50 protein-coding genes, 1 tRNA gene and 1 pseudogene (2 of these 52 cut by a window edge) are annotated in these 57086 nt (G+C 62.2%); 23 read left to right on the top strand and 29 right to left on the bottom strand.

The window, feature by feature from the left end:
• Window positions 1–716 carry the 5' portion of a hypothetical protein gene (locus F561_RS0108985; RefSeq protein WP_019009625.1) on the bottom strand. It extends 421 nt beyond the left edge of the window, so only the first 716 of its 1137 coding nucleotides appear in the window; the start codon lies at window positions 714–716; the stop codon falls past the left edge of the window.
• A 31-nt stretch (window positions 717–747) separates the two neighbouring features.
• Window positions 748–1521, bottom strand: coding sequence for a metallophosphoesterase family protein (locus F561_RS0108980; RefSeq protein ID WP_040380269.1), 774 nt, complete (start codon window positions 1519–1521; stop codon window positions 748–750).
• Between the two features lie 53 nt (window positions 1522–1574).
• Between F561_RS0108980 and dcd the strand changes: the two genes are divergently transcribed.
• Complete coding sequence (dcd, locus tag F561_RS0108975) at window positions 1575–2135, top strand: dCTP deaminase (RefSeq protein ID WP_019009623.1); 561 nt, start codon at window positions 1575–1577, stop codon at window positions 2133–2135.
• A gap of 143 nt (window positions 2136–2278) precedes the next feature.
• Complete coding sequence (locus F561_RS0108970) at window positions 2279–2686, top strand: DoxX family protein (RefSeq protein WP_019009622.1); 408 nt, start codon at window positions 2279–2281, stop codon at window positions 2684–2686.
• A 10-nt stretch (window positions 2687–2696) separates the two neighbouring features.
• Here F561_RS0108970 and F561_RS0108965 read toward each other — a convergent pair whose 3' ends face one another.
• Window positions 2697–3896 carry a molybdopterin molybdotransferase MoeA gene (locus F561_RS0108965; protein ID WP_026298738.1) on the bottom strand — a complete coding sequence of 400 codons (1200 nt, stop codon included), beginning with the start codon at window positions 3894–3896 and terminating at the stop codon, window positions 2697–2699.
• A gap of 31 nt (window positions 3897–3927) precedes the next feature.
• Here F561_RS0108965 and F561_RS30425 point away from each other — a divergent pair.
• Window positions 3928–4245 (top strand): annotated as a pseudogene (locus tag F561_RS30425) (FKBP-type peptidyl-prolyl cis-trans isomerase); the annotation flags it as partial.
• A gap of 348 nt (window positions 4246–4593) precedes the next feature.
• Window positions 4594–5073: an FKBP-type peptidyl-prolyl cis-trans isomerase gene (locus F561_RS25160; protein WP_040380261.1), complete on the top strand. Its 480-nt coding sequence runs from the start codon at window positions 4594–4596 to the stop codon at window positions 5071–5073.
• Window positions 5074–5133: 60 nt separating this feature from the next.
• On the opposite strand, the gene F561_RS0108955 is transcribed toward F561_RS25160, so the two are convergent.
• The 4 genes from F561_RS0108955 to F561_RS0108940 form a co-directional block, all read right to left on the bottom strand.
• Window positions 5134–6159 carry a nucleotidyltransferase domain-containing protein gene (locus F561_RS0108955; RefSeq protein ID WP_019009619.1) on the bottom strand — a complete coding sequence of 342 codons (1026 nt, stop codon included), beginning with the start codon at window positions 6157–6159 and terminating at the stop codon, window positions 5134–5136.
• Window positions 6160–6172: 13 nt separating this feature from the next.
• Window positions 6173–6727 (bottom strand): HDIG domain-containing metalloprotein, encoded by a 555-nt coding sequence (locus tag F561_RS0108950; protein ID WP_019009618.1) that lies wholly within the window; start codon window positions 6725–6727, stop codon window positions 6173–6175.
• Window positions 6728–7130: 403 nt separating this feature from the next.
• Window positions 7131–8108 carry a thioredoxin-disulfide reductase gene (gene trxB, locus F561_RS0108945; RefSeq protein ID WP_019009617.1) on the bottom strand — a complete coding sequence of 326 codons (978 nt, stop codon included), beginning with the start codon at window positions 8106–8108 and terminating at the stop codon, window positions 7131–7133.
• Window positions 8109–8262: 154 nt separating this feature from the next.
• Window positions 8263–8336 (bottom strand) — tRNA-Gln (locus F561_RS0108940).
• A gap of 340 nt (window positions 8337–8676) precedes the next feature.
• Between F561_RS0108940 and F561_RS0108935 the strand changes: the two genes are divergently transcribed.
• Window positions 8677–10476, top strand: coding sequence for a 30S ribosomal protein S1 (locus tag F561_RS0108935; protein ID WP_019009616.1), 1800 nt, complete (start codon window positions 8677–8679; stop codon window positions 10474–10476).
• A 113-nt stretch (window positions 10477–10589) separates the two neighbouring features.
• Here the strand turns inward: F561_RS0108935 and F561_RS28780 are convergent, their stop codons facing one another.
• From F561_RS28780 to F561_RS0108920, 3 genes are all read right to left on the bottom strand, one after another.
• Window positions 10590–11306, bottom strand: coding sequence for a hypothetical protein (locus F561_RS28780; RefSeq protein WP_157451685.1), 717 nt, complete (start codon window positions 11304–11306; stop codon window positions 10590–10592).
• 161 nt (window positions 11307–11467) lie between these two features.
• On the bottom strand, window positions 11468–12241 hold the full coding sequence (locus F561_RS0108925; protein ID WP_019009614.1) for a hypothetical protein: 774 nt from the start codon (window positions 12239–12241) through the stop codon (window positions 11468–11470).
• A gap of 2 nt (window positions 12242–12243) precedes the next feature.
• Window positions 12244–13185, bottom strand: coding sequence for a phage holin family protein (locus F561_RS0108920; RefSeq protein WP_019009613.1), 942 nt, complete (start codon window positions 13183–13185; stop codon window positions 12244–12246).
• 85 nt (window positions 13186–13270) lie between these two features.
• Between F561_RS0108920 and F561_RS0108915 the strand changes: the two genes are divergently transcribed.
• From F561_RS0108915 to crtI, 3 genes are all read left to right on the top strand, one after another.
• Window positions 13271–13975 (top strand): class I SAM-dependent methyltransferase, encoded by a 705-nt coding sequence (locus tag F561_RS0108915; protein ID WP_019009612.1) that lies wholly within the window; start codon window positions 13271–13273, stop codon window positions 13973–13975.
• 230 nt (window positions 13976–14205) lie between these two features.
• Window positions 14206–15123, top strand: coding sequence for a phytoene/squalene synthase family protein (locus tag F561_RS0108910; protein WP_019009611.1), 918 nt, complete (start codon window positions 14206–14208; stop codon window positions 15121–15123).
• 177 nt (window positions 15124–15300) lie between these two features.
• Entirely contained in the window at window positions 15301–17022 is a 1722-nt protein-coding gene (gene crtI, locus F561_RS0108905; RefSeq protein WP_019009610.1) for a phytoene desaturase family protein, read from the top strand.
• Window positions 17023–17131: 109 nt separating this feature from the next.
• On the opposite strand, the gene F561_RS0108900 is transcribed toward crtI, so the two are convergent.
• Window positions 17132–17959: a M12 family metallopeptidase gene (locus F561_RS0108900; RefSeq protein WP_245556476.1), complete on the bottom strand. Its 828-nt coding sequence runs from the start codon at window positions 17957–17959 to the stop codon at window positions 17132–17134.
• Window positions 17960–18138: 179 nt separating this feature from the next.
• Entirely contained in the window at window positions 18139–18999 is an 861-nt protein-coding gene (locus F561_RS0108895; protein WP_019009608.1) for an alpha/beta hydrolase, read from the bottom strand.
• An 84-nt stretch (window positions 19000–19083) separates the two neighbouring features.
• Here F561_RS0108895 and F561_RS0108890 point away from each other — a divergent pair, with 84 nt between their 5' ends.
• Complete coding sequence (locus F561_RS0108890; protein ID WP_019009607.1) at window positions 19084–19521, top strand: OsmC family protein; 438 nt, start codon at window positions 19084–19086, stop codon at window positions 19519–19521.
• A gap of 138 nt (window positions 19522–19659) precedes the next feature.
• Window positions 19660–20208 carry an AAA family ATPase gene (locus F561_RS0108885; protein WP_026298735.1) on the top strand — a complete coding sequence of 183 codons (549 nt, stop codon included), beginning with the start codon at window positions 19660–19662 and terminating at the stop codon, window positions 20206–20208.
• Window positions 20209–20277: 69 nt separating this feature from the next.
• Here F561_RS0108885 and aceF read toward each other — a convergent pair whose 3' ends face one another.
• Together aceF and aceE are read right to left on the bottom strand one after the other, a co-directional pair.
• Window positions 20278–22050, bottom strand: a complete 1773-nt coding sequence (gene aceF, locus F561_RS0108880) for a dihydrolipoyllysine-residue acetyltransferase (protein ID WP_019009605.1) — start codon at window positions 22048–22050, stop codon at window positions 20278–20280.
• A gap of 182 nt (window positions 22051–22232) precedes the next feature.
• Complete coding sequence (aceE, locus tag F561_RS0108875; protein WP_026298734.1) at window positions 22233–24956, bottom strand: pyruvate dehydrogenase (acetyl-transferring), homodimeric type; 2724 nt, start codon at window positions 24954–24956, stop codon at window positions 22233–22235.
• Between the two features lie 135 nt (window positions 24957–25091).
• Between aceE and F561_RS0108870 the strand changes: the two genes are divergently transcribed.
• The 4 genes from F561_RS0108870 to F561_RS0108855 all read left to right on the top strand — a co-directional run bounded on the left by F561_RS0108870 (window position 25092) and on the right by F561_RS0108855 (window position 29689).
• Window positions 25092–26009 (top strand): LysR family transcriptional regulator, encoded by a 918-nt coding sequence (locus F561_RS0108870; protein WP_019009603.1) that lies wholly within the window; start codon window positions 25092–25094, stop codon window positions 26007–26009.
• 6 nt (window positions 26010–26015) lie between these two features.
• Window positions 26016–26567: a P-loop NTPase family protein gene (locus F561_RS0108865; protein WP_019009602.1), complete on the top strand. Its 552-nt coding sequence runs from the start codon at window positions 26016–26018 to the stop codon at window positions 26565–26567.
• 82 nt (window positions 26568–26649) lie between these two features.
• Entirely contained in the window at window positions 26650–28671 is a 2022-nt protein-coding gene (gene uvrB, locus F561_RS0108860; protein WP_019009601.1) for an excinuclease ABC subunit UvrB, read from the top strand.
• A gap of 100 nt (window positions 28672–28771) precedes the next feature.
• Window positions 28772–29689, top strand: a complete 918-nt coding sequence (locus F561_RS0108855) for a hypothetical protein (RefSeq protein WP_019009600.1) — start codon at window positions 28772–28774, stop codon at window positions 29687–29689.
• A gap of 101 nt (window positions 29690–29790) precedes the next feature.
• On the opposite strand, the gene F561_RS0108850 is transcribed toward F561_RS0108855, so the two are convergent.
• From F561_RS0108850 to F561_RS0108830, 5 genes are all read right to left on the bottom strand, one after another.
• The gene (locus tag F561_RS0108850) at window positions 29791–30012 is read right to left on the bottom strand and encodes a hypothetical protein (RefSeq protein ID WP_019009599.1); all 222 of its coding nucleotides are present in this window, start codon (window positions 30010–30012) and stop codon (window positions 29791–29793) included.
• A 100-nt stretch (window positions 30013–30112) separates the two neighbouring features.
• Window positions 30113–30637 carry a hypothetical protein gene (locus F561_RS0108845; protein WP_019009598.1) on the bottom strand — a complete coding sequence of 175 codons (525 nt, stop codon included), beginning with the start codon at window positions 30635–30637 and terminating at the stop codon, window positions 30113–30115.
• Window positions 30638–30668: 31 nt separating this feature from the next.
• A complete protein-coding gene (locus F561_RS0108840; protein ID WP_019009597.1) occupies window positions 30669–31853 on the bottom strand; it encodes a YkoP family protein in 1185 nt (394 codons plus the stop codon).
• 73 nt (window positions 31854–31926) lie between these two features.
• Window positions 31927–33408, bottom strand: a complete 1482-nt coding sequence (locus tag F561_RS25155; RefSeq protein ID WP_019009596.1) for a carboxylesterase/lipase family protein — start codon at window positions 33406–33408, stop codon at window positions 31927–31929.
• Window positions 33409–33465: 57 nt separating this feature from the next.
• Complete coding sequence (locus F561_RS0108830) at window positions 33466–34197, bottom strand: EAL domain-containing protein (RefSeq protein WP_169389502.1); 732 nt, start codon at window positions 34195–34197, stop codon at window positions 33466–33468.
• A 228-nt stretch (window positions 34198–34425) separates the two neighbouring features.
• Between F561_RS0108830 and F561_RS0108825 the strand changes: the two genes are divergently transcribed.
• Window positions 34426–34836 (top strand): hotdog domain-containing protein, encoded by a 411-nt coding sequence (locus tag F561_RS0108825; RefSeq protein WP_019009594.1) that lies wholly within the window; start codon window positions 34426–34428, stop codon window positions 34834–34836.
• A gap of 126 nt (window positions 34837–34962) precedes the next feature.
• Complete coding sequence (locus F561_RS0108820; RefSeq protein WP_019009593.1) at window positions 34963–35532, top strand: single-stranded DNA-binding protein; 570 nt, start codon at window positions 34963–34965, stop codon at window positions 35530–35532.
• A gap of 140 nt (window positions 35533–35672) precedes the next feature.
• On the opposite strand, the gene F561_RS0108815 is transcribed toward F561_RS0108820, so the two are convergent.
• The 3 genes from F561_RS0108815 to F561_RS0108805 form a co-directional block, all read right to left on the bottom strand.
• Window positions 35673–36143 carry a pyrophosphohydrolase domain-containing protein gene (locus tag F561_RS0108815; RefSeq protein ID WP_051096859.1) on the bottom strand — a complete coding sequence of 157 codons (471 nt, stop codon included), beginning with the start codon at window positions 36141–36143 and terminating at the stop codon, window positions 35673–35675.
• Window positions 36144–36203: 60 nt separating this feature from the next.
• Window positions 36204–36665, bottom strand: coding sequence for a hypothetical protein (locus tag F561_RS25150; RefSeq protein ID WP_019009591.1), 462 nt, complete (start codon window positions 36663–36665; stop codon window positions 36204–36206).
• Window positions 36666–37079: 414 nt separating this feature from the next.
• Window positions 37080–37673: a metallophosphoesterase gene (locus F561_RS0108805; RefSeq protein WP_040380240.1), complete on the bottom strand. Its 594-nt coding sequence runs from the start codon at window positions 37671–37673 to the stop codon at window positions 37080–37082.
• A 314-nt stretch (window positions 37674–37987) separates the two neighbouring features.
• On the opposite strand from F561_RS0108805, the gene F561_RS25145 reads away from it, so the two are divergent.
• From F561_RS25145 to F561_RS0108790, 3 genes are all read left to right on the top strand, one after another.
• Entirely contained in the window at window positions 37988–38569 is a 582-nt protein-coding gene (locus F561_RS25145; protein WP_019009589.1) for a GNAT family N-acetyltransferase, read from the top strand.
• 113 nt (window positions 38570–38682) lie between these two features.
• Window positions 38683–39582, top strand: a complete 900-nt coding sequence (gene rocF / locus F561_RS0108795) for an arginase (protein WP_026298731.1) — start codon at window positions 38683–38685, stop codon at window positions 39580–39582.
• Window positions 39583–39749: 167 nt separating this feature from the next.
• Entirely contained in the window at window positions 39750–40295 is a 546-nt protein-coding gene (locus F561_RS0108790; RefSeq protein ID WP_019009587.1) for a dihydrofolate reductase family protein, read from the top strand.
• A gap of 279 nt (window positions 40296–40574) precedes the next feature.
• Here F561_RS0108790 and F561_RS0108785 read toward each other — a convergent pair whose 3' ends face one another.
• The 4 genes from F561_RS0108785 to F561_RS27165 all read right to left on the bottom strand — a co-directional run bounded on the left by F561_RS0108785 (window position 40575) and on the right by F561_RS27165 (window position 45935).
• The gene (locus F561_RS0108785) at window positions 40575–41582 is read right to left on the bottom strand and encodes an aldo/keto reductase (RefSeq protein WP_019009586.1); all 1008 of its coding nucleotides are present in this window, start codon (window positions 41580–41582) and stop codon (window positions 40575–40577) included.
• A gap of 111 nt (window positions 41583–41693) precedes the next feature.
• The gene (locus F561_RS0108780) at window positions 41694–42650 is read right to left on the bottom strand and encodes an SMI1/KNR4 family protein (RefSeq protein WP_019009585.1); all 957 of its coding nucleotides are present in this window, start codon (window positions 42648–42650) and stop codon (window positions 41694–41696) included.
• A gap of 90 nt (window positions 42651–42740) precedes the next feature.
• Window positions 42741–43301: a DinB family protein gene (locus tag F561_RS0108775; RefSeq protein ID WP_019009584.1), complete on the bottom strand. Its 561-nt coding sequence runs from the start codon at window positions 43299–43301 to the stop codon at window positions 42741–42743.
• An 873-nt stretch (window positions 43302–44174) separates the two neighbouring features.
• On the bottom strand, window positions 44175–45935 hold the full coding sequence (locus tag F561_RS27165) for a sensor histidine kinase (protein ID WP_083922383.1): 1761 nt from the start codon (window positions 45933–45935) through the stop codon (window positions 44175–44177).
• A 38-nt stretch (window positions 45936–45973) separates the two neighbouring features.
• Here F561_RS27165 and F561_RS0108760 point away from each other — a divergent pair, with 38 nt between their 5' ends.
• The 4 genes from F561_RS0108760 (at window position 45974) to F561_RS0108745 (ending at window position 48535) form a co-directional block, all read left to right on the top strand.
• Window positions 45974–46399, top strand: coding sequence for an AHH domain-containing protein (locus F561_RS0108760; protein WP_169389501.1), 426 nt, complete (start codon window positions 45974–45976; stop codon window positions 46397–46399).
• Window positions 46400–46602: 203 nt separating this feature from the next.
• Complete coding sequence (locus F561_RS0108755; RefSeq protein ID WP_019009581.1) at window positions 46603–47058, top strand: imm11 family protein; 456 nt, start codon at window positions 46603–46605, stop codon at window positions 47056–47058.
• Between the two features lie 126 nt (window positions 47059–47184).
• Window positions 47185–47880, top strand: coding sequence for a hypothetical protein (locus F561_RS0108750; protein ID WP_019009580.1), 696 nt, complete (start codon window positions 47185–47187; stop codon window positions 47878–47880).
• Window positions 47881–47908: 28 nt separating this feature from the next.
• Entirely contained in the window at window positions 47909–48535 is a 627-nt protein-coding gene (locus tag F561_RS0108745) for a hypothetical protein (protein WP_157451683.1), read from the top strand.
• Between the two features lie 127 nt (window positions 48536–48662).
• On the opposite strand, the gene F561_RS0108740 is transcribed toward F561_RS0108745, so the two are convergent.
• The 3 genes from F561_RS0108740 to F561_RS0108730 all read right to left on the bottom strand — a co-directional run.
• Window positions 48663–49517 (bottom strand): SMI1/KNR4 family protein, encoded by an 855-nt coding sequence (locus F561_RS0108740; protein ID WP_019009578.1) that lies wholly within the window; start codon window positions 49515–49517, stop codon window positions 48663–48665.
• 156 nt (window positions 49518–49673) lie between these two features.
• A complete protein-coding gene (locus tag F561_RS0108735; protein WP_026298730.1) occupies window positions 49674–52358 on the bottom strand; it encodes a hypothetical protein in 2685 nt (894 codons plus the stop codon).
• Window positions 52343–57086 carry the 3' portion of a RecQ family ATP-dependent DNA helicase gene (locus tag F561_RS0108730; protein ID WP_019009576.1) on the bottom strand. Its footprint extends 518 nt past the window's final position, so 4744 of the gene's 5262 nt are visible here — the last part of the coding sequence; its start codon lies off the right edge, out of view; it ends in the stop codon at window positions 52343–52345. The genes F561_RS0108735 and F561_RS0108730 overlap by 16 nt, the downstream gene beginning before the upstream one ends.

The following is a 57086-nucleotide window of genomic DNA, read 5'->3' as shown; positions in this document are numbered from 1 at the left end:
TCATCCATATCGCTGCTGCCCAACATCGACTGGCAATCCAGCGCACTGACGGCGTGCCCCAGTTGGCGGTCCTGCAGGGCGGCCTTCAGGCCAGCACTGGCCCCGGCCACACGCGGATACACGACACCCGACAGCGGCTCGCGCACGCTTTTTCCGCCCGCCTGGGTCAGCCAGACATGGTTCAGCTTCAGGAAAGCCAGCGGATCGTTCACCTTCAGTTTCAAGAGGCCGGGAGAAGAGGGAAGCTGCAAAGCCGTGCCCAGCACATTCAGAGGAGAGAGGCGCACAGGCAGCTTGCCCAGACCCGTGGGTTTGGCCCAGGTGCCGGTCAGTCCAGCGGCGTTGCGGCTGAGGGTCAGGCAGCCCGTGACCACCCGCCCATCCATCGGGCCACTCCAGACTTCTTCCTGCAAAATCAGGTTCTGGCCGCTGCGAAACGGGGTCAATTCGATATTGACGCCCTTGCGCTCGTAGTAGTACCGCGCCGCGCCGCCGATTCCGTCTGCACCCTCCCCCAGTTGCAGCACGACGGGCAGGTTGCCCACCGTACCCCGGTAGACCGTTCCGGCCTTGATGGGCGCTGCTGCCCACGCCGGAGCGCCCACCGCGCCTCCGCAGGCTCTGGGGTCCTCGTTCTGGGCCGCCGCACCGGAAGCCAGCCCCGCACACAGCAAGAACACCAGAGATCGGCAGGAGTTCATAGGCAACTGTTTCATTGGAATCAGCCTAGCGCGTGTGCTGCGCCCGTCAACGCCCCTCCCCCACTCCGCGCCCGTCGAAGGTGGCGTTGCGGAGCATTCCACTCACGAAGGCCCCGAACGGGGAATGGGTTTCGGCCCAGCGCACGGCGGCCTCCACGTCATAGGGCACGGCGCGGAAATCCACCGACCATGCGCCCGCTCGCCGTTCCAGCAATGTCCAGCGGGCGCGTGGGTCGCCGTCTACCTGATCGCTGACCGCTCCGGCATTCACCAGCAGGGTATCTCCCACACGGGTCGCGCCGGGGCGGTGGGTATGGCCGCACACCACCACGCCCGCGCCGAACGGCTCCAAGTGCGCCCGCACCTCACGCGGATCGCGGGAGCGGTAAAAGCCCTGCCCCCTGTTCTGGCCCTCGCCCTCGTGCTGCCAGACCCACAGGAGGCTGTGCCAGGCGCTCTCCAGCGTGCCGTGACAGGCCAGCAGTTCTCCGTCCAACGCGGAAACCGTGAGGGGCAGGGCGGCCAGACGTGCCAGCGCGGGGGCGTCAACTTTCCCGCTCAGCCACTCGCCAAAGCTGCGCGATAGGGCCGAGCGGCGGCCATCCGGCCAGAGTTTCTCTTCGTTGTTGCCGCGCACTTCCAGCGCCCCAGCCTGGGCCAGCTCAGCCTGGGTCTGTGCTGCCCGCGCCGGGTCGGCCACGCCTTCCACCTGATCGCCCAGATTCAGGATCAGGTCAGGGCTGGCCTGCCGAAGCTGCCTCAACACGGCGTCCAGCGCGAACGCATTGCCATGCACATCCGAAATCACTGCTACACGCACCCGCACAGCGTAGCCCGCACGCACCCGGCCCGTCAGCCGCTACCATGCAGCCTATGAGCATTCTTCCCGACTGGCGCATCCGCCAACTGGCCCTGGAGGGCATGATTACCCCCTTTGAAGACCGTCTGATCCGCACTTCAGACAACGCACAGGTCATCAGCTACGGTCTGAGCAGCTTTGGTTACGACCTGCGCTGCGCCGACGAATGGAAGGTGTTTACCAACGTTCACAGCGCCCTGGTAGACCCCAAGAATTTTGATGATAAATCGTTCGTCGATATAGTGTCCGATGAAATTATTATTCCACCCAACAGCTTTGTGCTGGCAAGGTCGCTTGAATACATCAAAATTCCAGATAACGTGATGGTTGTGGCTCTGGGAAAATCAACCTATGCACGCTGCGGCATAGTCGCCAACGTGACGCCCCTGGAGCCCGGCTGGGAAGGCCATGTGACGCTGGAATTCAGCAATACCACGCCCCTTCCGGCCAAGATGTACGCCAATGAAGGCTGTGTGCAGCTTCTCTTCTTTGAAGGAGAGCGCCCCGAAGTCACTTATGGCGACCGCAAAGGCAAATATCAGGGCCAGACAGGTGTGACCCTGCCGCGCCTGTGATACGGACTTGCTCTGATTCCCGAACATCCGGGAAAGCACCAGATGTTCGTCCATCGCCGCCAGCCCGTACTTTTTGTTACTCGCTCTACTGCGTAGCTTTGCAAGTCTGCTCGGATGATTCTCACGAATCTTCGCAATTTGGTGTGACTTCAAAACCTCTCCCAGAGCGCAGGCTGACGCCTGATCTGCTGCTTCTCGCGGCCCTATTCACCTTCGCGGGCGTGATGCATTTTGTGCGGCCCCAACCCTTTGACGCCATCGTGCCGCGCTGGGTGCCGATGCCTGCACGAACCGCTACGCTGCTCAGTGGAGCCGCAGAAATTGCGGGTGGGCTGGGACTGCTGCATCCGGCCACCCGGCCCGCCGCCCGCTGGGGGCTGTTGGCGCTGCTGCTGGCGGTGTTTCCGGCCAATCTGAATATGGCCGTGAACGCCGAACGGTTCCGGCCCCTGCCCGAGTGGGCGCTGTGGCTCCGGCTGCCGCTGCAACCCCTGCTGATGTGGCTGGTCTGGCGGGCAGGACGTGCCAGAAACGGCAAAAAAGCTGGCTAGCCCGCAGTTCTTACAGCAGTACCACGTCCACCTCATCCCCCGCCGCCACGCTGCCGCCTTCCGGCACGACCACCAGCGCCCCGGCTTCACTGAGCGATCTCAGCACGCCGCTGCCCTGTTTGCCGTAATCGTGAACCTCGCCGCCCACGATGTTGGCCCGCCAGAACGCCACTTTGTCGGGCAGGCCGCGAAAGGCAGTGCCCGCCCGCAACCGCAGCGTCTGTACAGGCTGTCCGGTGAGGGCGGGGCGCACGATCACATGAAAGACCACCAGGCTGCTGACTGGATTTCCCGGCAGGCCAAAGACCGGCAGGCCATTCCAGCCGCCCAGCAGCGCGGGGCCACCGGGCCGCATTCGCACCTTCCAGAACGACACGCGGCCCTGCACGATCAGGAGGTCGCGCATAAAGTCGTATTTGCCCATGCTGACGCCGCCGCTGGTCAGCAGCAGGTCTGCGCCGCCGATGCTGTCGATGGCCGCCTGAAGTGCCCCCGGACTGTCGGCGGCGTGGCCGAGGGGCAGCACTTCGCAGCCACATTCTTCCAACATGGCGCTCAGGCCGATGCGGTTGCTGTCGTAGACCTGCCCCGGAAGCAGCGGCTGGCCGGGTTCGATGACCTCATCTCCAGTAGACAGCAGCGCCACACGCAACCTGCGCCGCACTGGAAGGCGGGCATGGCCCAGCGCGGCGGCCAGAGCCAGACGGGGCGCGGTCAGCCGCAGTCCGGCAGGCATGACCTCCTCCCCGGCGCGGAAATCTCCTCCCTCCGGGCGCACGTCGGCGGGGCTGGCGGGACGCTGCACCAGCACAGCGTCGGGGCCGTCATCTATCAGCTGTTCCACAGGCGCAATCGCGTCGGCTCCGGCGGGCATGGGCGCACCCGTATAAATGCGGATGCACTGGCCGGGGCCGACCTCTCCGGCAAACGGCACCCCGGCGCGGCTTTCCCCGGTGAGTTGTAAGTGGGCCGGAGCTGACGCAGAAGCGCCCAACGTATCGGCAGCGCGGCAGGCAATGCCGTCCAGTGCACTCTCGGTGGCACTGGGATGACTGACCAGGGCAGCCAGCGGCTGGGCCAGCGTGCGCCCGTAGCCCTGTCCCACGCCGACCCACTCGGTTTCGAGGGCCGGAAGGAGGGCGGCCAGCATCTGGCGGGCTTCGGCCACACTGACGAACATGGGAAAGTCGGGCGAATTGGCGGCACTCATGCGGGCAGGATAGCGGGCAGGATTCTTGAGGATGTTGAACGGCAATTTCTCACGGTTCGGCCACACGAACCCAAGTCGGACAGACGAGAGGGTACACTTTTGGGCAATGCCCGCAGCAAGGCAGCGGGGGAACGGAGAGCGCATGAAGATTACTCAGGACAAAGTGGTGGAACTCGATTACAAGCTCGTGGTGAACGGCGAAACCATCGACCAGAGCGAACCCGGCGACCCCTTGATCTATCTGCACGGGCACGGCGGCATCATTCCCGGCCTGGAGCGGGCGCTGGAAGGCAGGAGCGTGACCGACAACTTTTCGGTGACGGTGCAGCCCGAAGACGGCTACGGCGTGCGCGACGAAGAGAACATAGACGAGTTGGGCCGCGAAGCCTTCGACGACGATATTGAGGTCGGCTCGACCTACTACGCGCAGGATGAAGACGGTGGGGTCGTGCCCTTTACGGTGCTGGGCATTGACGGCGACACGGTAAAAGTGGATTTCAATCCACCGCTGGCCGGAGAAGTGCTGAACTTTGAGGTCACTGTGCTGAGCGTGCGCGACGCCACGCCCGAAGAACTGGAACACGGCCACGCGCACAGCGCGGGAATGCACGACCATGACGAAGAAGCAGATGTTCTGACCATCGACGCCGCAGAAGTGGGCGAGCCGGAAACAGCGGCAACAGGAGACACCATGACCATGAAGATCGCAGCCGATAAAGTCGTAGAACTCGATTACAAACTGACCGTGAACGGCGAAACCGTGGATCAGAGCGAACCCGGCGAACCCTTGACCTACCTGCACGGCCACAGCAACATCATTCCCGGCCTGGAGCAGGCCATCGAGGGCCGCTCGGCAGGCGAAACGCTGCAAGTGACCGTGCAACCCGAAGACGGCTACGGCCCACGCGATGAAGACAACATGGACGAACTTGACCGCGCCGACTTTGAGGACGATATCGAAGTGGGCATGACCTACTACGCACAGGCCGAAGACGGAAGCGTGCTGCCCTTTACGGTGCTGAGCCTGGACGGTGACACGGTGAAAGTGGATTTCAATCCGCCACTGGCCGGAGAAGTCCTGAACTTTGAAGTCACCGTGTTGAGCGTGCGTGACGCCACCACCGAAGAACTGGAACACGGCCACGCCCACAGCGCCGGAATGCACGACCACGAGTAAGGTTTACCGCTAAGACTTCGACAGCTCTGGGGCGACCTCAGGGCTGTTTTTTCGTGCAACTCAGGGCAGCGAACCTTCCAGCGCCGCCAGCCAGACATGCCCCGGCGAGGTAAGGCGGAGAGTACCGGCCAGCCATTCGCGGGCCTGCGGATTCAGTGTGGGCAGGGTCTGGGCAAAATCGCGCTGGTCTTTGCCCCTGGGATCGTGGCCTGCGGTGCGACTTTTAAAGAGCAGTACGGCTTCAGGGGCCAGATGGGGCAGGCCATGTGCGCCGATCAGGCGGGCCTGTGCCAGCGGCAGGGTGACGCGGGGGTCACGGCGGTAGATCCACGTCTGGTCGCCAAAATCAGTGAGCAGCACATCCAGCAGTTGGGCGTGGGGCAACCCCGGATGGCGGGCGTGGGCCTGATGATCAGGCGCTTCTATCGGGGCCGTCCAGGCATGATAGGCCCCTTCCCGGCAGGCATCCAGTCGCCATCCGGCTGCCGTCAGAGCCTCCCTTACCGCGTCCTGCTGCTGCCGGGGCACAATCACGTCCACGTCTTCATGTGGGCGGGTGACCGCGCCGTGCCAGGCATCCAGCGCCCAGCCACCTGCCAGCATCCAGGGCAAGCCCAGCGGGGCCAACGTCTGGGCAGCGAACAGGGCCGGGGCAAACCCGACCGTGTGAGCGTGGTGTGTGTAGGCAGCAGGCAGCAACAGGGCATCGGCATGGGTGCGTCCAGCCTGCACAAAAGCGGCGCGGTAACGCTGGGCAGCGGCAGGTACGGCCAGCAACAGGTCGCGCAGCACTGCCTGATCGGTGGCCCAGGCCTGACCCGGTTCAGCCACGACCACCCGCCAACCACCAGGATGTACAAACGTGCCGCCTGGGTCCCGCGTGTATCCCAGCACCATCAGCACAGACTCGGCGGGCGTACCGGGAAGCAAATCCAGATGCAGCTCGGGCATATCCAGATCGGCCAGCGCGGGCACACTGCCGGGGCCACCGTGCGAGAGGGCGAAAATACCTGTACTCCGGCCCCGCTCCAGGGCTGAGCCGAGTGCATCGGTCAGGGTCTGCATGGCGTGATTCAGGGCTTGCATCCCTCATTCTCCCCTACTCCAGATCGTCGTAGTGGTGCAGCAGGGCTGCTTCTGGATCACCCACCGAGTGATGATGGCGGGCCACGAGGCGGGCCACACGCGGCCTTGCTCCGGCGCGGGCCAGCAGTTGTGCGCCCAGTTCCGGGTGATTGGCCCGGATCCCGATGGCCCCCACAGGCGGCAGGAGGCGGGCCAGGCGGTTGGGAATCAGGCCCACCAATACGCGCTCGACTACGTAATAGGGGCGCAAGCTTTTGCCGCAGTCATGCAGCAGGGCGGCGGCGATCAACTCGGGTTCGGCGCTGGGGTGATCCCGCAGCAGATGCCGGGTGACGCGGCAGGCATGATCCCGGTCACGGGCGTCCATCGCCCGGTAGACGCGGGCCTCCTCGGGCGTCAGGTATTCGGTGGCCCAGATGTCTTCGGGATGGGCAGCACGGGTACTCATGCTGCGGCTCAGGCGGCGCACCTTGCCCGTATAGCCGCGCACTTTGCGAATCAGGCGCTCTGAGGGCGAGAGGTAAAGCATGGTCTGATGATCATAACTCGGCAGTACCGTCGTGGACATCGACAGCCTCTCCAGACTGATCGGCTACCACCGCTGGGCGACCGAACGCCTTCTGGGTGCCGTACAGGGCCTATCGTCAACGGACTACACATGCGATCTGGGCAGCAGTCACGGCGGCGTGTGCGGCACTCTCCTGCATCTGCAAGGAGCCGACGCTATCTGGCTGGCCCGGTTACGCGGCCTTCTGCGTTTCCCTCAGCCAAGCAGATTCCCGACCTCGCCTCTTCGCACAGAGCCTGGGTAACGGTGTGGAAGGGTTTAGACCCCCAGACCACAGATGACCCCTCCGGCAACTGGGGCAGCCTGTCCCCAATACCGACCTCATCGCGTTTTACCGTCCTACAGAACAACAATACCGCCCCGGCCAGAAGCCCAGAGCGGTACAGATGAAGCGCCGGGAAGCTCAGTCGGCAGCCGTGACCGTTTCCAGTTCCAGCGCGGCCAGGGCGCGTTCGGCACTCATGGCGGCCCGCGTGCCTGCGCCCACACTGGTCGCCAACTGGCGGTAGACGTGATCCGACACGTCGCCCGCCGCGAACAGCATCGGCACGCTGGTATAAATCTCGTCGGTCACGTCCACGTAGCCGTCGTCGCGCAGTTTCACGGTGCCCTTCACAAAATCGGTGTTGGGAATATGGCCGATGAAGATGAACACGCCGTCGGTGGCAAAGTCGCTGACTTCTCCGGTCTTGAGATTCTTCAGGCGCACGTTGCTGACGCTGCCTTCGCCCTGAATTTCCTCTACAGCAGTGTCCCAGATAAATTTCATCTTGGGGTTGGCGAGGGCGCGGGCCTGAGCCACCTTGTTGGCCCGCAGGGTATCGCGGCGATGAATCAAGGTGACTTCATCGGCGAATTTGGTCAGAAACAGACCCTCTTCGACGGCTGCGTCGCCGCCGCCCACCACGACCACCTTTTTGCCCCGGTAAAAGAAGCCGTCGCAGGTCGCGCAGGTGCTGACGCCCCGGCCCCAGTAGGCTTCCTCACCGGGCACGTTCAGGCGCTTGGGGTTGGCTCCGGTGCTCAGAATCACGCTTTTGGCGCGGTAGGTGCCACCGTAGCCGCGCACCGTAAACAGATACGGATGGTGCTGGGGCGTGGATTCGATGGCCTCGACCTCATCCATTTCGATGCGTGCGCCGAACTTTTCGGCCTGTTTGACCATCCGCTCGGCCAGTTCCATGCCGGGAATCGGGTCGGGGAAACCGGGGTAATTTTCTACCTCTTCGGTCTGGGCGATCTGGCCCCCCGGCAGGCCCTTTTCCAGAATCAGGGTGGACAGGTTGGCGCGGCCCGTGTAGATGGCGGCAGTCAGTCCGGCGGGGCCGCCCCCCACAATCACCACATCAAGGTCTTGAATAGAGTTCTGAGCGCTGGTCATGACATGAGCGTACCACCAGTCACGTTTGGAGATGGTCAGCGAGACACAGTTTACTTTCCAAAGCAGTTTGCGTTTCTTTAGCAAGCTACCGCAGGATAAATCAGCCCAGGGAGGGAGATAAAAAAAGCTCCTGCCGAAGCAGAAGCTCTTTTGTTGGTTGGGGCGTATGGATTCGAACCATAATTGACGGTGTCAGAGACCGGAGTCCTGCCGTTAGACGACGCCCCAACGTCGGCCCAACAGTCTTGGCCCGTAGACCTCGACCTTTGCTGCGTACAGAACGTCAGACGTCGTACACGAGCGTTAGGGAGTATACGGGGCGCAGCGGCGGGCGTCAACACCCAGAGCATCAGAAAAGAATCAGGCGACCGTGCCGTCTCTGTACATCAGGATGCTGAACATTGAATGGACTGCGTTCAGACGCGGCTCCGTGCGTATAGATACCTCGGAAATTTGGTTGCCCCCACCCCCCCACTCTGATACACTGAGGTGTTGCCGCGCCGACGCGCAGGTATCAGGATTGTGGCGACGGCATGTCAAGTGCCGACGCTCAGGAGGACAGGAGTTCATGGAAGACAACACCCAGACCCCCGCCCAGCAGGACGGGATTCAGCCCACGACGGGCACCGACGCGATGGATACGGCCACCCCCGAAGTGACCCAAGCTGCCGCCACCGAAGCGCCCACCGCACCCGCCCCCAGCGAGGAACGCGAATACCCCGCCATGACCATGGAAGACATCCTCGCCAGTGAGGCGCAGGAGCCCCAGAGTGTCTCGCGTGGCGACATCGTGGACGGCACCATCGTGTTCATCGGTCAGGACGGCATTGCCGTAGACATCGGCGCGAAAGTTGAGGGCGTTATTCCCCTCAACCAGATCGGCGAAGAACCCGTCACGCTCGAGCAGGCGCAGGAACTGTACAAGTCCGGCGACAAGATCGAAGCGTACGTGGTTCGCGTAGACCTGCCCAACAGCCAGATCGTGCTGAGCAAAAAGCGTGCCGATCAGGACAAGGGCTGGCGCGTGCTGGAAAAGATGGAAGCAGAGAACGAAGCCTTCGAAGTCGATGTGCTTGAAAAAGTACGCGGCGGCTTGGTCGCGCAGGTAGAAGGCATTCGCGCCTTCTTGCCCGCCTCGCAGGTGGACACCCGCCGCGTGAACGACCTTGACCCCTTCGTCGGCCACCCCCTGATGGTCAAGCTGATCGAGCTGAACCGCAAGCGCAACCGCGTGATCATCAGCCACCGCGCCATCATGGAAGCCCAGAAGGCCAAGGCCCGTGAAGCCACGGTCGGTCAACTGGAAGCCGGAGCGCAGTTTGAGGGTGAAGTCGTCGAGATCACCGATTTCGGCGTGTTCGTTAACCTCGGCGGCATCGATGGTCTGGTTCACCGCAGCGAATTGACCTACGGGCGTTTCAACCACCCCCGTGACGTGGTCAAGGTCGGCGACAAGGTTCAGGTTCAGGTCATTGACGTGGACGAGGGCCGTGAGCGCATCAACCTCAGCATGAAGGCCCTGACGCAAGACCCCTGGGAAGGTGCCGTAGACCGCTACAGCATCGGCCAGAAGGTCAAGGGCAAGGTCACCAACCTGACCAACTTCGGCGCATTCATCGAGCTGGAATCCGGCCTCGAGGGTCTGGTTCACGTCAGCGAAATGAGCTGGACGAAGCGCGTGCGTCATCCCAACGAGGTCATGAAGGAAGGCGACGAAGTGGAAGCCGTCATCTTGCGGATCGATCCCAAGGATCGCCGCATCAGCCTCGGTATTCGTCAGACCACGGATGATCCCTGGAGCGCCCTGCCCGACCGCTACCCACCCGGCACGCAGGTGAAGGGCAAGATCACCGGCATGACCGATTTCGGCGTGTTCATGGAGATCGAGGAAGGCATCGAAGGTCTGATCCACATCAGCGAACTCGATACCGCCCGCGTCAACAACCCCGCCGACCTGTTCAAGAAGGGCGACGAGATTGAAGCCGTGATCCTGAACATCGACCCCGTAGAACAGCGTGCGAGCCTCAGCCGTCGCCGTTTCCTCGGTGGCGGTGCGCCCCCACGCGACTACGTCAGCCAGGGCGGTGGCGCTCGTAGCGACCGCTTCGGCGCAGGCCCCGGCGGCGCTCCCAGCCGTGGTGGTCAGGGCGGCGGCGCAGGTGGACGCGGTGGCCGTCGTGGCGACAGCGATTACGCTTTCAATGCCAAGGACGCCTCTCAGGGCGGCAAGATCAGCACCAAGCTCGGTGACGTTTACGCCGACTTGTTTGCCCAGTTCGGCCTGAGCAACGACAAGAAGGACGACGTTCAGCCCGCCGCGACCACCGAAGCGGCCACCCCCGAAACCGATACTCAGAAAAGCGAGTAAACGTTCAAGGGTGCAGAACTGAGTTCTGACCAATGAAAACTAGAGCAGGCCCGGTCTGGAGAAATCCGCCGGGCCTGCTCTTTACATATCTCTGAGCTATAGAGCCAGAGACATTAGATTTGCCGCAGTCTCTCGGCAATAGCAGCAGCATGGGCATCGAAAATTTCCTGCCATACAGCATCAATAACGAAGGGTTCTAGGTTAACCTTATGCCCTTGTCTTATAATATCAAACTCTTTTCTATAGAAATTCTCTATCTCTTGTTGAGAAATGTGAAGACATTTGTCTTGCCAATGGGAATTCTGAGGCAAAACATCATCTTCCGTGCTTATTTGATCAAGCTCTATTCCAGCAGTAGAATATTGCAAGAATTCTTTTTCTTTTACCCACATCACTCTCCAGTTAATCCAAAATTCCTCAATAACTCTGGACATAGCAGTACGATGCTTGGGATACCAATAAAAACTGCCAAAGGGATGATCAGCGTCAAGCTTTTGCATAGTGTACATATCTTCACATGCAAGTAGAATGACCCTCAAATCAAAATTGACTAGGAAGCCGCCATAGTAGGCAGATGGGTCATTATATTTCCTACCGAATGGGTTGTAGTCAGGTGGGTTTGTGCCAAGTGGATTATAATCAAGAGGATCAGCGTTATTCATAGGTTTTTTATCAGATTTTAAACCATCCTCAGCCATATAGCACATGGTCACAAAAGCTGACTCAGGGCCATAAGCGAGATAGCTAGGCACACCCATGCCACCCCGCCTATGGTATTCCGTAAAGGCTTGGCCTTGATACGTATAGATCAAGTAAACAGGTTCTGGCATCTTAACTCTCCGTATCCCCAAGATGATTTTTAAAATAACAAGTACGCCGTAGTTAACACTTCGTTTCATCCCAAACAGCAGGATTAAACTCCATTCTCACTACGACGCACTTTTTCGGTGTTTACTCGGCTTGGTTGATTTAAAGATCAACCTCGATTTATTTAAATATTCGGGTTGCTCTTTTCCGTTTCGGTGATGACGCTGCCCTGCGCTTTGGCTTCTACCTTGCTTTCAGGCGCGGGTACTTGGCCGGGGTGGGTCTTGATGAAGCTGGCGACCCCGCCTGTGCTGACCGGAGACACGCTGCTGGTGGGCACGGCGCTGGTTCGGCTGGCCGGAGCAGGAGTTCTGAGCAGGGGCGTAGCGCGTTCAGCAGGGGCGACTTTGGGTTCGGCAGGCGCACCCGACTCGGATTTGCCCAGACCCAGTTTGCCCAGTGCGGCCTTCAGCGCGTCGGCTGGAGCATCTGCATGGCCCGCCTCGGTTTTGGGTGCGCCCGGTTTGGTTACTGGCTTGCTCACGGGCTGTCCAGCCTTGTCCAACATCGAGTTTGCCAGTTCTTCCAGACGGGGATTGATGACCTTGTCGGTCAGGGTCTTGACGGCCAGCGTGCCCAGCGTCGCCACCAGAGCGCCGCCGATGCCGCCCCCGCCCTTGTGATTCTTCTGGGCTTTCATCAGGGCCTTCTGGTGCTTGGCAGGGCTGGCAGCATCCACGTAAATCTTCTTGCTGCGCCGGAACTGGCGGCCCACCACCATGCCCAGGACCGCGCCCACCGCAGAAGCGCCGCCCAACATCTTCAGCGGTTCTTTTTGCAGGTTGGCCTGAATGCTGACCTGCTCGGTCAGGGCGTCGATACTGGCCTTCAGGCGGGCGCGGTTCTCGTCCCGCTCACTCAGAGGCGGCTGAAAGTCCAAAGATGCGTCGTCGGCCATGCTCAGTTCTCCTTTTCTTGCATGTCGTCGCGGAAGGTGGGGTTGGTGCTGACGGTAATGCCGGGCGCGTCCTTCAGAACCACCGGGTTTTGCAGGTTGGGATCATGGGCATGCCCGCCATGTCCGTGACTCCCGTGAGAGCTGTGGTCTGCGTTGCCGTGTCCACTGCTGCTCTCGTGGTTGTCACTGCCATCGATCTTTTTGTTCAGGCCGCTGCCGTACACCTGCGCCTCTCCGTCCGACTTGCTCTCGAACACGGGAACGGTGGTGGTTCCGCCCTCCACGCGCACGGTGGCGTGGCCTGCGCTTTCGGCCACCACGCGAGTTTCTCCGGCAGTGTGCAGGTCAGGGTCGCGGGTCATATCGATGCCGCCCGTGGTATTGCCTCGGCCCGCCTCGGTTTTGGGGGTGCTATGGGTCTGCACGGCGGAAGGGGTGTGGATGCTCTGACCGCCGGGAGTGGAGGTCGCGGGCTTGGAACCGGTGTCGGCCACCTTGTAGCCACCTGCACCCTGCGCCTGCTTCTGGCCGTCTTTCAGGGCTTTCTGCTCGGCCTGATAACGGGCTTCAAGCATCTCGTCTTCGGTCATGGGACCGCTGCGGCGGGTTGTGGTGTCGTCGGTTTTGACTTCTGCACCCAGACGCTTGATGCCCAGAAAGACCAGTGCGCCGGTCAGGGCGAAGCTGAACAGGGCGATCAGGAGGGCCGCCGACCACCAGCCGAGACCAAGGCGCACAAGGCCGAAGTAGACGGCCAGAATCAGGAACACCAGTCCCAGAATGAGCGGGCCAGAGGAGGCCAGCAGCAACACCACGCCGATGCCCTTGGCTTTGGCAACGTCCCCGACCCGGCGGGCTACGCCATTGATTTCCGACTTCACGAGGGTTACGGCAGCGTCGAACACATCAACGATTGCGCCCCCCATACTCTTGCGTTCTTCCATACTTCCTCCGGGAATGCGGCCCCCCCTTACCGGTGCATACGGTAGCGGGGCATACGGGCCTGTCGGGAACAGCATACTGAAAGGTATGAGTCTGCCGCGTCACATCAAAGAAACCCTGAACTCTGCCGCACACAGAGACCCCGCCCTGAGCCTCGCCCAGCGCAGCAATCTCTGGCCTGTCACGGCACGGGGCTATGCGTGGTGGCGGGCGCGTTCTCTCACCCTGTTGGGGGGGCAGGCCTTCGGGCTGGAGCGGGAAGCGCAGTTGTTCAGAACTTTATGCCAACCCTACGCCGGTCAAAGTTGGCTAGATGCAGGCACCAGCACCGGCTTTTATGCAGGCGTACTGGCGCGGGCAGGCTGCCGGGTACTGGCCGCCGACCTGAGCGCCCCCATGCTGGCCGAGGCGCGGCGGCGCGAACCGAGTGAGCAGGCGGGCGGCCAGATCGACTGGGCCATGCTGAATCTGGAAAACAGCGGCCTGCCTGACGCCTCTTTTGATGGCATAACAGTAGGCGCGACCCTGAACGAAACCAATGATCCCGCCCGGTTTTTGCAGGAACTCGCCCGCCTGACCCGCCCCGGTGGGCAGCTCTGGTTGATGTACATTCCGCGCACGGCTGGCCCGCTGCAAACCCTGCTGAGTCAGGCTGCCCTGGGCGGATTGTCCTTCTATGATCCGGCGTGGGTGGCCCGTCAGTTGCCCGGTTGCCAGCGCACTGACCTCGTGCAGGTCGGCGCAGTGGTGTTCGAGCGCTATGAGAAAATCGGGGCGGCCAGCTCCAGCTGAACATTCGGCCCCGCCGACCACCTTTAACTGAGCTTCATCTTTCTATCCTGAGCATGAAGGATTACCCTTCAAGTCCTGACCAAACGGTAAGCTCGACACAGACATCTGCCCTGCTTTAAGACGGAAAACTGCTCCGGTCACCCCCATTCTCCACGGCCCTGTTTGTAAGAAAGCGTGACGTTTTGCGAGAGAAGGCCGCTTAGACTCGCCCAAAGAGAGGAATTCGACCTGTGACGACCAACGCCACCCCCCTGCCCCCTGCCCAGACGTGCCTTGCCGACGCCGTGGCGCACTGCCGGGACGTGACGCGCCTGCACAGTAAAACCTTCTATCTGGGGTCCCGCTTTTTTCCGGCGCGGGAGCGGGCAGCCGTGTGGGCCGTATACGCTGCCTGCCGCGACGGAGACGACATTGTCGATGAATTGACTGGAGACGACGCCGCGACGCAGTTGGAAGGCTGGTGGGCGCGGATGCAGGCCGCCCTGGCTGGCCCCCTCGATCCCACCGACCCGCACACGCCCCCGATAGACAAGGCCCTGTCCTGGGCGGCCCAGACCTACCCGATTCCGCTGTCGGCCTTCGGGGAACTGCACGACGGTCTGAGAATGGACCTGAACGGCCACCAGTACCTCACGATGGACGACCTGACCCTGTATTGCCGCCGAGTGGCTGGTGTGGTGGGTTTTATGATCGCGCCCATCAGCGGCTACAGCGGCGGCGAACGCACCTTGCAGCACGCGCTGATGCTCGGGCAGGCCATGCAACTGACCAACATTTTGCGCGACGTGGGCGAGGACCTCGAACGCGGGCGCGTGTACCTGCCCGCCGATCTGATGGCCCAGTACGGGGTCTCGCAGGCCGATCTACAGCGGGGGACCGTCACGCCCGAATACCGCGCCCTGATGCGGCACCTCTCAAAGCTCGCCCGCGAGTGGTACAAGCAGGGCCGCACCGGAATTCCTCTGCTGCACGGCAGCGCCCGCCTCGCCGTTCAGACCGCCGCCCGCGCCTATGAAGGCATTCTGGACGATCTGGAACGCGCTGATTTCGACAATTTCCGCCGCCGCGCCTACGTGAGTGGCCCCCGCAAACTGCTGATGCTGCCGCAGGCGTGGTGGGAACTGCGCGGCTTTATGGCGCGGGCGTGAGGGGTTAGAGGTCTGGCATTCGTGTAAACCCCCCCGTTGCTCCGCAACGCCTCCCCTCAGAGGGGAGGAATAAACAGCTTTTGTCCTCCCCTCTGAGGGGAGGTGGCCCGAAGGGACGGAGGGGTTTATACGCCGCCCAAATTGCACTACCTACCTACAATTTCTGAGGTTCCCCCCATGACCCACACTTCCCCAGTTGCCCCCGCCCCCCGCAAAACCGCCCTGATCATCGGCTCCGGCATCGGCGGCCTGAGCCTCGGCATTCGGCTGCAAAGCCTCGGCTTCGATACCACCATTCTGGAAAAACTGGACGCCCCCGGTGGCCGCGCCTACCAGAAGCGCACCGCAGACGGCTACGTGTTCGACATGGGGCCGACAGTCATCACGGTGCCGCACTTTATTGAAGAGTTGTTTGCGCTGGAGCGTGACCGGGCCGCCCTGACCACGCCCGATTATCCGGCGCAGGTGCTGGAGGGAGAGCGCGTGCGCGAGGGCGAAAGCGGCGGCCCGCGTACCCGCGAATACGTGAAACTGGTGCCGATTCTGCCCTTCTACCGCATCTACTTCGATGACGGCACCTACTTCGACTACGACGGCGACCCCGATTCCACCCGCCGCCAGATTCTGGAACTGGCCCCGGATGATCTGGCTGGTTACGAGCGATTTCACAAGGACGCCGGGGCCATCTTCGAGCGCGGCTTTCTGGAACTGGGCTACACCCATTTTGGCGACGTACCTTCCATGCTGCGCGTGGTGCCCGACCTGATGCGTCTGGACGCGGTACGCACGCTGTTCAGCTTTACCAGCAAGTATTTCCAGTCGCCCAAGCTGCGACAGGTGTTCAGCTTCGAGACGCTGCTGGTGGGCGGCAATCCGCTGAGCGTGCCCGCCATCTACGCCATGATTCATTTTGTAGAAAAAACATGGGGCATTCACTACGCGATGGGCGGCACGGGCGCGTTGGTGCGGGCCTTCGTGCAGAAGTTCGAGGAATTGGGCGGCCAGATTCGCTACGGCGCGGAAGTGGAGCGGGTACTGGTGACGGATGGCCGGGGCAAACCCGTGAAACGTCCCACCGGAACGCGGGTGGCGCGGGGGGTGGCGCTGGCGGGCGGCGAGGAACTGCACGCCGACATTACAGTCAGCAACGGCGACTGGGCCAACCTGTACCTGAAACTGGTGCCGCCGCAGGCCCGCCTCGTCAACAGTGACGTGCGCGTGCGGGCTGCCCGCCAGAGCATGAGCCTGCTCGTCATCTATTTCGGCTTCCGGCGTGACGGCCCCAACGACCGCCCGCTGGATCTGCGCCACCACAACATCATTCTGGGGCCACGTTACGAGGAACTGCTCACCGAGATCTTTGGTGAAAAGGTGCTGAGCAAGGACTTCAGCCAGTACCTGCACGTTCCCACCCTGACCGACCCCAGCCTAGCGCCGGAAGGCCACCACGCCGCCTATACGCTGGTGCCCGTGCCGCACAACGCCAGCGGCCTGAACTGGGACATAGAGGGGCCGAAGCTGGTCGGGCGCGTGCTGGACTTTCTGGAGGAACGCGGCTATATTCCCAACCTCAAAGAGCGCCTGACGCACAGCGAATATATCACGCCCGATTATTTTGAAGGCACGCTGGACGCCTACCTCGGCAATGCCTTCGGGCCAGAGCCGACGCTGATTCAGAGTGCCTATTTCCGGCCCCACAACCGCAGTGAAGACGTGCGGAACCTGTATCTGGTGGGAGCAGGCGCACAACCCGGCGCAGGCACCCCCAGCGTCATGATGAGCGCCAAGATGACGGCCCGCCTGATCGCGCAGGACTTCGGCATTCACCCGGATCTTCTGGGCGGGCCAGACGAAGCGGTAGCGCAGGCTCAGCCAGAAACGGTGGGCGCGGCAGATTGAAGCCTGAGCAGAGTAATGGTGCTTGACCGGGCAGATTGAGCGCTGGGGAAGCAATAAAAAAGGACCAACCGCACCAGCCTCTGTGCGGTTGGTCCCTCCCTTTTAAAGCTCAGCGGGGGTACATGAAGTTGATATTGGCCTTGTCGGTGGGACTGTAGCCGTTGCGCTGGCCCATCCGGTTGATGTCGATGCTGGCATTCAGCGGCTTGATTGCCAGTTTGCCGTCAAAGGTGGCGGGGTAGTGCATGATCGAATCGAAATCGTATGCGCCGTAGCCTTTGCTGCCGCTGCGAATCTGGTACTGAGATTGCCAGTCGGCAGGAATGTTGTTCCACAGGATCTGCACGTACTGGTCGCGGTCCGGGCGGGTCTGCTCATGGAACAGGCCCAGCGTATGACCGAACTCGTGAATGATGGAACCCGTGGTGCAGCGGTCGGCCAGCGTGATGGTCTGCCGCCCACCCGTCATACCCAGACCACTGGCACAGCTCGTGCCCGTGTTGTAGGTGATCTGCACGTAGTTGCTCTGGGTGGTGCGCGGCTTCACGACCGCGTTGGTGGTACTGCTGATGGTAGCGGCGGCCTGAGCCACCCGATCACGAATGGCCTGCGGCACGTTGCTGGCAAAGGTATAGGGAATGGTGCGGGCCGTCCAGCGCAGGCGGGTATCGATCACATAGGTACCCAGCGGCGTCAGTTCGTTCAGGTCGGCCAGAATGATGTCATCTTCAAGCAGCAGGTAGCCGTCTCTGACCATTCCGGTCACCTGTTGGCGCGTGCCGTCTTCCAGGATCAGGGTGGCGGGCCGGGTATCAGGGGCCGCAGCAACTACACCCCCGGTAGGAGTATTCACGGCCTCCGGGGTGTGCTGAGGGGCCGTAGAACAGGCCGCGAGGAGGACGGACAGGGACAGCACAGCAGGCAGACGTGAACGCATAGCAAAACCTCCGGAACAGACAGGGGGAAACTTGGGGACAGACCGTTTTTTGCGGTAGGCGGAAGATAACGGGCGGGGTGTGAGTGGGGCGTGATACAGGTCGGTCAGGCTCTCCACCTGGGATGGCCTGACCGACTGATCTGCTTGAATTGAGCCTGCCTGTTAAAGGGATGGGGCCGTCAGGCTGTGCGCTCCTGCAGCCAGTCCACGATCAGGCCGCGCACCTCGTCCCGGCACTCGTCGTTCAGCAGTTCGTGGTAGCCGCCTTCAATTTCTACAAGGCGCTTGTCGGCGGCTGGGGCTTCCTGCATCAGGCGTCGGCTGCCGCGAATGTCAGTGATCTTGTCCTGTGTGCCGTGCACGATCAGGGTGGGCAGGCTCCAGCGGGAGGTGTGCGCCCACAGGTCGGCGCTGAGTTGCAGCATGGACGCTCCGGTCAGGGCGGGCACCTTGCCGTGGTACATGAGGGCATCGGCCTCGTAAGCATCCACCTCGGCCTGAATCCGGGACAGGCCGCCCGTGCCGAGGTCGGTGGTGGCAAGTCCGGGCGCAATCCGGGCCATCAAAGGAGCCAACCGCTTGATCCATGCGGGTTCGTTTTCGCCCACCAGCAGGGCTGGGCTGGACAGAATCACGCCGCTGAGGCCCCGTGGATCGCGGGCCACGCTGCTGGCAGCAATCAGGCCGCCCAGCGAGTGTCCGAAGGCGAACATCGGCCCCGGCAGCCCGCGCAGGGCTTCCCGCGCCTTCAGGTGGTCTTCGGTCAGCACCTTCGCGCTGATGACGGCTCGCCTCCCCTCCGACTCACCGTGCCCGCGCTGGTCGTAGCCGTACACGTCGAACCCCGCCGCCTGCAAGGTGGGAATCAGGGCGTGATAGCGGTCCACGTAGCGCCCCACGTACTCTCCGAATCCGTGCGCCAGCAGCAGCGTTCCGCGTGTGGTCGGCGTTCTGGCGGCCCATTTATAGCCTTGAACAGGGGCATCAAACGTCCATCGTTCGGGGTGGGGCGCGGCAGCCACCACAGATTCAGCAGTCATGGCCCGAGTCTACGCCGCCAGATGACCCGAAGATAAAGACTGCACCAAGGCACGATCACAGGCAAAAGCGGGAAGCTAGGCAGCATGGCAGATATCGCACGGAAGGCAAACGCGCAGTGGATGGGCAACCTGCGCGAAGGCAAAGGCACCATCAGCAGCGGCAGCGGCACGCTTAAGGACGCCCAGTATTCCTTTGGCACGCGCTTTGAAAACGGCGTGGGCACCAACCCCGAAGAACTCCTGGCCGCCGCTCATGCAGGCTGCTTCACCATGCAACTTTCGGCGCTGCTGGCCGCCCACGGACACGACCCGCAGGACGTGCGTACCGAGGCCACCTGCGAAATGGTGCGCGACGGTGCAGGCTTCAAAATCAGCGCCATGCGCCTCCAGGTGCGCGGCAAGGTCGGCAACATCGACGACGCCGAGTTTCAGAAGCATGTGGCAGAGGCGGCCAAAGTCTGTCCCCTCAGCCGCGTGATGCACGGCAACGTAGAAATTACCTACGACGCGGTTCTGGAATAAGCGATTTCAGTTCAGGATGCCCCGGCTTCGGCTGGGGTTTTTTGGTTGGGGAGGCGCGAGTACGTTGTTCGGCCGATAAGCCGCACAGCTGGGCAAATGAATGACCAGCGCTTCAGTTCCGCCTGTATCCTGCCTCCCATGCCCCATCTTTTCTACCTGATTGGCCCTCCTGCCAGCGGCAAACGCACGATTGGGCAACTGCTGGAGCGCCAAACCGGAGCGGTGCTGCTGGATAACCACCTCTGGAGCGATCCCATTTTCCGGGCCTGCGGCGTCACGGGGCATCACGACTTGCCCGCTGGCCTCAGCCCTCTGCGCGAACAGGTGCGGTTGGCGGTGATGGCCGCAGCAGCCCTGGCCCCAGCGCATGTCAGTCATATTTTCACCAATTACCTGACGGCAGAGGCCAAAGAGCAGGATACCTACCGCAGCCTGTCGGAGTTGGCGCGGGCACGCGGGGCCGTATTCGTGCCTGTGGTGCTGACCTGTGACCGCGAAGAACTGGCCCAGCGCATCAACCGCCCCGAACGCCAGGACCGCCTGAAACTCAAAAACCCGGAACTGCTGGCCGCACTGCTGGACACTCGCGGCGCGTTTGGCGCACCTGCTAGCGTGCCTGTGATGGATACCACCGAGCTGGAGCCAGAAGCGGCGGCGCGGCAGATTGCGGCTCTGGCCGGACTGTAGAGCCACTCGATTCCAGCCAAAAAACTGGCCCCCATCCACACCGGACAGGGGCCATCAACATGGAGCCGTTTACAGCGAGATCAGGAAAGGGTCTTCCAGCGTTTCGCAGATGTAGCGCACAAAGCGGGCTGCGTCTGCGCCGTCGATCAGGCGGTGGTCGTAGGTGAGGCTCAGGGGCAGCATGTTGCGTGGTTCAAAGGCGTTGGTTTCCTTGTTCCACACAGGCTCGAAGCCGCCGCGACTGACGCCCAGAATGGCGACTTCGGGGGCATTGACGATGGGCGTGAAGGCGTGCCCACCGATGCCGCCGAGGTTGGAAATCGTGAAGGTCGCGCCCTGCATCTCGTCGGGCTTGAGCTTGCGGTCACGGGCTTTTCCGGCCAATTCGTTCAGCTCCAGCACGATTTCGGTGATGCTCTTGCGGTCGGCATCCTTCAGCACGGGCACCAGCAGGCCCACGGGGGTGTCCACGGCCACGCCGAGGTTCACGTAATCCTTGTAGATCACCTGATTGTTGCCGAGGTCCAGACTTGCGCCGAATTTGGGGAACTTCCGCAGGGCGTTGGCAACCACTTTCATCAGGATGTGGGTCATGGTGAGCTTGCCGCCCGCCTTCTCGACCCGTGCTCCGAACTGCTTGCGGACCTCTTCCATGCGGGTCACGTCGGCCTTGTCAAAGTGCGTGACCATCGGAATACTGGACCAGGAGGCGGCCATGCTGCGAACGGTGGCCTTGCGAATCCCGCTCATGTCCTCGCGGCGCACCGTGCCCCACTTCTCGAAATTGGGCAGAGGTGCAGCGGGGGCAGCGGCAGGCGCACTGGCAGCAGGCTGGGCAACAGCGGCGGCAGCGGGTGGCTGAACACTGGTCTGCTCCACACTGGGCGTCCCGGCGGCGCGGCGGACATCCTCTTCGCTGATGCGTCCGGCGATTCCGCTGCCGTGGACATCATGGATATCCACGCCGATTTCGCGGGCCATCCGCCGGACGCTGGGCGCAGCGGGCACGATGGTTCGGCCATCGAAGGTCTGCGGAGTGGCCGGTTTCTGGGGAGCGGCAGCGGGCGCAGGCGCAGATGTTGGGGCAGAAGCAGGAGCGGCCTGTGCGGGGGCGGGCGCAGCAGCAGCGGCCTGCACAGGGGCAGCAGCCCCCGCCGAAGCGCCCAGCGTCAGCAGAACCGCACCGATTTTCACGGTGTCGCCAACGTTGACGTTTACGGTCTGCACCGTGCCGCCCACGTTGGCAGGCACTTCGATCACAGCCTTGTCGGTTTCGATCTCGATAACGGGCTGGCCCTCAGTTACGGTGTCTCCGGCTTTCACCAGCACCGTCACCACTGTGCCCTGCTCGATATTGTCGCCCACGTCGGGCAGCGTGACCTGTGCGCCTGCACTGGTTGGAGCAGCGCTGGCCGGAGCTGCACTGGTTGGAGCTGGAGCCGCAGCGGGCGCAGCAGACTCCACGGGCGGCGCGGCCTGTTCTTTCTGGCTCTGCTGCTGGGCCTGGGCGACCCGGTTGGCGGTTTCGGCATTATCGGCAACAGTGGCAGGGTCGGGTTCAGCCGCCGGACTGACGGAAGCGGCCCCAGCAGAAGCGTCTGCCGCGCCGCCGCCGAGGGTCAGCAGGACTGCGCCGATTTTCACGGTGTCGCCCACGTTCACGGCCACACTTTCCACCGTGCCGCCTGCAGATGCGGGCACTTCGATCACAGCTTTGTCAGTTTCAATCTCGATGATGGGCTGGCCTTCAGTCACGCTGTCGCCGGGCTTGACCAGCACCGAAACAACGGTGCCCTGCTCAATATTGTCGCCCACATCGGGGAGTTTCAGTTCTTGCGCCATGAGGGTGACTCCTTGGGTGCGGTGGGAATGATGGGGATTGAGGTTGGGGACATGGGCAGTGGTCTCAGGGTCGAGGGCCGCAAGGAGGAGTCTTGTTCTGAGATTCTGGCCGAATCCCTCTTGGAAGGCGAGGATATAAGGCGGCAGTTCTCAGCCCCTCCGACCTTTGACCCTGAGATGCTTCAGCGCAGAACCGGATTCTCCCGCTCTGGGTCGATACCGAGATCCGTAATGGCCTGCTGCACCACTTCACCCTTGATCTTGCCGTCACGCAGAAGGGCATACAGGGTCGCCAGGATCACATGCTTGGTATCCACTTCAAAGAAGTCGCGCAGTTCTTCACGGGCCTCGCTGCGGCCAAAGCCGTCGGTACCGAGCGTCCAGATTTTGCGATCAATATGACCGTTCAGGCCGTCGGCGCTGAGCTTCACGTAATCGCTGACGCTGATCAGTACGCCGGGCGCATTGTCCTTGCTGAGTTGCTGGGCCACGTAGCTTGTGCGCGGCGCTTCGGTGGGGTGCAGCATGTTGTGGCGCTGCACGGCCAGGGCTTCCTGATGCAGTTCCTTGTAGCTGGTCACAGACCAGATGTCGGCAGCCACACCATAGGCTTCGAGCTTCTGGGCGGCTTCCATCGCCGCGCCCATCGACGGGCCACCCGCCAGAATCTGTGCCTTCAGTTTGCCCTTGCTCTGGCTGCGCTGGAAACGGTACAGACCCTTCACGATGCCCTGCCGAATCTCCTCGTGGCTGCGGCCATCGTCGGGCATGGCGGGCTGCACTTCGTTCTCGTTGTCGATGGTGACGTAATAAAAGATGTCCTCATCGTTGACGAACATGCGCTGAATACCGTCTTCGATGATTACGGCGAGTTCGTAGGCGAAGGCCGGATCGTAGACTTTGAGGTTGGGCACCACATACGCCTGAAGTTGGCTGTTGCCGTCCTGGTGCTGAAGTCCCTCGCCTGCCAGCGTGGTGCGGCCTGCGGTGGCTCCCAGCAGGAAGCCGCGTGCGCGTTGGTCGGCGGCGGCCCACACGAGGTCGCCCACGCGCTGCATACCGAACATGGAATAGAACACGAAGAAGGGAATGGTGGGCACGCCGTGATGTGCATAGGCCGTGCCAGCCGCAATCCAGGAGGCCATCGCGCCGTCTTCGGTGATGCCTTCTTCCAGCATCTGCCCGTCTTTGGCCTCTTTGTAGGCCATCAGGGAGCCGCTATCGACGGGCGTGTAGGTCTGCCCACGCGGGCTGTAGATGCCGATGCGCGGAACGAGAGCGTCCATGCCGAAGGTGCGGGCCTCATCGGGCACGATAGGCACGATGTATTTACCGATTTCCTTGTCGCGCAGCAGTTTGGAAATGACCTGTACGGCGGCCATCGTGGTACTGACGGCGCGGCCCTTGCTGCCGCCTGCGAACTCTTCGTAGAACTCGCCGTTGGGCACGGTGGGATGGGGATACTTGACCTCGCGGGCAGGCACGGGGCCACCCAGCGCGGCGCGGCGCTCCATCGTGTACTTCACCTCGGGGCTGTCTGGGCCGGGATGGTACAGCTCCAGATGCTCGACCTGATCGTCGGTGAGAGGCAGTTCCAACAGGTCGCGCAGGTTTTTCAGTGCGCCGAATTCCAGCTTCTTGACCTGGTGGGCAGCGTTGCGGGCCTGCGCCGTATCACCCAGGCCGTAGCCCTTGATGGTGCGGGCAATGATGACCGTGGGGCTGCCCTTGTGCTTGGTGGCCGAGGCGTAGGCGGCGTAAATCTTGCGTACATCGTGGCCGCCCCGGTTCAACAGTTCCAGATCGGCGTCGCTCCAGCCGTCGATCAGAGCCTTGAGTTCCGGCGTATTGAAGAACTTCTCGCGCAGTTCCTTGCCGCCGAAGGCCGCGTACCGCTGCGATTCACCGTCTACGAGCAGCTCGAACCGTTTGACGATCTCGCCGTTGTAATCCTTGCTGAGCAGTTCGTCCCACTTGCTGTCCCAGACGACCTTGATCACGTTCCAGCCCGCGCCACGGAACAGGGCTTCAAACTCCTGAATGACCTTGGAGTTGGCCCGCACTGGTCCGTCGAGGCGCTGCAGGTTGGCGTTCAGCACAAACACGATGTTGTCGAGGTTTTCGTAGGAGGCAAAGCGGAGTGCGCCGATGCTCTGCGGCTCGTCCATTTCGCCGTCACCCAGAAAGGCCCAGACCTTGGCATCCCCGGCAGGCTTGAGGCCCCGGTTTTCCAGGTACTTGATGTAACGGGCCTGATAGATGGCCTGCATCGGCCCGAGGCCCATGCTGACGGTGGGAAATTCCCAGTAGTCGGGCATCAGCCAGGGGTGTGGGTAGCTGCTCAGGCCAGCTTCGCTCTGGAGTTCGCGCCGGAATCGGCCCAGGCGCTCGCCATCAAAGCGGCCTTCCAGATAGGAACGGGAATAGACGCCGGGGCTGGCATGGCCCTGAAAAAACACCAGATCGCGGTCCTGGCCTGCGCCGTGACCCCGGAAGAAATGGTTGAAACCGACTTCGAGCAGTTCGGCGCTGCTGGCATAGGTGCTGAGGTGGCCGCCAATGCCGTCGCTCTTTTTGTTGGCTCCCACAACCATCGCCACCGCGTTCCAGCGAATGATGTTGCGGATTTTCCGCTCCATGTCGATGTCGCCGGGGTATTCGGGCTGTTTGTCTACGTCGATGGAATTCAGGTAGGGCGTGTTCTGTTTGAACAGAATCGGCGCACCATGAAAATAGGCGTAGTGATCGAGGTTCTCCAGCAGTTCGGCGGCGCGGTCGTCGCCCGCATCGGCAAACACGTAGGCCAGAGAGTCCAGCCACTCCTGCGTTTCCACCGTATTCAGTTGCTCGCGCTCCTGCGGTGGTAGGCCCGCACGCGGCGGCCCTTTCGGCGGTACGTTTGTCATACGTGCAGTCTAAGCCCCGGCATTCACCGCTTCCAACAGGCTATTGTCAGATCAATCACCAGTTAGAATGGTGGGTGATAGGAGTTGGGCAGGCGAATACGCTGTTTGCCCGATTCCTGCTCTGGAGGGCGGTGTATGGAACTGCGTCATCTGCGGCATTTTGTGGCGCTGGCCGAGGAAGAAAACTTTGGGCGGGCTGCCGAGCGCGTGTTCGTGGTGCAGCAGGCCCTGAGCAACTCCATCAAGAATCTGGAAGATGAGGTGGGCGTGCCGCTGGTGCTGCGAACCACCCGCCGGGTACAACTGACCCCGGCTGGGCGCGAGTTTCTGGAAGGTGCACGGCTGACGCTGGCCCAGGCCACCCAGACCGTGGAGCGCACCCGCCGCGCCGCACGGGGGGAAGTGGGCCGCCTGACCGTGGGTTTTGTCAGTGGGCTGGCGTTTGGCGGGCTGCCCGAAATCGTGCGGAAGTTCCGCGAGTTGTACCCCAACGTCTCGGTCGACCTGCGCGAACTGACGGCACAGGAGCAGGAAGCGGCTCTGCGCGGCGGTCAGGTGGATGTGGGGCTGATGCTGCTGCCGGTGCGTGATCCAAATCTGGATTCCCGCGCCTTGTGGCGGCAACCGCTGGTGGCGGCGTTGCCCTCCGGTCATGCGCTGGCCCGCAAGCGCAAGCTCAAGATTTCAGACCTCGCGGGCGAACCGTTCGTGTTTTTTCCGCGCCAGTTGCGGGCCACCTATTTCGATCAGGTCATGCGCTGGTGCGCGGCGGCGGGGTTTACGCCCAACGTGACTCAGGAAGCCATAGAAATTCCGACGCTGCTCTCCTTGGTAGCCGCAGGCGTGGGCGTGTTTTTGCCGATTGCCTTCTTCGAGCGGCTGGCCCTGCCGGGAGTGGTCTACCGCCCAGTCGAGGGCGCTCCGGTGGTCGAAATCGTGGCGGTGTGGCAGCGCGGCAGCCTGACCCGCAGCCCCCACGATCCCATCGTGCAGGCATTTCTGGGTGTGGCTCAGGCGGCACTGGGCGAGCAGGTGGCCCCGCATGAGCGCTGATTCTGTATGACCGCTGATTCTGTGCCCGCCGAATTGCCGCCACCCATGCGACGGGTCCTGATCGTGGGCAGCCCCGGCGCAGGCAAAAGCACACTGGCCCAGAAATTGGCCGCCCGAACGGGGTTGCCGCTGATCCATCTGGACGATCTGTACTGGAATCCCGGATGGGTCAAGGTCGAAGCTGCCGTGTGGCAACAGCGACTGGCCGAGGCGCTGGCTCAGGAGCGCTGGATTCTGGACGGCAATTTCAGTACCACCCTGCGGGAACGGGCCTTGCACGCCGATCAGGTGGTGTTTCTGAGGCCGCCGCGCCTGCTGTGCCTGTGGCGGGCCTTCTGGCGAGAACGCCTGAATCTGCGCCCTCATGCCCGCCATGACGGGGCCAAGTGGCCGTCCCGCGCCCTGCTGCAAGACATCTGGCAGTTTCCTCCGCAGGCGCAGCGGCAGTGGGAAGAACTGGCACGGCTGCCTCACCTCAAGGTAACGGTATTGCGGTCAGACGCCGAAATTCGGGCATGGCTGAGGCAATTACCGACCCCGGCAGGCCATAAGACTTAGGCTGTGTTAATTAGCGCGGGCTGAGGGCTTTTGCAGCCTTGCCCCCTTTCATCCAAGTACGCCCAGAGCGTAAACTAGAGGGATGCTACGGGTACAGTCCGAATTCAGACCGTCCGGCGACCAACCGACCGCCATTCGCAGTCTCGTAGATGGCCTGAACTCCGGCCTGCGCTCTCAGACGTTGTTGGGAGCTACGGGTACGGGCAAAACGTACACCGTTGCCAAGGTGATTGAGGAAACCGGGCGGCCTGCCCTGATCATGGCCCCCAACAAGATTCTGACCGCGCAGTTGGCCTCCGAGTTCAAGGAGTTCTTTCCTGACGCTGCCGTCGAATTCTTTATTTCCTACTACGATTATTACCAGCCCGAGGCTTATGTTCCCGGAAAAGACCTGTTTATTGAAAAAGACGCCGCCATCAATCAGGAGATCGAGCGGTTGCGCCATTCCACGACCCGCAGTCTGCTGACGCGCCGGGATACGATTGTGGTGGCCTCGGTATCCTGTATTTACGGCCTCGGTGATCCTGCCGAATACACCGCCCTGAACCTGATCATGAAGGTAGGCGGGCAGATCAGCCGCGATGAAATCCTGGGCCGACTGGTCAACATGCAGTACGAACGCAACGACCTGGAGATGTCGCCGGGACGCTTCCGGGTGAAGGGCGACATGGTTGAAATCTGGCCCAGTTACGATGAACAGCCCCTGCGGGTCGAACTCTGGGGCGAAGATATAGAGCGGATTACGGTGGTGCATCCTGTGACCGGGGACCGTTTGGCCGATCTAGATGCCACGGTGGTTTATCCGGCCAAGCACTATGTCAGCAGCGCCGGAAACATAGAGCGGGCCATTGTCACCATTCAACAGGAACTCGATGAACGGCTGGAATACTTCAAATCGGTGGGTAAGCTCTTGGAAGCCCAGCGAATCAAAGAGCGCACGCTGTATGACCTGGAAATGCTGAAAGTCCTGGGTTACTGCTCGGGCATCGAAAACTATTCACGGCATATAGATGGGCGGGCAGTGGGTCATACGCCGTATACGATGTTGGATTACTTCCCCGACGACTTCATTACCTTTATCGACGAATCGCATGTGACCGTGCCCCAGATCGGCGGCATGGCGAACGGAGACCGCGCCCGCAAGCAAACCCTGGTGGATTACGGATTCCGCCTGCCCAGCGCAATGGATAACCGCCCGCTGAACTTTCAGGAATTTATGAGCAAGACCGGGCAGATCGTGTACGTGTCGGCCACTCCCGGTCCCTTCGAGCGCGAGAACAGCGACAATCAGGCCGATCAGATCATCCGGCCCACTGGCCTTGTAGACCCGCCCGTGACCGTCAAGCCGATTCAGGGCCAGATCGACGACCTGCTGGGCCGAATCCGCGAGCGGGCCAGCAGGGGCGAGCGCGTGCTGGTCACGACCCTGACCAAACGTATGAGCGAGGACCTCACCGAATACCTGCTGGAAAAAGGCGTCCGCGCCCGCTACATGCACTCCGATATCGACAGCGTGGAGCGGCAGGTGATCATCCGTGACCTGCGGCTGGGCCATTACGACGTGCTGATCGGCATCAACCTGCTGCGCGAAGGGCTGGACTTGCCCGAGGTGTCGCTGGTCGCCATTCTGGACGCCGACAAACCCGGTTTCCTGCGTTCGGAACGCGCCCTGATCCAGACCATTGGCCGCGCTGCCCGTAACGTGAACGGTGAGGTGATCCTGTACGGCGACACCATCACGCCCGCCATGCAGAGCGCGATGGACGAAACCCGCCGCCGCCGCGAGAAACAGACGGCCTTCAACGAGGAACACGGCATCACGCCAACCACCATCGTCAAGGGCATCCGCAACGTGATTCGCGGCGAGGAAGCCAATCTGGACGAGGCAGGCAACGAAACGCTGGGCGATGACCGCGACACCCTCAACAGTCAACTCACCGACCTTGAGCTGGATATGTGGCAGGCCTCCGAAGATCTGGACTTCGAGCGGGCCGCCAGCCTCCGTGACCAGATCCGGGCCATCGAAGCCAAATTGCAGGGCAAGGAATTCAAGCAGGCCACCGTGCCGGGGCAGAAAGTGCGCCAGCGTGGGCGGCGGTCGTGACCAGTTCCAGCAGAAGCCTGAGCTGAGAATCACCCCAACCGGAGGCCGCATCTGCTGGATATGCGGCCTCCTATGCAGTGTTCACCCACTACTCTGAACCATGCCTTCTGTGCCTCGTCTGGCCCTTTCCAGCCTGCTGTTGACCGCCCTATCTACAGCGTCTGCCGCCGGAATTTTGGGTACCCGCGACAGCTTTTATAACAGTGCGTTTTGCCGCCAATACGGGTGCAGTGAGCCTTACCGCAGCGGCCAGAATTGGATTTATACCCTGAACACAGGCGACCGGGCCTTTATTCGCCGCGAAAACGACGATGCACAGGGCCGCATCGAGCTGATGGCGTTGTTTATCGATGAGGACGACTTTTACGCAGAGACAGACCGCACCACCTTTGCCGAACTGCAGCGCACCGCCATCGGCTACAGCGCTTTTACAGGGCGCATTGAACCCTGTTACGGGGCCACCAGCGAGCGGACTCTCAGCAGCTATCCGGCTCCCAATGCCCGCTCTATCCTTTGTGTGCGGGACGGTGGATTGACGGCGGTAGCGCTCCTGGCCGACCTGACCTACACGAACTACAGTGCCCCGGCTCCGGCCAGACCTGCGGCCACAAGTTCCAGCAGTGCCGCGCTCAAACTCCTGGATTGGTCGTTTACCTCCTGCCGCAGCAACCGGGGTGTCACTGCCTACCTACCTCTGGGAGAAGGCGCAGCCTGCACCTTACAGGTCAATACCGTACTCAACGGACGGCGGCTGATCAGCGCCAGCTTTGAATATGAACTGGAATACTACGTGGGCAGCGTGACCGCCAAAATCCGCACACCGGGGCGCGATACATACGCGGCGGGCGGGGGTGGTAACGTCAAAATGACCCAGCAAGGCGGCAGTCTCAGCTTTACCTTGCCTTTCAATGTACGTGCCCGCGCAGATCGCCGCTACGTGCGGGTGGGGGCCATCGGCACGCTGGTTTTTGATGACGGCAGCAGCAAACGGGTGTACGAGCCGCTGGATATTCGCTGATGGTGTTGCCGTAAGCCAAGGCGCAAGCACGACATAGGGAAGCAGAGGCCAGGGATTCTCGCCCCGGCCTCTGCTTTCTATTTGCTGATTTATTGTTGGATTCAGCCCTGCTTGCTGGCCGGAACCGAGCGGGCTTCCTCTACGTCCTGCTTTTCTTTGTGGCCGTCGTGCTCGGTGTTGCGGGCAGCGGTGGCCTCACGGTCATTCGCGCCTTTCAGGTTGGGCTTGTGACCGTCTTCGATTTCCTGCACTTCCGTTTTGCTGCGGTCGTACTGGTCGGGAAGGCTGGTGTGGCCCTTGTTCTTGTCGTCTTTGTCTGGCATGGGGCAAGTGTGGCAGCCGCACACATGGGTCAGGCAAGCCCAAGCTGAAGCGATATTTACGAATGGGGCAAGATGAAGAGGAGGCCAAGCCGGGGTACAGTTATTTTTGCTGCGTGATTGTGCAGCGTCCCAGCCGCAGTTCTGTTGCCGCCGCCGCGAGGTCTGCCGAACTGGGAACACTGCTGGCAAGGGCAAAAGCTTCTTCGAGACGGGCCGCCACCTGCGGGGCCGTGCCGCTGACTAACACGCCCTCCCCAGTGCTGCTCTCCCCTCCCCCGCTGCCCAGATGGCCCACCCGCACGCAGGCCAGCGCCATCCCACCTTCCGGCACTTCCTTCAGGTCCAGCGCCACCACGGACTCGGCGGCGGGATCGTACAGCAGCACTCCCCGGTCAGCGCGAAAGGTCCACGCGCCGTCCAGCTTTGGGGCGTCTGCACTCAGCTTCAGCACGGTTCGGAATTGCTCGCCCTCTGCCGTGGTTCCGGTCAGCACCCACGCCTGACCGGACTGCACAGGAGCGGAGGCGGGCAGACGTGAAAGAGGCGGCAGCACCCGCACGCTGCCCGAACCGCCCGCAGAGGCGAGGGAAGACAGGAGCAGGCAGGCGAGCAGGAGGGAGCGCATGGCCTCAGCGTACCGCGCCCACGCGCCCGCTCTATTTCCGTTCGCCAAAGCGCCGAATCAGCTCGGTGCGCGAGATGACCGCCAGCTTGGGCGTATGCGGGCGGCTCAGGTCGGACACGCCGTAAGCGCGGCGCAGGGTGCGAGACCACCAGTTCAGGCGGCGCAGCATCGGCGCGGGCAGCTCGACCACCGTGAAGCCGTAGAGCCGCAAGACATCGGAAAAAATGCTGATGCTGAAGACGGCGGGCAGTGTCTTCCAGGCCGGGTCGTCACGCAGAGCGGCAGCGAGGTCGTGAATGGAATGCTTGACCACATGCCGCCCCGCCACAGGCCGCTCCGCGAGTTGCACCAGGCGGGCGCTGTCGAGGTGAAATTCTGCGATGCGCTGACCCGCCGCGATGGTGAGGCCCTGCGGCTGCGTGGGGTCGGTCAGGGTGATGGTGGAAAGCGGATAGGGCGCAGTGCCCAGCCGGAACAGGCTGTGCGCGTGCCCCCCGATGCGCCGGATGTGGCCTGTGCGGTCATACAACACATCTACCACACCCATCAGGTCAGGAATCAGATCACCGGAATGTTCGGGGCGCAGACCGGGGAGGCTGGACAGTGGGTGGGCCACGTAGCCGCGTGCTTTCAGTTCGACCAGCAGTAGGGGCAGCGCGGCAGGCATGCTGGACGACGTACCAGACACCGCTAGCAGGCGGCCCTGCGGCAAATGGGCAGGCAATCCGCTGGTGATCGGTTCTCCCTGCACAGGCGTCAGGCCCAAGGCGCGGGCGGCCAGCAGCACGACCAGCGGCGGAATTCGCGGGCCAGCGGTAAAGAACTGAATATCGTCGCCTGTAACGGCCTGAACAGCCTGCCGCGTCTGCTGAAGCTGTGCAGTCCACCTTCCCGGCCACGGCACACCCGAGCTGCCCAGCTCAGCGCCCAAGGCGTGCCCTGCCTGCACGATTCGGCGCGTCAGATCGGGGAAGCGGGCCACCGCCTCGGCATTCACAAAAAAGGTGCCCTGAATTTCGGCCTGCGCCAGAGCCTCCAGAATCTGCGGCGTGACGTGGGGATCAGGCCCGCCCACCACCAGCAGGGCCGCTGTGGGTGTGGCGCTGCGCCCCCTTCTGGCAAAGCCCAGTCCGGCCCAGCGCCACGCCAGAAATGATCCGGCCCACAGCAGCGCCGCTCCGGTCAGTGCCGCGCCCAGACCCCGTTTAACTTGCATGGGGGTGAATCTAACATGGAGGAGCTGTGGAACGGAGGCAAAATGCAGGGCAGCGGGATTCTTTCATGGTCCCTCACGGCATCGGCATCACTAGACCCTCCCACAGGGCGCGGCGCTCGCGTTCGGCGGCGTATTCGGTGCTTGGGCCAGCCAGCGACAACACGTTCACGTTGGGATTCTGGGCGCTTCCGGGTTGCCAGCCGGGGCCGGGGTTGCCTTCCCGCACGAAGTTCAGCCACGCGGCCTGCATCCGGGCGGCCAGTGCGCCGCGCTGCTGGGTCTGCCCGCCACGCATCAGGGCCGAAGACAATCCCATCGGGCGGGGCCACAGGAACAGCAGTTCCATGCCGTGGGTGGCGCCGAGGCCCGCCACCCTGGTTCCCCAGTCCAGACGGTAGCGCCAGTGTGGGGCCGGGTGCGTGTCGGCCAAAACATCGTTGGGGGTGTGAAAAAACAGGTCGGTGCCCAGCGCGGTCAGACCTTCGAGGGTGTCCGGGTAGGCCGAGAGAATCCTGAGCACCTGCTCTGGCGAAGCGTTTTGCTCCAACCTGTGGGCCAGATAGGCCCGGTCTATCTTCTGAAAAATCCGGTCTGGCAGGCGCACGAACAGCGAATATTCTTCGCGGTTGGCTCCGATCAGCAGCGGCACCTGCGCCAGCGGACGGGCCATCAGTTCGGCGCGGGTGGCTGGCAACAGCACGCCGTCGAGGTACGGGCGGGAATTCAGACTGCGTTTCCGCACGCCTTCCAGGGTGTGCAGTGCGGCTACGAAAGCGCGGGGCGGCAGAGTCCAGAGCTTGTCCGGGTTATCCGCCCGCACGCCCAGCGCATGGGCATAGGCCTGGGCAATCTCCAGGCTGTTGTCGGGGTCGCTGACCTGATTCAGCCCGCCGCTTTGCAGGATGGCCCCGGCCAGCAGCGGCGCAGTAGGCGCGTGCCCCAGCAGCAGGGCCACCCCCACCGCCCCCGCCGATTGCCCCGCCGCCGTGATTCGGGCCGGATCGCCCCCGAAGGCCGCGATATTGGCCTGCACCCAGCGCAGCGCCGCCACCTGATCCTGAAACCCGGCATTGGGCGCAAAGCGGCTGTCGGCAAACAGGCCGCCGAAGTTGGCGTAACCCAGCGGCCCCAGACGGGAATTGACGGTCACAACGACCACCTCTCCTGCGGCGGCCAGTTCCCGGCCATCGTACAGGCGGCCACTGCCTGCCCGGAATGCGCCGCCGTGCAACCAGAACAGCACCGGCCAGCCACCGGGAGGCGCGGGGCGAGCAGGCGTCCAGATATTCAGCAGCAGGCTCCCCTCACGGGAGGGAGTCAGCGTGACCGAGGGGTCAAGGGGTTGCAGGACATCGGGGCCAAAGGTCTGGGCCTCGCGCACTCCGGGCCAACCCGAATGGGGCTGCGGCTCCTGAAACCGAAGCGGGCCTGCCGCCTGCGCCGCATAAGGCAGGCCCAGCCACGCCCAACTCTGGCCCGCACGCGACCCAACCGCCCTGCCTCGCACCCAGCCCGACTCCGTTTCGCGCAGGAATGGATCGGTTCGGGCCGTCATAGGCCGCCAATCTAGCGTGCGGCGCACCCAGGCCGGGATGACGGTTGAAGACTTTCCTCAGTCCAGCGCCGCACCCGCTCCCCGGTCTGCTTTCAGGCAGGCTGCAAAAATGTCGTCGGGCACGGTGGGCAGGGCTTCAAAGGCGGGCCGCGCGAACAGGTAGCCCTGCATATGCGTAATGCCCAGTGACAGCAGGCAGCGGGCTTCTTCCAGCGTTTCGACGCCCTCGGCAATCACCATCAGGCCCACTTTGGCCGCGAATTGCGCCAGATGCTCCACCAAGGCAGCACGCCAGTGATCCTGATCGAGGCCACGAATCACGGCCATATCCACCTTCACGATGTCGGGGCGCAGGGCCAGCAGCAGGCCAGCGGTAGAGTGCCCCGCGCCGTAATCGTCCAGAGCGGTGACAAAGCCGTAACCACGGTAGGCATCGATAATGCGCCGCACCCGTGCCTCGTTCAGTACCGATTCATGCTCGGTAATTTCAAAGATCAGGCGATCAAGTGGAAAGCCCACTTCCTGCGCCGTTTTGAGTGTGGTGCGAATACAGGTGGCGGGTTCATAAACCGCGTTGGGCAAAAAGTTGATAGAAAGCCGTGTTTCTATTCCCAGACGGGCCGCCAAACGAATAGCAGTGACGCGGCAAGTCTGATCAAAGTGATACATGTTTTCCGACGTCACCTGCTCAAAGACCCACGCCGCAGATTCCTCATGAGGGCCACGAACCAATGCTTCGTAGGCAAAGATTTCACGGGTTGCGACATTGACAATAGGCTGGAATGCCATACTCACTTCAAGAGCCTGCTCAGCCATTACTAAACAGGCGGCGCATTTATTGTGATGCTCACTTAACGACACGCTTGATCCATCAACAGCATGTGAAACAGCATAACGTCATATAACTTGTTCAATCTCTAAAGACCTTCTTTAGATTGAGGGGGCATCTCACCGACTATAATAACGGACTCTAGAGCTTGTAAGAGAGAATGGCGGCACAGGGTTTAGGCTGACATCATGACTTACGCCACCCTGCTGGGGATTACTGTGCTTCAGACCGCACCGCAGCGCACTCACCTGAGCCTGACCGTTTCGGGTACCGGCCTGAATATGCACGGCACAGCGCACGGCGGCCTTCTTTTCAGCCTTGCTGATGAAGCCTTTGCCCTGATCAGCAATCTGGAAGCGCAGGCCGTGGCCGTAGAAACCCACCTGAGTTTTTTCCGGGCCGTTCAGCAGGGAGACGTGCTGCACGCCCTCGCCACACCGGAACGGGTAGGCCGTACCCTGGCGACCTACCGGGTAGAGCTGCGTCGGTGCCTGACCGTGCAGGACAGGCCCGAAGACGGCGAATTGGTGGCCCTGTTTCTGGGCACGGTATCGCGGCGGGCACGGGAGAACGGCGCAGCCGAGCCGTCCGGCGCTTGACCCAGAGTTCAGCCGGCCAGACTGGGAAGGCCTGACCGGGAAGGCGGCATCAGGCGCTTCAGCTCTGGCATTTTCAGGCGGCCTGTGTTATGTTATTTACGTAGTTAGCCAAGTCAGGAGGTCTGTATGCTGCATATTGAATTTATTACCGATCTGGGTGCGCGGGTTACGGTAGACGTAGAAAGCGCCGACAAGTTGCTGGAAGTTCAGCGTCAATACGGGCGTCTGGGCTGGACGAGCGGCGAGTTGCCGTCAGGCGGCTATCAGTTCCCCTTCGACAACGAACCCGACTTTGATTGGGCGCTGTTGGGCGCACGCAAATACACCACCCCGGAAGGCGAGGAACTGGTCTACCACAAGGGTCACGCCTACCGCCGCCGCGAACTGGAACCTGTAGACAGCCGCAAAATGAAGCTGCCCGCCGCCGTGAAATACAGCCGTGGAGCCAAGAACAGCGACCCGGAGCACGTGCGTGAGAAGGCCGACGGCGAATTCGAGTACGTGACGCTGGCGATTTTCCGGGGAGGCCGCCGCCAGGACCGCTACGCCCTGCCCGGAGGTGCCCCCAGCGGCGCACCACGAACTGCCGCCCCCGCCCAGGCCCAGCCTGCACCTCAGCGCCCCCGCCCTGCCGCTGCCGCTGTTGCTCCCAGAGCCGCAGCAGTAGGCGTGGTAGAGGAAGAAACTCCGTTTTGATGGAGGACCGGGTCTGGGCAGCGGACTGTGAAACCAGATGGACGCCCGCTGCCTGACCCCTCAGCACAATCAACGGCAACACACCATCAGAGGGGGCAACCCCCTCTTTTTCGTTGCTGCCCTTTCCGCGATCCACCCGCCTATTTCTGGCCCTCGATCACCGCCCGCACATCGGCAGGCTGCCAGCCTTCGGGCTTCAGTTGTTTGCCATCGGCCCGCTTGGGGCCAGTTGTTTTGGTCAGGTTGGCGCGGTGAACCTCAGCAAAAATGGCGTCGGCATCCAGCCCCAGCACGTCCAGCGCACCGTAGGTCACGTAGAGCAGGTCGGCCAATTCGTGCGCCAGTGGGGTCAGGTCTGAGGGGGTCAGTTGGTCGGCGGCCTCCAACCGGGCTTGCAGCACCCCAAACTCCTGCTGGACTTCGGCCCATTCCTCTGAAATCAGGGTGCGGCGCAGGGCCAACAGGTCGGGAGAAGGCACGGTGGGCACGCTGGGCAACTGGAGGCCGATGGCCCGGTGAAATTCGCGCAACCTGGCGGCGTTGGATGTTGGGATGGTGGCAGACTCAGCGACAGTAGACCCAGAAACGGCAGACCCGGTAACAGCAGACATGGAGCCGATGCTAACCGCTGAGGCGACAGGCATGCGCCCACACCACGCCAGTTCCGGGCCTCAGCGCCCAGGCCGCAACACCGCGTCCGTTACAGGCAGCGGCGTAGACAGCGGGGTTTGACCCCCAGGCAAGACACGCACATCAACGGCAAGGTTCAGGTCGCGCCGCAGACACACTCTGGCCCTGGTGTCGCACACGAACAGGGGGCCGCTCAGCCGCGCCGTGTACAGGCCGGGGCGCACGTTCGGCGGTACAGGCACCTGCAACAGCAGAGGCCGCAGCGACCCAAAGTAACTCTTAAATTCGGGCTGGACATGGGCTGGCCCGCTGGGAATACCTGCCGCGTCGCCCCAGGGGGTATGCAACGTCAGGCGGTTGGGCGCAGTACGGTTCAGCAGCATCTCACGGACTGGAAACGTGACCGTGAGGATTGCCGGACTGCCTGCATGCGCGTTGATCTGCGTGGCGGGCACAGAAGGAATCAGAAACGACAGGGCAAGCAGGGGCGGCAGCAACGACACCGGCGCAGAGTAGCAGCCTCCCTCTTTCTTCCGGCTTTCTTCTTCCAGCTATCGCCTGATCCGGACTGACATCATTGCCCTGTCGGAATCCAGCCGGGGCACAAAAAATCAGGAGCCACGGAGGACTCCTGAATCTGTGTCTTGTTGTGGCGGGTGGCGGGACTCGAACCCACCTGCGGCCTACTCTCGGCCCGCTCGCGCGCCCGTTGGTACAGAGGTGGGCGTCTCCCTCCGGCCCTTAGTCTGTCAAGACTGTTCTGTGCAGAGCGAACACTACAAGGAACTCATCGCTCAGGGCCGTGAACAAGTATGCGGGAGAAGTGTCAGGGTTACATGTGCCGAATGTACAGACGCCTTAAGCAATGTGGCTGAGGGCAGAGGCAGATCACAGGCCGAGGAATCTTCCCGTTTGCCCTACAGCTCCAGCAACCTGTAGCCATAAGCATTGACGACCAACGCGCCGCTTTCCTCATCGGTGTAGTCCAGCTTTTTGCCCTCGTACTCGTGGATGTGGCCGTGAACCACCAGCCGGGGATGGCGCTGGCGAATAAAACGGGAAATGGAATCGCAGCCCCGGTGCGCGTAATCGAGGCCCGCGTGTGGCCCCAGCGGCGGCGCGTGCGTCAGCAGCACGTCCACGCCGCGTCTGGCCCGCCACGACAGCAGGCCCAGCCCCATCCGGCCTTCGGCGGCGCTGTACTGGCCCGCGCCGTCCTTGCGGTAGCGGGGAGCGCCGCCCCATCCGGCGATCTTCAGACCCGCTTCTTCGACCACCCGCCCATGTGCGCTGATCACGCCGCGTGGCGGAATACGCCCGTCGCCCTCATTCACGTACTCGTTTTCATGGTTGCCGTGCACATACACGATCGGCACGGTCAGGGTACTCGCCAGAAATTCGAGGTAGTACCCCGGCAGGTCTCCGGCAGCCAGAACCAGATCGACCGGCGGCGCACCCTGCGGAAAACCTTCCCGGTACACGAACGGATGCACGTAGTCGGCCAGCAACATCAGACGCTTGGTGGGCGCGGCCACCAGAGAAGCCGTCTGCGTGTCTGCCGTCTCACCGGACTGACCCGAAGGACTGGGGATAGGGGTAGGGGTGGGCGTGTCGATCATGAAGAAAGGGGAGCAACAGGGAAAGCAACAAACGGGGCCATCCGGCGAGGGCAGAGCACCGCGCAGGAGCGGAGGCTGGGTTGCTGTGGTCTGGAGTCTACCCCCACCCGGCCCCCCGCAGGCCCAAGCATCTAGCCGGGATAAAGGCAGGGCGGCAGCAGAATGGGCTGTAGACAACCCCAAATGACGACCAGTACGCTCACGCAATGACGAACGTTCTGACCACTCCACGCCTGTTTCTGACGCCCCTGACCCGTGCCCTGATGTGGCGGCGGATGGACGAAGACGGAAAAGCCGGGTTCTCGGCTCCGGTAGATGGCCCGGACGGAAAGGTGACCATATACCTGCCTCCCGAGTGGCCCGGCGACTTTCTGCCGATGCTGTCGGTGCTGCTCAGCGGCGGGGCAGACGTGGTGGAAGGCTCTTATGTGGCCGTGGAACGCGCCAGCCTGAGCGCAGTGGGGCAACTGGGCACCAAAGGCTGGCCGGACAAGCACGGTGCCATAGAAATCGGCTACGGCCTGACCCCGCAGGCGCAGGGGCGCGGGCTGGCCACCGAGGCGGTGGGGGCACTGCTGGCCTACCTGGAGGCACGCCCAGACGTAAAAACCGTGACCGCACAGACCCTGCCCAGCAATCTCGCCAGCCAACGGGTGCTGACCAAACTGAACTTTGAACGCACCACACAGGCCAGGGAGAAGGCCCTGGACGAAGGGCTGGACGAACGGGGCGCTGATCTGCTGCTGTGGACTTGGCGCGGTCAGGCCGATTCATTCTTGGGCTTATGAATATTCATCTGAATATCCAGGTCGTGCGTGCTGCACCCCGTTGAGGGGCACACGACGAAAATATTGTTGCAGACGCAAGGCATAGCCCCGCCCAGGCTCTAAGCTGGGGCTGCATGAACGTTTCTATCTTGGGTATTCCGATGGATCTCGGCGCAGGTCGCCGGGGCGTCGATATGGGCGCTTCGGCCCTCCGCAACGCGCACCTGTCGCGCACCCTCAGGGAACTGGGCCACACGGTACACGACCTGGGAGACGTACCGGTCGCCATTCCAGAAACCATGGACAAGCACATCGAAAGCGGCCTGGTCTTTCTGGACCCCATCCTGAAGGCCTGCCGCACCACTGCCGAGCGCCTGGCTGCCCTGCCGGACGATGTATTTCCGCTGACGTTGGGCGGCGATCATTCGGTCAGCATGGGCACGGTCACGGGCAACGCGCTGCGCGGGAACCCGGCGGGCACACGCATGGGTCTGATCTGGGTAGACGCCCACACCGACTACAACACGCCCGACAGCAGCCCCAGCGGAAATATTCACGGGATGCCCGTGGCCCACCTGACCGGGCGAGGCGACCCCGATCTGAGGGGCCTGGGCGGCGGCTGGAGCCTGCGCCCCGAAGACATCGTGATGATCGGCATTCGCAGCGTGGACCGCTTCGAGCGGGACCTGTTACGTGAGGCCGGAATCAAGGCCTACACCATGAAGGACGTGGATCAGCTGGGCATGACCCGGATCGTGGAGGAAACGCAGGAACGCCTGTCGGACACGGCCCGCCTGCACGTGTCCTTCGACGCCGATGCCCTCGACCCCAGTGTGGCCCCCGGCGTGGGCACGCCTGTCCCCGGCGGCCTGACCTACCGCGAGGGCCACCTGCTGATGGAACTTCTGTCGGACTCGGGCCGCGTGACCAGCATGGACATCGTGGAGGTCAATCCTGTGCTGGACATCCGAAATCAGACCGCCGAGGTGATGGTCAGTATGGCGGCAAGTCTGCTGGGACAACGGATCCTGTAACACGGGGCAGATCTCGGCAGCACAAAAAGGATGACAGCGCAGTGGGGATTGTCCTGAGGCCATCCCTCACTCTGGCTCTCACCACGACCTTCTTTTTCGGTGCCCACTCGCCCGGTTAATCTGAAGATCAATTTCAACGGACCTGACCAGCAGCGAAAGGAGCACCCATGCGGAAGGTGATCGTGACCGAGTTTCTGACCCTTGACGGCGTGATGGAAGACCCGACGCCGTGGCAGCGGGGATACTCCAGCCTAGAGATCGGCCAGTTCAAATCCGACGAGCTCTTCGGTTGCGGCGCACTCCTGCTGGGCCGCGTGACCTACGAGGAGTTCGCCCAATACTGGCCCACAGCGACCGACACCGGGGCCTTCGGCGAACGGATGAACCAACTGCCAAAATTCGTCGCGACCAACACGCTCCAGTCTCTTGGGTGGAATGCCACGGCGCTCGAAGGGAACGTAATAACGGCTGTAGAGGCGCTGAAGCGGCAGGAGGGCGAGCCTCTCCTCGTCTACGGCAGCGGCACCCTCGCCCGGACACTGCTGCGCGGCGGGCTGGTAGACGAGCTTCGCCTGATGGTCTATCCGCTGGTGCTTGGCAGGGGCCAACGCCTCTTCCCGGACGAAGACAGGCTGGCGCTGAAGCTCGTCTCCTCAAAGCACCTCGGCGCGGGCGTGCTGCTCCTGACCTACAGTCAGACGGCAGGAAACTGACTGGGGCAGAGTGCCAACCCGGAGTCAGAATCCCCGGCTTTTGACCTGACTCTGCGCCACCAACGTACCTGTCAGTCTTATCCCCAGTGCAGGCAGACTTGCGGCCTTCCTGGTCTCATACCAATTGCGATGATTCGTGAGAATCAGCCGAGCAGAGCGAGTAGCAAAAAGTACGGGAGGAGTGGCGTCCTTCTGGGCATCCGTTCACGACGAGGACTGGCAGCGATGGACGACCCTATGGCGCTTTCCCAGATGTTCGGGAATCAGAGCAAGTCCGTATCAGCGGCGTTGCTGGGCGTCAGCGATGAAATCGTGCGGATACGGTGCAGGCTGAGCACTGGCCGTATTCAGGCGTTCCAGTTGCTCTACACTCAGTGCCCAGCCCGTGGCTCCCAGGTTGTCTTCCAGTTGCGCCATGGTCCTGACTCCCAGGATCGGTGCGGTCACTGCGGGCTGGCACAGCACCCAGTTGAGGGCCACCTGCGACGGCGTTTTTCCGCTGTCCTCGGCCACCTCAAACAGGGCGTCCAGTACGCCCCAGGTGTGCTCGTTGTTGTAGTTGCTCCACGATTCGCCCCAGCCTTCCTGCTCGGCCTTCTCGATTCGGGAGCCGGACACGGGTTGATCCATGCCCCGGCGAAACTTCCCGCTCAGCCAGCCGCCCCGCAGCGGACTCCACGGAATCACGCCCAGCCCCTCGTTCTGACAGACTGGCAGCAGATCCCATTCGGTGCTGCGGCACAGCAGGTTGTATTGCGGTTGCAGAGAGCTGAAGACCTCCCAGCCGTGCTGGCGGCTCAGGTCGATGGCCTTTTGCAACTGCCAGCCGGTAAAGTTACTGACGCCCACGTAGCGCACCACACCGCGTTTGACCAGCATGTCCAGCGTAGAGAGCGTTTCTTCCAGAGGAGTTTTTGCATCCCAGCAGTGCACCTGATACAGGTCGAGGTAATCGGTCTGGAGGCGCTTGAGGCTGGCTTCGACCCCGGCCAGAATGTGCTTGCGCGACAGGCCGACTTCGTTGGCCCCCTCCCCCATCGGAAAGCGAACTTTGGTCGCAATGACCAGATCGTCGCGCTGCTGGGCGCTCAGCCAGCGGCCAATGGTGGCTTCCGATGCACCCGTGCTGTACACGTCTGCCGTGTCGATAAAGGTGCCGCCAGCCTCGACAAACCGGTCGAGCATCGCGTGGCTGGTGGCCTCATCGGCCTCACGGGCAAAGGTCATGGTGCCCAGGCACAGCTCGCTGACCTTCAGGCCGGTTTTTCCCAAAAAGCGTTGTTGCATGGCCTGATTTTCTGGGGAATGCTCACCGCCCAAGCTTCACTCCGGTGATCTCCTCTTTAGAGTGGTAATGAGACTGGAGTTGCTGGGATTGGAGCTGATGCCGGGAAACGCTCACGCCCACGGCAACTCGATCCAGCCACCCGGCACCGCCACTCTGGAGGCCACATATGCCTTGCCCTCCCCCCGAATCCGCTCGTGGGTGTAGCCGCGCCGTTCCAGTGCCCGCGCAACGTACAGGGCCGTCATGTTCGCCGGAAAGTCCCGCGCCAGTCCGATCAGGGCCGCGTCGGTTTCTGGCGCGTCCAGCTGCGTGATGACTTCCAGCACGTTGTTGCCCAGGGTTGAATCCGCCGGGAAACGCCGCACTGTCTCGATCAACGCCTCCAGCGCCCACACACAGCCCCGCTCGCCCAACGCCCGCGCCGTGTCGATCACCATCTCCCGGTGGTGCAGCAGCGGCAGCCAGTCCTGCTCACGTCCCGCCGGACACAGCATCAACAGGAAGGTGGCGTGCATCTCGCGTGTCGGCTCATGGTCGGTCTGGGCATAGGCCCGCAGATGATCTTCGTAGGCGGCGAGTTCCTGTGCAGTTGGGGGACTGGCGCTGGGATAATCTTGCGGTACGGATTCGTCATCTTGCAGGTAGCCGTCCAGCAAGGCGGCATACAGCGACTCCATATTCCGGTAGCGCGGCTCCAGCTTGAAAGGCCGCTCGTGATCCAGATCGGCCACCATGCCCGCCTCTGCACCTGTCAGGAGATACACGAAGTAGTTGCCGTTGTCGTCCGTCCAGAGCGGAAGAAAAAGCCCCTTGAAGGCGGGCACGTCCACATACAGCCACTCGTCGAGTTCATCCAACGCTTCATAGAGCAGGGGAATCGGTTGCAGGCGGGCACGCAGCATCGGCTCCATGCTCTCCTCTTCGCCGTTGCGGTCGAGGTACAACGCCCGGACTTCGGCAGGGAGGGGCTGGCCCAGCCGATGTTCGAGGCGCAGCAGATCAGCTTCGGGGGCAGGTGCGAAGAAGGTTACGCCTGCATCACGCAGGGCCTGGCCGGGAACAGACATGACTTATGGTGGCATACCGCCAAATGCTCTTTGGGAAGGGTTGCAGCGGCCAGAGTTGGAGACAACGAATACTCGGTCTGCGCCGCCGGGTCAGGGCAACACCAGATCCGTCTCGATGGAGTCCGGCAAGGGATAGCCCAGGGCACGTCCAAACGCCAGCATCTGACCTTTGTGATGGAACTCGTGCATCATGTTCGACATGAGCACCCAGCGGCGCGTGACCATTGTCGGGCGGCCACTGGCCCGGATCACCTCAAACGGTTGATCCAGCTGATCAAAGGTCTGGAAGGCCCGTTCCAGCAGCGCGTCTGCTTCCAGAAACTTGGCGCGGACGGCATTCACGTCTGTCAGACGCAGGGTTTCAGCCCCTTCCAGCGCGATGATGGCCTCTGTTCGGGCCGCATGCGTCGCCGTCGCAGAAGCCGGGAGCGAGGCGAGTTCCTGCTGGTAGGGTTCAATCCCCAGTCCGTAGCGCCCCACCCACCACAGGTACATGTTCGCCACGTGGACATGGATGTCCCGCAGACTGCTGGAAGGCAGGCCGGGCTGATTTTGCAGGTACACGTGGCCCGGTAAGGTTTCGGTGTACTCGAAAAGCTGTTCTCTGGTACGCCTGACCCAGCCGTACATCAAGGGCAACGATGGATCCATTTTGGCCTCCTGCGGGGTGCCTGTGCAGCAGCATAACTGTTGGCAATCCAGCCAAAGGGAAACCGTCACCTTGCCTGCTCACATCAAACAGTTGCCGTAAAGGCTGAGGCATAAGAGGACGCCTTTCTTCCCCTGTCTGGAGCAGTTCCGCATCCACAGGAGGGGAAGACTGCTCTCCGGCTCGCAGCATCCCTCCTCTTGCTTCCTCTGCGGAACCGCCCCGCCAGCCGGATGGCCTTCCGCCGCTTGCGGGATTCAGGACAATTCCAGTCTCAGACTGTCGATGGCCGGAACAAACACAAAAAACCCCGTCTAAGACAGGGTTCTGGTGTTTTGGTGGCGATGCGCGGACTTGAACCGCGGACCTAACGATTATGAGTCGTTCGCTCTAACCAGCTGAGCATTTTTCCCGTCTCAGACAGCATAAACCAGCTGCGCGCAGACTGCAAGGCCCCCGTGGAGTACACGATCACGGCGATTTGTGAAACGTGAGAAATACGTACTGGACGGTGTTTATCGGCAGATGGCAGGACTACGACATGAATCGTGCGCTCGTGGAGAGCAGGATGTCAGGGAATCAGCGTCTAGCATGGCATCGAGGCCACGTACGATAATCATCCTGAGCCATTGAGAAGAGTCGAAAAGGCTGTTCAGCACACCTCCTGAACCCCACGCGCCAGGACGCGGCTGCATAACTTGACACCGGCTGCATTCCGGGCTACATTAAAGAAATCAAGGCGGCCTTCGGGCCGCTTTTTCCATGTCTGGCGCAGCCAGTCATGCCTAGGCTCGAGAGTCGGCATCAGATGAACGCAGAGGACACCACCAGTGCCGAAGAGTCCGTGGTTGAGCTGGGTTCGCCGTCCTCCAGCCTCAGCGGACGTGAGGCAGGGTAAACGAGAAGGTGGTGCCTTTCCCCGGCATGCTGTCCGCCCAGATGCGGCCCCCATGGCGCATGATGATGCGGCGCACGGTCGCCAACCCGATACCGGTACCCTCGAACTCGCTCTGCTCGTGCAGGCGCTGGAAGGGGCCGAACAGCCGGTCCGCGCACGCCGGGTCAAAGCCCACCCCGTTGTCGCGCACCCACACCGTCCACGCCTCATCTCCCCCCTTCGCACCAATCTCGATGACCGCCCGCTCACGGATGCGGGTGAACTTCACCGCATTGCTCAGGAGGTTGGTCAGCACCTGCTGCAAAGTAGCCGCGTCTCCCGTGACCTGTGGCAGCGGCGCCACACGCCACTCGATCTGGCGCCCGACGCTCTCGTCCTCGACGTGGCTCCTGGCCTGCTCCACCAGGGCACTTAGGTTGACCTCGGTCTGGGCCAGCGGTCGCAGGGTGCTGTGCGACAGGGCCAGCATCGCGTCAATCATGCTGTTCATCTGATCGGCGGCCCCCTCCAGCACCTGGAAGGCGCGCTCCACTTTGTCCAGTTGCCCCTGGGCCATGGCGCGGCGGCCCAACTGGGTAAAGCCCTTGACGTGCCGCGCGGGGGTCCGGAGGTCATGCGAGACGCTGTAGGCGAACGCTTCGAGTTCCTCGTTGGCCGCCTGCAACTCACTGCGCTGCTCCTCCAGATCTTGGGCCTGCCAGGCCCGTTCCAGTCCCAGACCCAGGCTGCGGCCGACAGCCTCAAACACGGCCTGGTCCTCAGGGAGCCACCTCTGATACTGCTCACTGCCGATGGCGAACATGGCGGCCGGCTGACCGTCTCGGAAGTACGGAAAGAAGGCCGCCGCGTGGTAGGACTCGGCTCCCGCAACGAGTTCGTCGTGGGCCACCAGTTGGTCGAAGAACACCGCCTCCCTGGCCTCCACGGCCGCAGATAGACTAGGGGTAGACGCCGGCACCCCCGCGAGTAGCGCGTCGCGCAGGACGGAGTCCGGCACGTTGGTATGCCGCGCCCGCCACAGCCCACCGTCCCATTCGTAGTAGCCGGTGGACCACCCTGGCATGGAGGCCAGAAACAATTCGCTGGCCCGCTCCGCCAGCTGGACCCGGTCCGTCTCCAAGCCGATGGCCTCGGTCAGCGTCATGAACGCTTCCAGGGCACGCTGTTGTTCCTGACCCAGGGCTTTACGCTGTTGAGCGCTGTACAGCGCCCGATACACCGCCGTGAACAGTTGCCGCTGCTGCGCGGTCCACACGGCCTGACCCACCAGGCCCACCACGAGCAGTGCATCAGGCTGATAACCTTGGAAGAACGGAGCCACGCCCGCCGCCTGGAACTGCTCGGCATACGGCATGCCCTGCTCTGCCGAGTTCCAGTGGTCAAAGAACTGCGGCTTGCGGGCGGCCACCGTCTGCGCCAGGAACGGCGTATCCAGGGGCAGCCCAGACCGGAGCAGCGCCATGAACTCAGGGGGGACCGCGTCGCTGACCACATCGGCCTCCCAGCGCTCGCCCTGGCGCATGAAGTAGACCGCCAACAGGTTGGGGATGTTGCGGCGAAGCACGCCCCCGACGTGGCGCGCCAGCGCGGTCACGTCATCGGTGGTGGCTGCGGCCTCACTCAGGGCCACGAAGGTGGACAGCACCTCGTTCTGTTGCTGGGCGGCCGCCAGGGCCTCACGCAGCCGGATCACTTCATCCGACAATGTGTCAGGCGTCGAGAGGCCAGAGTCAGACATTGCCCGCTACTATAAGGCACCCCCACATGGTGGCTTGCATGCAGAGTCACACCCGCTTGAACAGGCCTGAGAGCCATGCCGTCAGCCCACCCGGCCTGTATGACCTCGACCGGGCAGACAACCTTATTGAGATGCCCGGCACTCCTGAGGCCCGCAAAGCGGCGGGGACAGCAGGCATCCAGAATGGCGTTGAGATTATCGGCCACTTCGGCAGCCACTCTCAGTACGACACCATCGTGCAGGGAAGACTTGATGCCTTAAGACAAACCCTCCGTGCCAAGTATGCCCTAGACCTATCAAAGCCGGGGGCCAAAGAAGCTTTCAATGCGGGAATCGCACAGATTGAAAGGGACCTCAAGAAACTCATCCAAGATGGCTTAGCGCCCACACGTTTTGACCCAGACACGGGGACTAAAGTACTCACTCAAAACTCTCAATCCAGCGAGACAGAGGCAACGACATAACAGGGAAACACAGAACCGACGAATTCTACTTCCTCAACTATGACTACAGTCGCCTCAATCCTGATTTAGGCGGCAGTGAAGTCGATCTTGTCCACCCACGAGAATTAACTGGCCTGTTTACGACGGTAGACGGCGCTGAGGAGGCGAATCTTGAACTTGATTTCTGGCTTCGTGGCGCTGACCCGATCAAAGTAGAGGAGCCTGTGCAGCTCACTGGATTTTTGCCTACTGTTTTAGAAACAGACGCACCGGTTTCAGAATCCTCTCTCCCTCTTTATTCCAAGCGTTTTTTAAATATTCTTGAAGCCGTAGGAGATGTTGCCTATCGTTCCTTCTCAACTCAAATCGAAGATGATGTCACTGGAGCAGGTGATGACGACTATCTGCTTGGACGAATCAACGAAGACTTCGTTCTCATTCAGTTTCCGCATCTGGATATCCTGGATTTAGAGAAGTCAACCTATTCCAGCTATGACGAAGAACTCGGCACGGTGACCGCACTCAACGAAGTCGTTTTGAAAGTCCCCGAAATAGGACTTCCTCCAGCGTTTCGCCTGAAAGCCTATTCGCCGTACATTCTGGTCTCTGCTGCGGCCAAGACTGCCTTGGAGCAAGCTGGAATCCGGGGCGTCCGGTTTGCACTGACCCCCTACTCGTAAGAAGACGGCGGCCAGTGCTCAATCAATATTCAGCTTAGACCCAGCAACTCACACCGATCCATCCCTCCTGCCGCTACCGCCAGTTGAACGACCTAGCACTGTGCTGGCTGTACAGGAGAATTGGGCATGATCCCATCCGCCTATCAGTTGCAGTGGTACCTCCAACATCTGTTCACCACCGACGAGCAGAACGATCTCCTGCTCGAGCACACCGACGAACATGCCGGGGTCTCCACCTTCTGGCCGGTCGAGCTGGACTTCCCTGAGGGCCTCCCCAACCCGATCATCTTTGCCGCCAATTTCGGCCACGTGACCTATACCCACTACCCGGTCAATGACCGCCATTGGCCTGTGATGTCACGGCAGATGCTCGACGTATTGCTGAGCGTGCGCGAGTTCCCGCACCGGGCCATTCCGGTGGCGATCATCGACCCGATCCTTTACTGGGACGAGCCTGATCCTGATGCCAATTTTGTGGAGCAGCGGCTAAAAAGTGCAGACCACCGTTTCGTAGTCGTGCAACTGCTGGAGCATTTGGATATTCTTGACGAGGAGGCCTCTGGTGTGAAGCGTCACCCAACATTGCCCTGGCGGATCCGCGTAGAGCAGTACAGGTTCAACATTCCTCCTGAGGATCTCCCCCCGCTGTTCCGGCTGAGCATCGAACCCATGCATCTTTTCATTTCTGCTGAAGCCCGCAAGGCACTCGCCGTGGCGGGAATTGCAGGCCCGGAGTACCTGTCTCTAGGGGGTTACACGAAGGGGATTGGCGACGAAGTGGATGTGCCTGTCCCCTTGCCCACCTTGCCGGAGGGAGTTTGATCGCGCTGACCCCCTTGTGTTCACGGCCATGACTCATTTACTGCTGCCTGGCTTCTTGTACGGCGAAGACAGCTTCGAGGTGAGCGCGCATCTTGAGCCACTGATACGCCGCATCGCCAACGGTAGGCCTGCTCTGGACATGCTGCTGCCCACCGCTGTGCCAGAGAGCGGCCAGTCCAGCGTGCCAGTGGTCATGACCCCTCACGGCTTCACTTTCGGTTTCCACATTTCCAGCCTGATGCCTCCCTTATATGATGCCCTGGTCAACGAAGCTCTAGAAACCGGCACGGAGGAAGGCCACGCACAGCTCATGACGAGGCTGACTGACCTGTATGCCGAGGTGCTTACCACGCCTTGGGGTGTGCTGTGCTCGCTGGTCAACGATGCTCAGATGTGGTTGTTCGAGGACTCACCTTTGGAAGACAATCTCCATCACAAGCGCTTCCTGTTGCTGCTGAAGGCCGCCAAGCGCGAGTCCAGCTGGTTGCACTCCATGAACGGGCGTTACGACTACGGCGGCGAGAAGCCTGGACATCTCTGGCAGGCCCCTACGGTCATCACGTGGTTAGCAGCGCGCCATAATCTGCCCATACCGACTTCACAGGCGACTTGGGAGAGCACTGTCGACCAGTTGCTGCAAGTGGCGCGGCGCTAAAAATAGATCTGCAGCATGGGCAAAGGGCGGATCTCCTGATCCTAAAGAGCTCCACCCAACTGGAGTACCGAGTCGAGTAAAACGACTCTTCCTCAGTATTGCTGTATTCCGTCAGGCTCAAGCACCCTCACGACCAGGGCAAGTCGATCCAGCCCCCCGGCACCGCGACTCTGGAGGCCACAAACGCTTTGCCTTCCCCACGAATCCGCTCATGGGCATACCCACGCCGTTCCAACGCCCGCGCCACGTAGAGAGCTGTCATGGTTGCTGGAAAGCCCTGTGCCAACCTGATCAGAGCCGCATCGGTCTCTGGCGCGTCCAGCTGCGCGATCGTTTCCAGCACGTTGAGGCCGAGGGTCGAATCATCTGGAAAGCGCCGCACCGTCTCGATAAGGGCTTCCAATGCCCACCCACAGCCCCGCTCACTCAGTGCACGCGCCGTGTCGATCACCAGTTCGCGCTGATGGAGCAGCGGTAGCCAGTCTCTTTCACGATCCACTGGGCACAGCATTAACAGAAAGGCAGCATGCATCTCCCGCATGGGTCCATTCTCTGTCTCGCTGTAAGCCCGCAGGTGATCTTCGTACACCGCCAGTTCCTGCGCAGTCGGGGTATTCAGACTGCGATAATCCTGCGGCACCGCTTCGTCATCCTGCAGGTAGCCCTCCAATAAAGCGGCATACAGCGACTCCATATTCCGATAGCGCGGCTCCAGGTTATAGGGCCGCTCATGATCCAAGTCGGCCACCATGCCAGCCTCTGCACCCCTGAGGAGATACACAAAGTAATTGCCGTTGTCATCCGTCCAGAGCGGCAGGAAGCGCCCTTCGAACGCAGGAACCTCCTTATACAACCACTCGTCGAGTTCGTCCAAGGCTTCGTAGAGCAGGAGAATCGGTTGCAGTCGGGCACGCAACATCGGCTCCATGCTCTCCTCTTCGCCGTTGCGGTCAAGGTAGAGGGCGCGGACTTCGGCAGGCAAGGCAGGCCCAGCCGATGTTCGAGGTGCAGCAGATCAGCTTCGGAGGCAGGCGCAAAGAAGGTGACGCCTGCGTCGCGCAGGGCTTGGCCGGGGACAGACATGACTCATGGTGGCATGCAGTCCTTGGGCAGTGGGGCCCAAATCAAGCCTCAACGGTCAGTGCGCCATCACTTGTCGGTACGCAGCTGCAATTAAGGGCCGAGCCGCCGCCGCTTTGCTTCCCAACCGGTAGGCCCGAGCCGCCTCATCATGGGCCCGACGCTCGTCACACTGGCTCGAACGAATGCCCAAGGCCCGCAGCAGTTCACACCATTCATGCAACGTGATGTCTTCCGCATCCCGGTCGCCCCGCTCACGTAGACGGCGTGGATGACTGTGAACGGAAAACTCGACGTGCCCTCCCCCATGCTCCTCACGAGTCACTTGATTCTTCAGATGTGCCAGTTCCGCCGCTTGACTAATCAGACCACCCACCTGCCGAACGTTAACCTTGCTCAGGGCTGCATAGCGCCGCACCAACCAGGTTTGGGTCAACGGCCCTTCTGCGGTGATCAGCTGGGTCACGGCCTGTATCAAGAGCGTCTGACCACACGAGCGGGGATCAGGCAAGGTCGAGGCAAACACCGGCAGGGGATGGAATGTGGGCCGGGGCAGGGGAACTGGAGGCGCAACCGCCACAGTTGGTACACGTGGTTTGGTTGGTGAAACCGGGGTAACAGGTGATCTGGTTGGTGAAGTCGGGACGAAGGGTAGTTTGCCTGGCTTCACAGGGACAGGCTCCGCCGCAGGGACTGGGCTGAGCAACCGTTCCGCTTTCTCCAGTGCACGCTCCAATTGCACTTCAGTGGCCGCCACATGCTGCCGCAACCAAATCAGTGCCGCGCTCCGGTCGCCCTCTAAGTGGGCCAGTACCTCGCCAGCAAACGGCGTGAGTTCACGGATCTTCGGCTCCCACGCTTCTTTCGGGCGCCGGTAGCCATTGCCTGCCCAACCCATTCCTTTCAGAGACGCGACCACGAAGGTCATAGGTTCAACGAGCCCCCCCCGGTACACCTCCACCAACTTCCGCAGCTGCGAATGGTGGATGATCCCGCCGTAGAAGTGGCCTACGTAGCGACACTGGGCCTCCAGGGAAGACAGGTCTTGAGGACGAGGCACCAAATAACCGCCTTCTGTGATCCTGACCCCGTTGGCATACGCGGCCACCAGCTCCGGAGTGAGGCCCAGCGCCGCCAGATGGTGAGCTGCATGCATCGGACGATTCTGGTAACCGTAGTCGTTGGCCCGACGCGGCAACACAATCAACAGCATCTTTCGTTGCTGATCGGTCAGTGGCGGAGTTTGTGTCGGTACACAGATTCGGAGAGCCGCTTCCAGACGCTGCATCTGCACGCTGAGTTCCAAATTGAGCAGCGGCTCACCCCCCGACGCGCCCCGCTGACGGGATTGTTCACGGTAGTCGCGCTCATGCGGTGGAGCGGCTTCCCACAACAGAGTAGGAGGATGAACTGGGGTGGTTCGGCCGCCTGTGGGCGGCACATAGGAGCCGGAATCCGCCGCCCTATCACCGCACATCAAGAGCCGGAATGGGAGTGCCTCGGGAGTCCAACGAATCGACAGCCGCCCGGCCCGGTGTTGCCGCAGTAAGTCTGGGTGCAGCTCGCCTTGACCCGACAACAGCACGTTGAGGGTCACTTGCCCCTCATCACAACGCCGTACCAATGCCTCGATTACCTCGGGCTGCCGGTGCACCTCGGCCCAGCTGCCCTGCAGCCAGAGGGTGTGGCCCTGCGCCGTGCGCCACGGCTCGGCAGGTGCGAGGCTCGCCTTGTATCCACCCTGGTAAGGCGTCAGGGTCAGCCGCTGGCCCTCCTGAACATCCAGTGTTTCGAAGTAGTCCAGCAGCTCACCGCCCAGTTGGCCCAGGTCACTGGTGAGCGCAAAGTCGTATTTATCAACCTTGCCCCCGACATCTGCGAACAGCGTGAATGATTCTGGATAGCCGAACGCGGGCAGCGTGCCGAGGCGCAAGTCCAGCGCGGTCAGCCACCAGTCGGTGGTGCGAGTCTGCGTCACGACCGTACCATTGCGGAGCACAAAGACCCCGCCGGGCAAGCGCTCGTACCCCAACCGTTCCAACTGCGTTTCCAGCAACTGCCGGGTACGCGGTCCATCCAGATCTGGATGGATGGGCAACAGGTCATCCAGTTGCAGGGCGTCCTGCGCAGGAATCTGAAAAGCCGTGCTCTCCGTGCAGACCTCCAAGATCACATCGTTAACATTGGTTTGAATAACGACCTGTCCGCGGTACGATCCACCCTGCTGGAGGAACGCCTGCAACGTGACGGTATTGCCTTCCCAGCCGATCTGAACCCACGAGGGGGCGGCGACCCCCACTACCTTCACCGCGTTCGCAGGACCGTAGCCCTGGTTGGTAATCTTGAGGGTGGTCGGCCGAAGGGTCAGCGCCTCTCCTCCAAACACCGTCGCCGCAATCGGGGGCCGGGGCCGGGCCGTGTGTTCTCTGAGCAGCGCGTCGAAGGGCGCGCGGTTTCCCGCCATCTTGCTCCACCCATGTACCCGCAAAGTTACCCCAAGTGTGGTCGTCACCTCACCGACCTGATAAGCCTTGATGTACTGATCAGCGCTCAGATGGGGACTGATTTCGATGGCCCGCTGCAGATCAGGCACGGTCAAAGGCGTCTGCAAATAGTCCTCTAACAATTTCAGCAACACGGCAGCCGGCATTCGGCGGTTGCTGTTGGTGTCCACATGCGGGTCTTCCAGTAGCTTGGCCAGCAGGGTCATTTCCAGTTCACGCGCAATTAAAGTCGAATCCATTTGGCGGCCTCCTGCTGGCCCTTGTCAGTCAAGGCCAAGACGGTATATGTGTCGGTAGTGGTGGACTGCACGCACTGCAGGCGTTCGAGCTTCTCCAAGGCCTGCTCAATCTTGGTTTTGTCGAGATGCTTAAGGAGGCCGTAGCCCGGCGAACTTTTCTCGAGGGTGCTATAGGACCGGAAGGTGTCTCCCCTCATCGAGCCGTCCTCGCCCATCAGCAGCCGGATCAGGGTGCCCTTGCCACGCGGCCGGTCTCTGAAGTAGTGCATCAAGCGCAGCACCTCGCGCTCTGGGTTCCAGATAGAACTGAGATCCTGCGCAAAGCCGCTCCAAGGCTTCGGCGCCTCGGGAGTGCAGATGTCGCAGCGTTCACAGCGGAAGCGGCGATGAGGCTTGGGATCGAAGTAGCCATGTAATTGGTATTCCCGGCAATGCTGGGCCGCCAGAAATGCCTCAAAGTGACCGAACCGTTCCAGCTTGCTGGCAATCAGAAGCTTGCGCTTGGCCTCATAGGGGGTGAGGTCCCACCGCTTGACATGAACATCCAGCGCCGGAGCTAGCGGCGTGACGCCCAACACCCCTTCGCGGGCGTAGCGGTGCAGCTTGTCCTGAAGAACCTGCGCCTCCGCTTTGCCGTAGCGCCGCGTCAGGTTCACAGGAGCCGACTCCTCCAGCAACTCTTGAATTTGGGGATCTTTCGGGGGCTGAACTCCGTACAGCGCGAACACTCGGTAGGGCCCCGGCACATACTCGTAGGCCACCACTCCGGCCTCGTCCAAGAGGTGCAGCACCGTGGGCAGCCGGGAGATATCGATGTTCTCGTCACTCAGTTCCCGCTCGGTGGGATAGGTGGCGCGGCTGATGTTCTTCAACAATTCCTCAGCTTCTTTGCCAGACGGATAAGACCGGGAGATCAGGGTTGTGGCCCGCTTTCGCAAATTTCCGGATTTGAGCATCACCGCGTGTGCAGGCTGACCATCTCGTCCGGCCCGGCCTGCTTCCTGCACGTACGCTTCCAAGGAGAGAGGCGGATCGTAGTGCACCACCAAGCGGATATCCGGGGCGTCCACCCCCATACCGAAGGCGTTGGTGGCCACCATCACCGCCACCTCTCGGTCTTGAAACAGCTCCACCAGCTCAGCTCGAATGGCCGTCGACAATCCCGCGTGATACGCCTCCGCCTTGACGTGCAGTTCGCGCAGGAGAGCTGCTACGCGCTCGGTGCCGTCCCGGCTGCCGCAGTACACAATCACTCGTCCAGCCTTGCCCAGTTCGGTGCGCTGTAACCCCAGAATCAAGTCGACCAACGCCTGATCCCGTTGCCCTTTGGTGGTGGTCTGCACCAGATAGTGCAGGTTGGGCCGCGCCACAGGCTGAACTGTATGGGCGGGATCACGCAGGCCCAGCAAGGTCTTGAGCTGGCTCTGCACGGCAGGCGTCGCGGTGGCGGTGAACGCGGAGACCGGTGGCGTCAGCCCCCAAGTCTTGAGCTGCGCTGACACTTTCAAATAGTCGGGCCGGAAGTCATGGCCCCACTCGGTGAGGCAGTGGGCCTCGTCGTATACCACGCGGGCTGGAGGAGTTCGCTGGAGCAGCTCTTGCAGGTCCTTGCTGCGCCGCACCCGTTCCGGCGCAACGTACAGCAGCTTGACGTCGCCGCGCTCGGTGTCGTTCAGGGAGCCCAGTTGCTCACCGCGCGATAACCCACCCCAGAGTCCAGCCGCAGGCAACCCGAGTTGCTGGAGCCGCAGCACCTGGTCTTGCATCAGGGCCACCAGCGGCGAAATCACGAGGGTATAGCCCGGTGTCAGTAAAGCTGGCAGCTGAAAGATCACCGACTTGCCTGACCCAGTGGGAAGCACCGTGAGCACGTCACGCCCAGACAAGGCCGCCTGCATGCCGTCCCATTGGCCCTCCCGTAGGGTCGCGCCCGGCAGTTCGAACAGGTCACGCAGCCCTTCTTCGAGGAGCGGCGGCCAGTCCGCGGGGTCACTGTTCTGAATGGCTGCCGCCAACTCTGCGATCCGCTGCTGTTTGGGGGCCAACAGATCAGGCATCTCGAGAGGGTGGCCAAACACCTGTTCCAGTGCCCGGTACATCGCCTGACGGTCGGGCAGGCGCACGATGTTCTGCGGTGGCACCGGCAGCGCCCCCAGGAAGCGGGCCTGATAATGGCTGACTGGCAGCCGCTTGTCCCACAAAATGAAGGCCCCATCTCCCACTGTCTCGCGGTCATCGCGCACCAGACGTCCGAAGGCCTGCACGAACTTCAGCACGGCGCGGGGCAAATACACCCGGTTCCAGAACTGCTCAAAGTCCCCCAATGCCACCCGCTGCTGCGACAGCACCACATCAGGAATCGGAAAAGGCAGGCGGTCGAGGCTCACCACGCTCAGGTCACGGATGTCGACCCCCTGCATAAAGCCTGCCGATCCGAGGGCCACCGCAGTGGGACGGCGGCCCAACTCACGTACGGTGCGGTCGGCTCCATCGGTCACGCTGGAGAGGTGCGGCACCTGTTGACGGTCGAGCTGCTTCGACACGCCCTGTTGCCGCTCGCGGGCGGTGAGGATGTGCAGCTGGCGATGGGGCAACTGGGGAGCCAAGGCTGCCAGTTCCTGACCAGCCATCAGAGCGAAGCCCGGCTGCCGCGTCAGTGGCAGGTGGGTGGTGAGCAGCACCCGGCCTTTGTGGTACGGCAGCACCGGGGGCAGGGCCATAAACCTCGCTATCGGCAAGCCCAGCTCCTCTTGAAACAGGCCAAAGTCCTGAATGTCGCCTTCGCCATTGGCTGGATCGCTTCCGGGGATCCGCAGGGTGGCGCTGGTCAGCGTGACGCTCTCCAGGCTGGCCCACAGCGGTGCAAGCCGCGCATGCAGCCACAGGGGCACGCTCCAGAGGCTGCCGTTGTCTTCACTGGCACTTACCGCGTACACGTCTTCACCCGGATCACGCTCAAGCAGGCCCTGCAACGCGTCATGGGCTGCGTCCAGGCGCTGCTTAAGTAAGGTGGCCTCATCCTTGATGGCCGGATAGCGGGCCAAGTCCTGAACGTGCCGCGCCAGTCCAGCAAGCAGGGGCAAGAGGTTTTTTCCAGCGTCCCGTACGGACCGGAACTCGTGACTTTCACGCAGCTGTAAGGTGACGGCCACCGTGTACCCAAAGCCGCCCCCACCCTCGCCGTACTGCATGGCAAACGGGCGCAGCTTCTCGTGCCAAAGCGTCAAGCGGTCTTGGAGGTCGTCCAGACGCGGGGTGAGGCGCAAGATAGCCACCACCATTTCGGTGTCCCCGCGCTTCTGGGCTTGCAGCGTGGCCCCACTCAGGAAGCCTTGCACGGCGGCGGTACGTTCACGCCAGCGCAGGTAAGGGGTGATCAGTTCACGTGGCATCAGGGGCTGCTTGGAGAGCCACGCTTCGGTGGGGGCAATCAGGCGGTGAGGCTGTTGGGGGGCCGCTTCCAGAAGAACGCGCAGTTGGCCTATCAATCCCGCCAGCCCCGGCAACTGGGCCGTGTGCTTGTCGAGCAGTTTCAGTAGCTCTTGGCCACGTCCATGGGCCTGCTCTCCCAATCGCCGGGGCCGCAGTTCCAGCAGTTCATTGGCCAAGGCGCGTAGATTCTGCACACTGACCTCACGGCGCAGCGCGGCGTAAGCGGCTTCGCTCAGGTCGTGCGCTTCATCGACGATCACTCTTTTGAGGGGCAGGCCTGCCAGATCATCCTTGCCCTGTAGCAGCGTCTGGAACAGCAGGGCGTGATTGACCACCACGACGCTGGCCTGTGTCCGCGCCTGAAAGAGTGGGTAGAACGCGCAGTGGGTATGAAAGGGACAGGCGTCGCCGCAACGCGCCCGTTGGGTCGCCACCGTCTGGGTGAGGCGGTGGTAGTCGGCCGTAAAGCGGATGGGGGCTGGCGGCAGGTCAGCAAACTCGCCCACGTCGGCATAGAGCAGCAGCAGGGCCGCGGCCCGCGCCTCTCCAGCCGACAGGAACAGGCGCCCTTGCTCTGGATCGTGCTTGCTCATCAGCCAGTCGCTGAACCGGGCTGGGCAGAGGTAGTTGCCCTGACCTTTGAGGGCCAGGACATTCAAGTTAAAGCCCGCGTCCACAGCGGCGCGGGCCTCATCCAGAATCTGGTTTTGCAGCTGGCGCGTGTGCGTGCTGATGATGACCGGTTGCCCTGACTTGCCTTGCAGGAGGGCCGGAAACAGGTAGCCACGGGTCTTGCCGGTACCGGTGGGTGCTTCGATCACACTGACCCCGCCGTTGCCCAGCGTCTGGGTCACTTCGGCCAGCATCCGCTCCTGACCAGGGCGGGGTGAGGTGAGCAGTTCGCCGGGCCGCCGAGCCGTCATGCCGTTTTGGCGCTGTACATGGGTGCGCCGGGCTTCGGTACGCAGCAAGGCATCCAGCGCAGTCTTGAACCCTTCGGCTGCTGCCTCCTGAGGTGGCCACAACAGCTGAAACTCGGGCACGGGAAGCCCCATCAGCACGGCTTTAACTCCGTCAGGAAACGCGTCCAAACGGCTTAAACAAGCCTGAACGACCTTCAGGGTGGCGCGGCAGTCGTCCAGTGCCCGGTGAGCCTGAGCGTGCGCGTCTCCGGTGAGGCGTGCATGGAGGGCTCCCAAGCTGTACACCTCTGGAAGATCCGTATCGCGCGCAAAAGCCAATGGGGCCAGCAGCAGCGAATCCAGCACTGGGCGTGGAGTCCATTCCCGGTTCACC

It is taken from the genome of Deinococcus aquatilis DSM 23025, assembly GCF_000378445.1.
Classification (GTDB): Bacteria; Deinococcota; Deinococci; order Deinococcales; family Deinococcaceae; genus Deinococcus; species Deinococcus aquatilis.
The sequence above is the reverse complement of the archived record's forward strand: the minus strand, read 5'-3'. Positions and strand labels throughout refer to the sequence as shown.

Bases quoted from the DNA above. Each gene is read 5' to 3' on its own strand.
- F561_RS0108815 (WP_051096859.1), bottom strand. From the start codon at position 36,143: ATGTCTGCTGTTACCGGGTCTGCCGTTTCTGGGTCTACTGTCGCTGAG.
- F561_RS0108845 (WP_019009598.1), bottom strand. From the start codon at position 30,637: ATGCGCTCCCTCCTGCTCGCCTGCCTGCTCCTGTCTTCCCTCGCCTCT.
- F561_RS0108735 (WP_026298730.1), bottom strand. From the start codon at position 52,358: ATGGATTCGACTTTAATTGCGCGTGAACTGGAAATGACCCTGCTGGCC.
- rocF (WP_026298731.1), top strand. From the start codon at position 38,683: ATGAACGTTTCTATCTTGGGTATTCCGATGGATCTCGGCGCAGGTCGC.
- F561_RS0108955 (WP_019009619.1), bottom strand. From the start codon at position 6,159: ATGCAAGCCCTGAATCACGCCATGCAGACCCTGACCGATGCACTCGGC.
- F561_RS0108920 (WP_019009613.1), bottom strand. From the start codon at position 13,185: ATGGAAGAACGCAAGAGTATGGGGGGCGCAATCGTTGATGTGTTCGAC.
- F561_RS0108750 (WP_019009580.1), top strand. From the start codon at position 47,185: ATGATCCCATCCGCCTATCAGTTGCAGTGGTACCTCCAACATCTGTTC.
- F561_RS28780 (WP_157451685.1), bottom strand. From the start codon at position 11,306: ATGCCAGAACCTGTTTACTTGATCTATACGTATCAAGGCCAAGCCTTT.
- F561_RS0108865 (WP_019009602.1), top strand. From the start codon at position 26,016: ATGACCGCTGATTCTGTGCCCGCCGAATTGCCGCCACCCATGCGACGG.
- F561_RS0108870 (WP_019009603.1), top strand. From the start codon at position 25,092: ATGGAACTGCGTCATCTGCGGCATTTTGTGGCGCTGGCCGAGGAAGAA.
- F561_RS0108780 (WP_019009585.1), bottom strand. From the start codon at position 42,650: ATGTCTGTTCCCGGCCAGGCCCTGCGTGATGCAGGCGTAACCTTCTTC.
- aceF (WP_019009605.1), bottom strand. From the start codon at position 22,050: ATGGCGCAAGAACTGAAACTCCCCGATGTGGGCGACAATATTGAGCAG.
- F561_RS0108855 (WP_019009600.1), top strand. From the start codon at position 28,772: ATGCCTTCTGTGCCTCGTCTGGCCCTTTCCAGCCTGCTGTTGACCGCC.
- F561_RS0108745 (WP_157451683.1), top strand. From the start codon at position 47,909: ATGACTCATTTACTGCTGCCTGGCTTCTTGTACGGCGAAGACAGCTTC.
- crtI (WP_019009610.1), top strand. From the start codon at position 15,301: ATGACCCACACTTCCCCAGTTGCCCCCGCCCCCCGCAAAACCGCCCTG.
- F561_RS0108915 (WP_019009612.1), top strand. From the start codon at position 13,271: ATGAGTCTGCCGCGTCACATCAAAGAAACCCTGAACTCTGCCGCACAC.
- F561_RS0108825 (WP_019009594.1), top strand. From the start codon at position 34,426: ATGACTTACGCCACCCTGCTGGGGATTACTGTGCTTCAGACCGCACCG.
- F561_RS0108820 (WP_019009593.1), top strand. From the start codon at position 34,963: ATGCTGCATATTGAATTTATTACCGATCTGGGTGCGCGGGTTACGGTA.
- F561_RS0108850 (WP_019009599.1), bottom strand. From the start codon at position 30,012: ATGCCAGACAAAGACGACAAGAACAAGGGCCACACCAGCCTTCCCGAC.
- F561_RS25155 (WP_019009596.1), bottom strand. From the start codon at position 33,408: ATGACGGCCCGAACCGATCCATTCCTGCGCGAAACGGAGTCGGGCTGG.
- F561_RS0108900 (WP_245556476.1), bottom strand. From the start codon at position 17,959: ATGCGTTCACGTCTGCCTGCTGTGCTGTCCCTGTCCGTCCTCCTCGCG.
- uvrB (WP_019009601.1), top strand. From the start codon at position 26,650: ATGCTACGGGTACAGTCCGAATTCAGACCGTCCGGCGACCAACCGACC.
- F561_RS25145 (WP_019009589.1), top strand. From the start codon at position 37,988: ATGACGAACGTTCTGACCACTCCACGCCTGTTTCTGACGCCCCTGACC.
- F561_RS0108840 (WP_019009597.1), bottom strand. From the start codon at position 31,853: ATGCAAGTTAAACGGGGTCTGGGCGCGGCACTGACCGGAGCGGCGCTG.
- F561_RS27165 (WP_083922383.1), bottom strand. From the start codon at position 45,935: ATGTCTGACTCTGGCCTCTCGACGCCTGACACATTGTCGGATGAAGTG.
- F561_RS0108935 (WP_019009616.1), top strand. From the start codon at position 8,677: ATGGAAGACAACACCCAGACCCCCGCCCAGCAGGACGGGATTCAGCCC.
- dcd (WP_019009623.1), top strand. From the start codon at position 1,575: ATGAGCATTCTTCCCGACTGGCGCATCCGCCAACTGGCCCTGGAGGGC.
- F561_RS0108760 (WP_169389501.1), top strand. From the start codon at position 45,974: ATGCAGAGTCACACCCGCTTGAACAGGCCTGAGAGCCATGCCGTCAGC.
- F561_RS0108785 (WP_019009586.1), bottom strand. From the start codon at position 41,582: ATGCAACAACGCTTTTTGGGAAAAACCGGCCTGAAGGTCAGCGAGCTG.
- trxB (WP_019009617.1), bottom strand. From the start codon at position 8,108: ATGACCAGCGCTCAGAACTCTATTCAAGACCTTGATGTGGTGATTGTG.
- F561_RS0108805 (WP_040380240.1), bottom strand. From the start codon at position 37,673: ATGTTGCTGGCCGACTACGTGCATCCGTTCGTGTACCGGGAAGGTTTT.
- F561_RS0108790 (WP_019009587.1), top strand. From the start codon at position 39,750: ATGCGGAAGGTGATCGTGACCGAGTTTCTGACCCTTGACGGCGTGATG.
- F561_RS0108950 (WP_019009618.1), bottom strand. From the start codon at position 6,727: ATGTCCACGACGGTACTGCCGAGTTATGATCATCAGACCATGCTTTAC.
- F561_RS0108965 (WP_026298738.1), bottom strand. From the start codon at position 3,896: ATGAGTGCCGCCAATTCGCCCGACTTTCCCATGTTCGTCAGTGTGGCC.
- F561_RS0108895 (WP_019009608.1), bottom strand. From the start codon at position 18,999: ATGACTGCTGAATCTGTGGTGGCTGCCGCGCCCCACCCCGAACGATGG.
- F561_RS0108885 (WP_026298735.1), top strand. From the start codon at position 19,660: ATGCCCCATCTTTTCTACCTGATTGGCCCTCCTGCCAGCGGCAAACGC.
- F561_RS0108830 (WP_169389502.1), bottom strand. From the start codon at position 34,197: ATGGCATTCCAGCCTATTGTCAATGTCGCAACCCGTGAAATCTTTGCC.
- aceE (WP_026298734.1), bottom strand. From the start codon at position 24,956: ATGACAAACGTACCGCCGAAAGGGCCGCCGCGTGCGGGCCTACCACCG.
- F561_RS0108890 (WP_019009607.1), top strand. From the start codon at position 19,084: ATGGCAGATATCGCACGGAAGGCAAACGCGCAGTGGATGGGCAACCTG.
- F561_RS25160 (WP_040380261.1), top strand. From the start codon at position 4,594: ATGAAGATCGCAGCCGATAAAGTCGTAGAACTCGATTACAAACTGACC.
- F561_RS0108925 (WP_019009614.1), bottom strand. From the start codon at position 12,241: ATGGCCGACGACGCATCTTTGGACTTTCAGCCGCCTCTGAGTGAGCGG.
- F561_RS0108775 (WP_019009584.1), bottom strand. From the start codon at position 43,301: ATGGATCCATCGTTGCCCTTGATGTACGGCTGGGTCAGGCGTACCAGA.